This is a genomic window from Thauera sp. GDN1 (assembly GCF_029223545.1).
In the GTDB taxonomy this organism is placed as follows: domain Bacteria; phylum Pseudomonadota; class Gammaproteobacteria; order Burkholderiales; family Rhodocyclaceae; genus Thauera.
The window spans coordinates 1,010,377-1,063,999 of record NZ_CP097870.1 but is presented as its reverse complement, the minus strand read 5'-3'; the positions used below and the strand labels follow the sequence as shown (position 1 = coordinate 1,063,999).

Below are 53,623 nucleotides of genomic sequence, written 5' to 3'. Positions count from 1 at the left end.
CCGCGCGCTCGGGCGCGATGCCCTCGCGCGCGAGGTTGTCGTGGGCGGAGCGCTCGGTGGTGTAGAGCACGTCGGAGATCTGGTCGGTGAGGACGCGGTTGATCTCCTCAGGCATGCGCCGGTCGTAGCTGCGCAGGCCGGATTCGACGTGCACCACCGGGATGTGGCGCTTGCTGGCGACCAGCGCGCAGGCGAGCGTGGAATTGACGTCGCCCACCACCAGTACCGCGCGCGCGCCGTACTCGTCGATCACCGGCTCGAAGCGCTTCATGACCTCGGCGGTCTGCACCGCGTGCGAGCCGGAGCCGACGGCGAGGTTGACGTCGGGCTCGGGCAGTTCGAGGTCGGCGAACAGGCGGTCCTTCATCGCCGGGTCGTAGTGCTGGCCGGTATGCACCAGCAGCGTGGGGATCGGCGGATTGTGGGCGGCGAAGGCGCGGATGATGGGCGCGACCTTCATGTAGTTGGGGCGGGCGCCGACGACGCAGATGACCGGCGCGGGCTTCTCGGCCGTAGTGCTCATTCGGATTTGTCCGTTGCCGGCGCGTCGCGGCGCACCGCCTGCAGCAGTTGGGAGAGGACCTGGAGGGTCGCGGAGACCGACTGCTCGAGACCGGCGAGCCGCGCCTCGATGCGCTGCAGGTCGTAGTTGCCGGCGAGGCTCGTGGCCCGCTCGGCGAGTTCGGGCGGCGCGCGCAGGCGCTCGAGCGCGAGGGCGTCGAGGCGCAGCGCGAGCTCCGCATCACCGCCCGCCGCGGGCTGCGGCGGCTGCAGCGGACGGGCGCGGCCGGGGGCGAACTCTTCCTTGAGCTCGTCGATCACCTCGCGGACGTCGCCTTCGCCGATCATGTGGCGCTCGCCGAGGTAGGCGGACAGCATCAGCCGGTCGCACAGGGTGTTGATGCGGCGCGGGATGCCGCCGGTGTAGCCATATATGGCGCTGAACGCACCCGGCTCGAAGTCGGGGTCCCTGGCCCAGCCGACGCGCGACAGGCGGTGCTCGATGTAGCCGCGGGTCTCCTGAGCGTCGAGCGGGCCGAGGTGGTAGGAGGCGATCACGCGCTGGCGCAGCTGCTGCATCTCGGGGTGCTGCATCATGTCGCGGAATTCCGGCTGGCCGACCAGGAAGCTCTGCAGCAGGGCGTGGTCCTCGAGCTGGAAGTTGGACAGCATGCGCAGCTCCTCGACCGCCGCCGGGGTCAGGTTCTGCGCCTCGTCGACGATCAGCAGCGCGCGCTTGCCCGCCGCGGTGACCGACACCAGGTAGGTCTCGAGCGCCAGCAGCAGCCCCGCCTTGTCGAGGTTGCGGCTGGGCACGCCGAAGGCGGCGGCGACCAGGCGCAGCATGTCGTCGGCATCGATCTGGGTGCTGACGATGTTGGCCGCGACGACGCGCTCGGGGTCGAGCTGCTCGAACAGGCTGCGCACGATCGTCGTCTTGCCGGCGCCGATCTCGCCGGTGATGACGATGAAGCCCTCGCTCTGGTGCAGGCCGTACTCCAGGTAGGCCATCGCCCGCCGGTGGCCCCGGCTGCCGTAGAAGAAGGCGGGGTCCGGGTTGAGCTGGAAGGGCTTGCCACTGAGCTTGAAGAATGAGGTGTACATCGGCTCTCCGCTCAGAACCGCATGCCGACCGCGGCGACGATCGTGTTCTCGGTGTAGGCGTCGGTGCCTTCGGACCTGGTGTGGCGGTAGGTGAGGCTGGCGCTGGTCCGCGGGCCGAGGTTGCGGGTAACGCCGACGGTGTAGGCGGTGCGCGTCGTCTCGTCCTCGTCCTCGCCGTAGCCCTGGGACTTCGAGCGCTGCAGCGCGAGCCTCAGCGTGGCCAGGCCCGAGAGCTTGTGATCGAAGGCCACGAAGGCCTCGCGCGTCTTGACGCGGTCGTAGGTGTCGAACTCGTCGTCGACCAGGCCGCTGAAGCCCAGGGTGTCGAGTTGCGAGCGGTCGGTCTGGGCGACGCCGACGGTGAGCGTGTTGCGCACGCCGATCAGGGTGACGGCAGCACGCACCGCCTTGCTGACGTAGTAGCGGTTGGTGCGGATGAAGAGCGGCGTGAGCCCGGCGAGGTAATCGTCGACCGCGTCCGGGTCGGTGACGAGGAGCTCCTCGAGATCCAGGATGTTCTGCGGGGTGAGCAGCAGGGTCTCGCCGAGCTCGTCCAGCGAGGACGTGATGTCGCGCGTGGCCGAGAAGCTCCATACCGAGCGCGCCATGCGGTGCTGCACGCCGACGTCGTAGCCGGTGCCGAAGATGCGGTCCTCGCCGGTGGCGGAAATGCTGGTGCGCTCGGTCGGCGACCAGTCGAAGCCCGCCCCCCAGATGGCACCGCTCTCGCCCTGGACCGTCGAATAGTCGTTGGACTCGTAGCCGGCGATCGCACGTACCCGGAACTGCGGATCGAGGTTGATGAAGAGCGTGCCGCGGCCGATTTCCTGCATGAGGTCGCGGGTGTCGCCTTCGTCGTAGCGGGTGTCGGTGCGCTGGTAGTCCAGCCCCCAGCCGAACAGGCGCAGGGCGACCGGATCCGCCACGCTCGCGTTCCAGGTGCTGGTGCGGCGGTCGCCCAGGGCGTTATCCCCGCCGCTCAGCCAGCGCTCCTGATAGCCGATGTTGCCCAGCCCGCTCTCGCCGAAACGAAATCCGAAGCGCGGACCGACATAGAACAGCCGGGTCTCGTTGTCCTCATCGCTGTCGAGCGTGTCGCCGGCGAAGCGGCCGCGGAACGCGGAGCGGTTGTCGCGGCTGACCGAGGCCCCGAGGTCGACGAAGAATGCATCCTCGACGGCCTCGATCGTGCCCCTGCCCTGCAGCGCGAGGAAGGTCGTGTTGTCCTCGGTCTGTTCGGCATAAATCTGGTTGCGCAGCCGCATGTCGAGCGCACCGCTGAAGCGGCCCGACTCGCGACTGATCGACACCCCCGGCGAGACCTCCAGGATCCAGTCCTGCTGCTCGTCGGTGTCGGTGGTGTCGACGTTGTCGGTCCAGGTCAGGCTGGTGTCGAGGGTGGGCTGGATGCGCACCGTCTGCGCCTGCGCGAGTCCCGACGCAGTGAGCGGCAGCAGCAGCGCGGCAATCAGCGTGAGGCGCGGGAGGGCCACCTCAGGCCGCGTTCTCGCGCGGCTTTTCACCATAAGCATATCCGTATCCATATCCGTAGTACGACCCGGGTCCGCTCTGACGCGACTTGTTGAGCATCATCAGCTTGATCGGGCAGCTTTCGATGGTGGCCAGCGCCTGCTTGACCGAGGCGTGCGTGGTGCGCTCGGCTTCGACCACGACCAGCACCTGGCCCATGTGGGTGGCGAGCACGCGCGATTCGGTGGTAACGAGCAGCGGCGGCGAATCGAAGATGACGATGCGGTCGGAGTAGCGGCTGGCGATCTGCTTGAGCAGCCGGTTCATGTTCTCCGAGGCGAGCAGCTCGGTGGCGCGCTGATGCGGCATGCCGGCGGGCAGGATCGAGAGCTTCTCGATGTTGGTGCGCAGCAGGACCTCGCTGAGGTCGGTGACCTCGCCGGCCAGCACGTCCATCAGGCCGCGCTCGGGCGGCAGGCCGAGCTGGCGGAACACCGAGGGCCGCGACACGTCGGCATCGACCAGCAGCACCGTGTAGTCGAGTTCCATCGCCATGCTGATCGCGAGGTTGATCGCACTGAAGGTCTTGCCCTCGCCCGGCAGGGCGCTGGTGACCATGATCAGGTTCGCGTTCTCGATGCGCACCGCGCTGGTGTCGGTGGCATTGCGCAGCAGCGGCCGCTTGATGACGCGGAACTCCTCGGCGATCGACGAGCGCGGCTCGTCGGGTGTGACCATGCCCCGCGCCGCCAGGGCACCCAGGTCTATGTGGGCCGTTCGCGACACCGGCGCCGCCTGCGCCAGGGGCGCGGTCAGCGGCACCTCGGAGGACTGGGTGAGGCTTCTTGCGGGCGCCGCGGCAGCCGCCTCAGGTCCGGCACCAGCCGGGGGCCGGGCTGCCGGCGGCGATAGCTGTTCGTCCCCCGGCTCGGCCGAGGCCTGCTTGAGCTGATCGAGGCGTTGCGCGGCTTTTTCAATAAGACTCATCGTGAGGCCTCGTTTAACCCTGGATCAAGCGCAAGGCGACCGCAGCCGCGGCGAACGCACCGGCATAGGCCGCGACACCGGCCCCGAAGGCGAACAGGCCGCGTCTCCGCGCCGCCGCGCGCTCGCGCGTGCGCAGCATGGAGACCGAGCCCAGCACCGGCAGGCCGCTGACCTCGCGCAGCGTGCGCGGATCGGTGAATGCAGGACGCAACTGGCTGATCAGGAAGGTCAGCGCGAAGCCGGCGGCAAGCCCGACCAGCCCCGCCAGCGGGATCAGCAGGATGCGGTTGGGCGCAGTCGGCTTTGTCGCCAGCGTGGGCGGGTCGATGACGCGGAAGTCGGCCACCCCGGTCTGGGTGTTCATGTCCACCGCGATGCTGGCCGACTCGCGACGCGCGACCAGGGCGTCGTAGTTGCTCTTGTGCACGCTGTAGTCGCGGTTGAGCTGGGCCATTTCCGCCTCGATCTGCGGCACCATGCGCGCCTGCTCGCGCAGCTGGTCGAGCCGCCCCTGGAACTCGCCGACGCGCACCCGCAGCGAAGCCACGCGCGACTCGGCCTGCACCAGGGCGAGCTTCATCTGCTGATACACCGGGTTGGAATCGAGCGCGCCGAACTGGCTGCCGCCGCTGGCCTGCATGGTCTGCACCTGCGCGAGCTTCTGCGCCTCGAGCTCCTCGATCAGGCGCCGCGTGCCGGCCACGTCGGGGTGCTTGTCGGTGTAGCGCAGCAGCAGCTCGTCGAGGTTGCGCTTGAGGGTGTCGATGCGGCCGTCGATCTCGGGGATCGACACCCCGGACGCCGACGGCGTCTGCGGCAGCAGGACCGGCTCCTCGCCGACCAGCTGGCGCTGCAGCGAGTCGCGGCCGTTCTCGGCCTCGCGCAGTTCGAGCCGGGCCTGCTGCACCTGCTCGGAGAGAGCGCCGATCTGGGCGACGTAGTCGCGCGCACCGTCACCGAGCACCGCCATGTTGCGCAAGCGGAACTCCTTCACCCGGTTCTCGGCCTCGGTGAGCTTGTGCTCGTAGCTGCGGATCTGCTCCTCGATGAAGCGCCGCGCGGCGTCCGCGTCCTGGCGTTTGCTGCCCAGGCCGGACTCGACGAACAGCGACAGCAGCGACTGCACGACGCGCTGCGCGCGCTCGGGCCGGGTGTCCGAATACGACAGGGTGAACAGGTTGGTGCGGTCGGCCGAGCCGATGCGCAGGTCCTCGGACAGGCGGGTGATCAGGGCTTCGCGCTGTTCGGGCGTATTCACCCCGAGGTCGAGGTCGGCCATGGTGATCAGCTTCTCGACGTTCGGGCGGCTGATCAGCGTGCGGCTCAGCATCGCGATCTGCTGGTCGACGTTGGGCTGCACCGCCAGCCCCGCCATCAGCGGGCGCAGCACCGACTGCGTATCCACGAAAACGCGCGCGCTCGATTCGTACTTGTCGGGCATCTTGTAGATGACGACTCCGGCGACGATGCCGACGATCCAGGCGAGCGCGAGCCCCCACCACCGGAAGCGCCACATGCCGCGCAGGTAGCCGGTGATTTGCGATACGAGTTCTTCCATGAATCAGCTCGCAGGATTCGGGTCGGGCCTCACCGCCTGCGCGGCGCCGGCCCCGCCCGAGGGGTGGATCGGGATCCCGGGATCAGAACCAGCTCTGCGGGATGATCAGCACGTCGCCCGGACGCATCTCGACGTTGGCCGACACGTCGCCACGCTTGACCAGATCCTTGATGCGCACGCTGTACTGCTTGTTGCCCTCACCGGTGCGCAGGATGCTCGCGGCGTTGCCGTCGGCGAATTCGGTCAGCCCGCCGACCGCGATCATGACGTCGAGCAGGGTCATCTTCTGCGTGTAGGGCAGGATGCGCGGCTCGGCGGCCTCGCCGACCACGCGGATCTGCTCGCTGTAGGGGCCGGCGAAGTTGGTGACGATCACGGTGACCACCGGCTCGCGGATGAACTTGGCCAGTTCCTTCTCGATGTCTCGCGCCAGCGTGGTGGAGTCCTTGCCGATCGCCGGCAGGTCCTCGACCAGCGGCGTGGTGATCTTGCCGTCGGGGCGCACCGGCACCGACATGGAGAGCTCCGGGTTGCGCCAGACGACGATGTTGAGGGTGTCGCCCGGACCGATCAGGTAGTTGTATTCGGCATCCGCCGCGGCGGGCGGCGCCGACGGGAAGGAAGACGCACAGCCGGCGAGCACGCCGACGGCGGCCCCCAGCACCAGGAAACGAACCACCCCAGACCACATGCCCCGAATCTTGCTGCCCATGACGAATCCCCCAGTTTGCTCGGAACCGCGAATCACATGCCGGTCGCAGGAGACCGGACATTTTCGATGATCGTATGAAGATACGCCAAAGGCCACACAGGAACAAATGCACGACCACGGCCAGTCCGGCAGCCCTGCTGACCGCGATCCGGCTGCGGCGGGACGCATGCGGGACGAATTTCCACCGGGCGGAGGGCGAGCACTGCGGTCGCGACCGACGCGCGGCCGCGATCAGGCCACGATCCGGACCTTGCCGGCGGTCGCGGCGCCGAGGTGGCGCGCGAAGGCGGCGCGCACCTCGTCCTCGCCATGCACCAGGCGAACCTCGCCGGGCAGATGGCGCATGCGGGTGACGAAGCGGGTGAGGTCGGCCTGGTCGGCATGCGCCGAGTAGCCGGACATCGAATGCACGCCGGCGCGGATGTCGATGCGCTCGCCATCGAGCTCGACGTAGCCGCCGCGCGGGCCGTAGGTCTGGATGGCATGCCCGGGCGTACCGCGCGCCTGGTAGCCGACGAAGAGCACGTCATGGCGCGGGTCGCCGAGCATGGCCTTGAGGTAATTCACCACCCTGCCGCCGGCGCACATGCCGCTGGCGGCGATGACGATGGCGGGCTCGCGGCTGCGCGCCAGGCGCTGCACGTTGGCGAGATGGCGCTCGTGGGTGTCGATGGCGACCAGCTGATCGTAGCTCAGCGGCTGGCGACCGGCGCGAACCCGCGCCCGCGCCTCGGCGTCCCAGAACGGCTGCAGCGCGCGGTAGAGCTCGGTGAAGCGCTGGGCGAGCGGCGAGTCGAGGAAGATCTTCAGCCCCGCCCACTTGTCCGCATGCTTGCCCGGGCGCTGGCGCTCGGTGTGCAGGATGTCCTCGAACTCGTACAGCAGCTCCTGCGTGCGGCCGATGCTGAAGGCCGGGATGATGACGGTGCCGCCGTCCTCCAGCGCACGCTCGACCACCGCCTGCAGGCGCTTGCGCCGGTTGCGGCGATCCTCGTGCTGGCGGTCGCCGTAGGTGGTCTCGAGCACCAGCACGTCGGCCTGCCACGGCGGGCGCGGCGCGGGCAGCAGCGGCGCATGCGGCGCACCGAGGTCGCCGGAGAAGATCACGCGGCGCTTGTCGGGCCAGGCCGCGCCGGAGAGCTCGCATTCGACGTAGGCCGAACCGAGGATGTGCCCGGCGCGCTGCAGGCGGATGCGGCAGGTGGCGCCGGCGCTGCGGTAGATCGTGTGCCACTTGCCGTAGGGCAGCGCGCGGATGCGCGGCTCGACCATGTCGAGGTAGCGCTCGACCATCGCCCTGTCGCGGCTGACGCCGACCTGGAAGGCGTCGGCCAGCACCGTGGGCAGCAGGCGCGCGGAGGGCTCGCTGCACAGGATCGGCCCCTTGAAGCCGGCCGCCAGCAGCCACGGCAGGCGGCCGCAGTGGTCGATGTGCACATGGGTCAGCACCAGCGCGCCGATGCCGGCGATCGGGAAGTCGATGTCGAGCCGGTCGGCGCCGGCCCTGCCGTCGGGCGCGGTCTCGGTGCCCTGGAACAGGCCGCAGTCGATCAGGAAGCTGTTGTCGCCCTCGACGAAGAGCTGATGACAGGAGCCGGTGACGCCATGGCGCGCGCCGTGATGGTGGATGGTCGGATTCATGACGCCATTCTATTCAATCGCTCGACCTCCGGCCAGAATCGATGCCATCCACATCATGGAAGCATTACCCCGTGGGAGCGCCGCCTTACTCCATCCCCCACTTCTGCAGCCGGTAGCGCAGCTGGCGCAGCGTCATGCCGAGGTTGCGCGCGGCGGCGGAGCGGTTCCAGCGCGTCTGCTCGAGCGCGCGGATGATGCGCAGGCGCTCGGCCTCGTCCGGCGCCTCGACCGCCTCCTCGCCGGCGGCGGGCTCCGGCTGCGGCGCGTCGTAGTAGCTGCCGGCCAGGCTGTCGGTGAGCCAGCCCGACGCGGTCTGCTCCGGGTAGAGCTCGATGTCGGCGGCGCCGATCTCGCTGCCCTCGCACAGCGCGCAGGCGCGCTCGAGCAGGTTCTCCAGCTCGCGCACGTTGCCCGGGAAGGCGTGGCGCTGCAGCGCCTGCAGCGCGTCGGGCGACAGGCGGCGCGGCGCGCCCCCCTCGCGCGCGGCCAGGCGCGCCAGGATGTGGGTGGCGAGCTCGGGGATGTCCTCGCGACGTTCGCGCAGCGGCGGCACGCGCAGGGTGATGACGTTGATGCGGAAGAACAGATCCTGGCGGAAGCGCCCCTCGGCGACCAGGCGGCCGAGATCCTGGTGCGAGGCCGACAGGATGCGCACGTCGACCGGCTCCTCGGCATGGGCGCCGACAGGGCGCACCGCGCGCTCCTGGATCGCGCGCAGCAGCTTGACCTGCATGGCCAGCGGCAGCTCGCCGATCTCGTCGAGGAACAGCGTGCCGCCGTTGGCGGCCTGGAACAGGCCTTCCTTGTCGGTGCCGGCGCCGGTGAAGCTGCCCTTGCGATGGCCGAAGAACTCGCTCTCCATCAGCTCGGGCGAGATCGCACCGCAGTTCACCGGCACGAAGGGGCCGGTCGCGCGCGCACCGAGGCCGTGGATGTAGCGCGCGATGACCTCCTTGCCGGTGCCCGATTCGCCGTGGATGAACACCGGCGCCTGGTTGCGCGCGAGCTTCTCGGCCTGGCCGCGCAGCTGCACGAAGGCCGGCGAATGGCCGATGAGGGCACGCGTGGTGCCGGGCACGGGGGCCTCGCCGGCGCCGTCCTTGAGCTTGAGCGCATGGCTGACGAGCTCGCGCAGGGCCTTGAGCTCGACCGGCTTGGTGACGAAGTCGAAGGCGCCGAGCTTGAGCGCGCGGATCGCGGTCTCGATGCTGCCGAAGGCGGTGATCACGGCCACCGGCAGGCCGGGCTGGCAGCCCTGGATGAGCTCGACCAGCTCCAGGCCGTCGCCATCGGGCAGGCGCATGTCGGTCAGGCACAGGCGGTAGCGGCGCTGGGCGAGCAGCTCGCGCGCGGCCTGCACCGAGCCGGCGGTGTCGCAGGCGAGCCCCATGCGCATCAGCGACAGCTCGAGCAGTTCGCGGATGTCGTCCTCGTCGTCGACGACCAGGACGTCGATGGATTGCGGGCGGTTGCGGCGTTCGACGAAAGTCATGGGTGTTTGCGTGCGCTGAGCACCAGATGGGCGCCGGGGCCGGCGCTGGCGAGCGCGAGCTCGGCGTCGTTGGCTTCGGCCAGTTCGCGGGCGATGTAGAGACCGAGCCCGGTGCCCTTGGGGTGGGTTGTGAAGAAGGGTTCGAACAGGTGGGCGACGACGGCCTCGCCGAAGCCGGGGCCGTCGTCGCGCACATGCAGCGCGATGCGCTCCCCGGGCAGCGCCTCCGTCCACAGCCGGATGGCGCCGGGCCGCCCGGAACAGCAGCGGGCGGCGTTGGCGAGCAGGTTGTCCAGGATCTGGTGCAGATGGGCGCGGTCCATCGCCAGCGTCAGCCCCGGGTCGATGTCGACCGCGTACAGCGGCAGCTCGTCCGCATCGCGGAACACGCGGCCGTCGATGACCTCGCCGACGAAGGCCGCCAGCGGCAGGGCCTCGGGCATCGCCTGCTCGCGACGGCCGAGGGCGAGCACGTCGCGGATCATGCGCTCGATGCGGCGGGCGTTGTCGTTGATGATGCGCACCAGGCGCACCTGCATCTCGCCGCGCTTCTCCTCGCGCAGCAGCTCCGCGGCCTGGGTGACGGCCGACAGCGGGTTGCGGATCTCGTGCGCCATGCTGGCGGTGAGCCGGCCGAGGGCGGCGAGCTTGATCTGCTGCAGCTGGCGCTGGATGTCCTCGTAGTCGGTGAGGTAGAGCAGCGTGTCGCCCGCCGCCGCGCTGCCCGCCTCGCCCGCCACCGCGCGGCAGTGGATCAGGCGCCCGCCGGGCCCGACGCGCAGCAGCCGGCCGTCGGCGGCCACACCGGGAGCGGCGGCAGGCTGCAGCATCGGCTCGAAGGCGGCGTCGAGATCACCGAGCGCGAGCCCCTCCAGCCCCTCGGCGCGGGTGTGCATCATGCCCAGCAGGTCCACCGCCTGCGGGTTGGCGTGCAGGATGCATCCGCGCGCGTCCACGACGATCACGCCATCGCGCATGTCGCGGATGATGTGTTCATTGACCGCCTGCTGCTTGGCGAGCGCGGCCCCGCGCTCGGCGGCGAGCGAGGCGTTGGCCTGGGCACGCATCGCCAGCAGGCGCGCGACCACCGCGATGCCGAAGAAGCCGGCGCAGAAGATGCCGACCTGCAGGAAATCCACCGACTGTCTGCCGCCGACGTAGCGCCAGGTGTTCTCGATCAGCACCGCGATGGTCGCCAGCGCGGCGGTGAACAGCACCATCCGCCCCTCGGCGATCAGGCCGGCGCCGGCCAGCATGACCATGATCAGCGCCGGAATGCCGCTGCGGTAGCCGCCGCTGAGCCACATGATCAGCGACAGCGCGATCACGTCGATCACCACCTGCAGCGCGACGGTGCGCTCGAAACCGAGACGCCGCGCCGCGTCCGGAAAGCCCAGCGCGAGCACGGCGCCGAGATAGCCGAGGGCGACGAGCTGGTAGATGCGCGGCGCCTCGTCACCGAGGCCCAGCTCGCGTCCGGCGACGAGGAACAACCCGGCCAGGATCAGCCGGAACAGGTTCAGGTAGCGCAGCGAGACGCTGCGCGCGCGGTCTCCCTCCGCGTACGGCACGGTGGCGAGCGACTCAGCCAGCGCGCCGCCCGGCACTACGGTGGGCCTCGCAGCAATAGAAGTCCTCGCCGGCGCGCACGCCCTCGGACTCGGGCACGATCAGGCCGCAGTGGCGGCACTCGAGCATGCGCTCGGCCGACACCGGCTTGCCTTCCCTGCGCCGCAGCCCGCCCTGCGCCTTGAAGCGCCGCAGCGCACCGCGCGCCCACCAGATGCCGATGAAGACCAGAATGACGATGAGCAGATTGCGCACGATTGGGGCAGCGCAGAGGGTGCGCCGGCGGGTATGGGAAACGGCGGAATTCTAGCATGGGGCCGGGCGGCCTCCGCGGCGGCGCGGGGAGGTCGCGCGCCCCTGTCCGAGCGGGTTTGCCCGCGAACGTCGCGCGCTCGACCGCTGCTTTCGCGGGCAAGCCCGCTCCCACGGATCCTGGTCTGCAGCAGGTAGCCCGGTCGGGATCGCTCCCCCGAGCCCGCCGGGTTTGCGACAATGCGGCTCGCGTCTTTCATTCGAACCCGTCCCCGGACCGCCGCCGCCATGCCGAGTTTTCCCGCCCCCATCGAATCCCGCCTGCCGAACGTGGGCACGACCATCTTCACCGTGATGTCGCGCCTGGCGCAGGAGTGCGGTGCGATCAACCTGTCGCAGGGCTTCCCCGACTTCAACGCCGAGGACCTGCTGTTCGAGCGCGTCGCCCACTGGATGCGCGCCGGCCACAACCAGTACGCGCCGATGGCGGGCTGCCTGCCGCTGCGCGCGGCGATCGCCGCCAAGGTCGAGGCGCTCTACGGCACGTGCTACGACGTCGAACACGAAATCACGGTGACCGCCGGCGCCACCCAGGCGCTTTTCACCGCGGTCACCGCCTGCGTGCGCCCGGGCGACGAGGTGATCGTGTTCGAGCCGGTGTACGACTCCTACGTGCCGGCGATCGAGCTCGCCGGCGGCAAGGTGGTGCGCATGCGCCTCGCCGCGCCCGACTACCGTCCCGACTGGGATGCGGTGGCCGCCGCGATCGGGCCGCGCACGCGCATGACCATGATCAACACCCCGCACAACCCCACCGCCACGGTATGGACCCGCGACGACCTCGACCGCCTCGCCGCCTTGACCCGCGGTACCAACATCGTCGTGGTGGCCGACGAGGTCTATGAACACATCGTCTTCGACGGCGCCACGCACGCGAGCTGCGCCGCGCATCCGGAGCTGGCTGCACGCAGCTTCGTGGTGTCGAGCTTCGGCAAGACCTACCACATCACCGGCTGGAAGGTGGGCTACATCCTGGCGCCGCGCGAGCTGATGGCGGAGTTCCGCAAGGTGCATCAGTTCAACGTGTTCACGGTGAATACCCCGGTGCAGCTCGCGCTCGCCGACTATATGGCCGATGCCTCGCGCCACCTCGGGCTGGCGGCGTTCTACCAGGCCAAGCGCGACTTCTTCCGCGACGCCCTGGCCGGCTCGCGCTTCGAGCTGCTGCCCTCGCGCGGCACCTACTTCCAGCTCGCGCGCTACGGCGCGATCTCGGACCTGGGTGATGCGGCCTTCTGCGAGCACCTGACGCGCGATGTCGGGGTGGCGGCGATTCCGGTGTCCGCCTTCTTCGCCGACGGCCGCGACGAGCGCGTGATCCGTTTCTGCTTCGCCAAGAACGAAGCCACCCTGGCCGCCGCCTGCGAGCGCCTGAGCAAGCTTTGAGCACATGAAGCTCGCGGGTGCCCCCGCTCCCACACGCCCTTCCGGCGCGGTACGCTGTGGGCGTGGGGACACCCGCGATTGCCGCCACCCGAATCCGACACACCGCTTCCACCAGTCGCTGCGCCGAAGGTGGCTGTGGGAGCGGGGGCACCCGCGATTGCAGCGCCTGCCGAACCCCCCCTCCTCTTCAGAGACCCTGGCCCGATGTTCAAGCAACCGATTCCGACCCTGCAGCGCGACGGCGACACCGTCCGCATCCTCGACCAGACAGCGTTGCCCTTCCGCACCGAGACAGTGGTGCTGCGCACGCTCGCCGACGCCGCCCATGCCATCCGCAGCATGCAGGTGCGCGGTGCGCCGCTGATCGGCGCCACCGCCGCCTTCGGCGTCGCGCTGGCGCTGCGCCACGAAGGCGGTGAGGACGAAGCCCTGGAACGCGCGCTGAAGGTGCTCGGCGCCACCCGCCCCACCGCGGTCAATCTGCACTGGGCGCTCGCGCGCATGGACGCCGCGCTGCGCCCGCTGCCGCGCGCCCAACGCCTGGACGCCGCCTGGAGCGAGGCCGAGGCCATCCGCGCCGACGATGCCGCGACCTGCGACGCCATCGGCCGCCACGGCCTGGCGCTGATCCGCGACCTCGCCGCCCGCCGCCCCGGCCCGGTGCGGCTGATGACCCACTGCAATGCCGGCTGGCTCGCCACCTGCGGCGCCGGCACCGCGCTCGCGCCGATCTACGCGGCGCAGGCCGAGGGTATCGCGGTGGAGGTCTTCGTCAGCGAGACCCGCCCGCGCAACCAGGGCCTGCTCACCGCCTGGGAGCTGCGCGCCGCCGGCGTGCCGCAGGTGCTGATCGCCGACAACGCCGCCGGCCTGCTGCTGATGCGCGGCGAGGTGGACATGGTGATCACCGGCGCCGACCGCATCGCCGCCAACGGCGACACCGCGAACAAGGTCGGCACCTGGCTGAAGGCGCTCGCCGCCCAGGCCGCCGGCGTGCCCTTCTACATCGCCGCGCCCCACTCCACGCTCGACTTCGCGTGCGCGGACGGCGCGGCCATTCCGATCGAGGACCGCGGCGCCGCCGAGGTCTGCCGCATCCGCGGCACCACCGAGGCCGGCGACATCGCCGAGCTCGCCCTCGCCCCGGCCGACACCCGCGCCGCCAACCCCGCCTTCGACGTCACCCCGGCCGCGCTCATCCGCGGCATCATCACCGAACGCGGCATCGCCGCCCCCGGCGAGCTGGCGCGCCTGTATCCGGAGCACGAACGATGAGCGACACCCCGGGCATCTGCATCCACGAGGAGGCCGGCTGGCAGCCGCCGGATCCGCAGCGCGCCGAGCTGCTGGCCACGCTGCGCGCGATGTCGGACGCGGGCCTCAACGTGGGCACGGCGGGGAATGCGAGCGTGCGGATCACCGGGGCAGGCGTGGGCGAACCCGGCAGCGTACGCATGCTGATCTCGCCCAGCGGCCTGCCCGCCGAGCGCTGCCGGCCGCAGGACATGGTGGAAGTCGGCACCGACGGCAGCTACACCGGCGCGCTCGCACCGTCCTCGGAATGGAAGCTGCACCAAGACATCTACGCAGCCTTTCCCGCGGCAGGCGCGGTGCTGCACGCGCACTCGCCCTTCGCCACCGCGCTCGCCTGCCAGCGCCGCGAGATCCCGCCCTTCCACTACATGATCGCGCGCTTCGGCGGCACCACCGTACGCTGCGCCCGCTACGCCACCTTCGGCACCCAGGCCCTGTCGGACGCCACCGTCGCCGCGCTGGAGGGCCGCAACGCCTGCCTGCTCGCCAACCACGGCATGGTCGTGCACGGCCGCGACCTTGCCCACGCGCTCGCGCTGGCGATCGAGCTCGAGACCCTGTGCGCCCAGTACTGGCGCACCCTGCAGCTGGGGGACCCGGTGCTGCTGTCGGACGAGGAGATGGCCGAGGTCATCGAACGCTTCAGGTGGTACGGCAGGCCGCGGCGCTAGAACCACTTCGCACGCCGGGCGGCGGGCACGCCCCGGCGGCGGCCGGCCCGAGCTTCAGCGCTCCAGCACCCGCAACAGGCTCGCCGTGTCCTCGCGCCCCCAGCCGGCGCGCATCAGCGCGTTGAGCTGCTGCCACACCTGGGCCGCCACCGGCAGCGGCGCGCCGAGCTTTGCCGCCTCGTCCATCAGGATGGCGAAGTCCTTGTGATGCAGCCGCGCCTCGATGCCGGCGGCGAAGTCGCGCTCGACCATCTTCGCACCCATCACCTCCAGCACCTTGGACCCCGCCGAGCCGCCCATCAGCGCCTGGCGCACCGCGGCGACGTCGACGCCGTGGGCGTTGGCCAGGCTCACCGCCTCGGCGCAGGCCTGGATGGTGGAGACCATGATCATCTGGTTGCAGGCCTTGGCGACCTGGCCGGCGCCGGGCGGGCCGATGTGCACGATGCGCTTGCCGAGCACCTCGAACAGCGGGCGCACGCGGGCGAGCGTGTCGTCCTCGGCGCCGGCCATGATCGCCAGCGTGGCGTCGCGCGCGCCCTGGCCGCCGCCGGACACCGGCGCGTCGACCCAGCCGATGCCGCGTTCGGCGTAGCGTGCGGCGAGCGCACGCGCGGTCGCCGGCGCGATCGTGCTCATGTCGACATGGATGCTGCCGGGCGCGAAGCCCGCGGCCAGCCCGTTCGCGCCGAAGGCGAGCGCCTCGACGTCGGCGCTGGCGGTGACGATGGTGACGACCACCTCGCTGCGCGCAGCCAGCTCGGCAGGCGTCGCGCACAGCGGCACGCCCTCGGCGGCCAGCGCCGCGGCCGATTCGGGACGGCGCGCCCACACCGCCAGGTCGTGGCCGGCGGCGCGCAGGTGGCGGGCCATGGGTTCGCCCATCACGCCCAGGCCGATGAATCCGATCTTCATGTTGGTCTCTCCTGCCCCATTCATTGGCCCGCGCCGCCGCTCATGCGCTCGAGGAGCGCGAGCATGGCGACCGAATCGTCCTCGCCCAGGCCGCTGCCGGCCATGGCGTTGAAGAGCTGCATGGTGGCCGCGGCCGTCGGCAGCGCCAGGCCGAGGCGGTGGGCCTCGTCCATGACGATGCGCATGTCCTTCTGGTGCATCCAGGCCTTGAAGCCGGGCCTGAAGTTGCGCTCGAGCATGCGCTGGCCGTGGTTCTCCAGGATGCGCGAATACGCGAAGCCGCCGAGCAGGGCCTCGCGCACCCTGGCGCCATCGACGCCGCTCTTGGAAGCGAAGTTGAGCGCCTCGGCCACCGAGGCCACCCCGACCCCGGTGAGGATCTGGTTGCAGGCCTTGGCGACCTGGCCGGCGCCGGCGTCGCCGATGCGGGTGATGGACTTGCCCATGGCCGCGAACAGCGGGCGCACGCGCTCGAAGGCTTCGGCGTCGCCGCCGACCATGATGGTGAGCTTGCCGGCGATGGCGCCCGGCTCCCCGCCGGACACCGGGGCGTCGAGGGCGACGATGCCGCGCTCGGCCAGGCGCGCGGCGATCGATTGCGCCGCGGCCGGGGCGATGGTGCTCATGTCGATGTGGATGTGACCCGCGCTCGCGCCGTCGGCGATACCGTCCGCGCCGAGGGTGACCTGCTCGACGTCGGGTGCGTCGGCCACCATGCTGATCGTCACCGCCGCACGCCGCGCCACCTCGGCAGCGCTGGCGCAGTCGCCGGCGCCCGCCTCGAGCAACGGCTGCATCGACTCGCGGCGGCGGCTCCACACGTGCACGCGATGGCCGGCCTTGACGAGATTGAGGGCCATGGGCCGGCCCATGAGGCCGAGTCCGATGAATCCGACGTCCATTGAGTGAAGTCCTCCAGGGTGGGGAAGCTTGGGCGGGTGTTTGGCATTCGCGGGCAAGTCCGCTCCCACGGCGAGGCACCGCCTGGCACCCCCGGTGGGAGCGGCCTTGGCCGCGAAAGCAGCGCTCGGAGCGTGCCCAAAACGGGCTGGCCGCCGCAGGCCAAGCCCGCCATAATCGCCGCCATGAAATACGGCGCAATCATCAAGGAAATCGGGCGGGGCGCCAAGGGCGCCCGCGACCTGGACACGGCTGCAGCGGCGGCGCTCTTCGGCGACATCCTCGACGGCGTCGTGCCCGAGCTCGAGCTCGGCGCGATCCTGATCGCCTTCCGCATCAAGAGCGAGGCGCTGCCGGAGCTGCTCGGCTTCAAGCAGGCGATGGACGCACGTACGGCGCAGGTCACGGTGCCCGACGGGCCGCGCTGCGTGGTGCTGCCGACCTACAACGGCGCGCGCCGCCAGGCCAACCTGATGCCGCTGGTGGCGCTGCTGCTGGCGCGCGAACGGGTGCCGGTGCTGATCCAGGGGCGGCACGACTTCGAGACCCGGGTGAGCCCGTTCGAGCTGCTCGCCGCACTCGACCTGCACCCGGCTGCGGATGCCGCCGAGGCCTCGGCGCAACTCGCGCAGCGGCGCATCGCCTGCATCGGCGTGGACAGGCTGCTGCCCGGGCTCGACCCGCTGCTCGCGCTGCGCGTGCGCATGGGCGTGCGCGCCAGCGGCCACACCATGGCCAAGCTCATCGACCCCTGCCGCGGACGCAGCGTGCGCGTGGTCGCGGTGACCCACCCCGAGTACCTCGAGCGCATGGACGCCTTCCTGCGCGCCGACGGCGGGCGTGCGATGCTGATGCGCGGCACGGAAGGCGAGATCTACGCCAACCCACGGCGCTGCCCGGAGATGAAGGTGTATGTGGATAGCCATGCCGCGGTCGGAGTGGCGGGCGAGGAAGGCGGCGCGCCGCCGCTCGCCGGCCTGCCCGACGCGCCCTCGGTGGCGGACAACGCCGCGCTGATCCGCGCGATGCTGGCGGGCGAGGTCGCGGTACCCGAGCCGATCCTCAGGCAGGTTGCCGCGCTCGCATCCCTTGCGCGCTGAACGCGGCGCGGGCCGGCCGCACGGGATCGCGACTTCCGTCGCTCCCACAGTGTGAGGTCGGAGGCGCGGGCCGGTGGGAGCGACGGAAGTCGCGATTGCCCCGGCTCCGATTCACCCGCCTTCGCGCCCTGCGGAACCCTGAGGCGCGGCCCTCAGGCCGCCAGGCGCCCCGCGCGGTAGTCGGCGACCGCCTGGTAGATCTCCTGCTCGGTGTTCATGACGAAGGGACCGTACTGCGCGATCGGCTCGCCGAGCGGGCGGCCGGCGATCAGCAGCGCGCGGGTTTCGGTCGCGGCCTCGATCGCCACGCCGTCGCTGTCCGCGTCGTTGGCGAGGATCGCCATGTTGCGCACCGGGACTGTCTGGCCGTCCACCTTCAGCTCGCCGCGATAGACGTAGAGGAAGGCGTTGTGCCCGGCGGGCAGCGGCTGTGCGAAGCTGGCGCCGGCCGGCAGATGCAGGTCGAGGTAGAGCGGCGCGGTAGTGTCGCGGGTGACGGCGCCGCCGACGCCGTGGCTGTCGCCGGCGATCACGGTCGCCTCGACACCGGCCTCGGTGGTGAAGCGCGGCAGCTCGGTGGCGGCGAAGTCGCGATACCAGGGCGCGCTCATCTTGTCCTTCGCGGGCAGGTTCAGCCATAGCTGGAAGCCTTCCATCAGGCCCTCTTCCTGCTGCGGGATCTCGGAGTGGATCACGCCGCGCCCGGCGGTCATCCACTGCACGCCGCCGTTCTCGAGCAGGCCCTCGTGGCCGGCGCTGTCACGGTGCAGCATGCGCCCGGCGATCATGTAGGTGACGGTCTCGAAGCCGCGGTGCGGGTGGTCGGGGAAGCCGGCGATGTAGTCGTCGGCCTTGTCGCTGCCGAAGGCGTCGAGCATCAGGAAGGGATCGAGCCGGCGCTGCAGCTTCTGGGTGAGTACGCGGGTGAGCTTGACGCCGGCACCATCCGAAGTCGGCATGCCGGTGACCAGGCGTTCGAGCGCGCGCGGACGGCTCACGCGGGCGGAGGGAAGGCGGGCGTTGCTCATCTGCGTTCTCCTGGGGATCGGGGTTGCGGGACGGGTTGCCCCGCCCTCCTTGTGCGCGGCCGGCCTGCGCCGACCGCGGGAATCAGGCGAGTGCGGCCTCGATGTCGGCAGCGGCCTCGGCGAAGCCCTGGGTGGCCGCCTCCTCGCCCATGTTCAGGCCCTCGGCATAGACGAGGCGGACGTCGGTCATGCCGACGAAGCCGAGCACGGTCTGCAGGTAAGGCGTCTGGGTGTCCGCCGCCGTGCCGCGATAGCGACCGCCGCGGGCGAAGGCGAGGATGACCTTCTTGCCCTTGAGCAGGCCTTCGGGGCCGTTCTCGGTGTAGCGGAAGGTGACGCCGGCGCGGGCGATGGCGTCGATCCAGTTCTTGAGCTGCGCGGAGATGGTGAAGTTGTACATCGGCACGCCGATGACGACGACGTCGGCGGCCTGGACCTCGGCGATCAGCGCATCGCTGGCGGCCACGCGGGCGGCCTGCTCTGCCGTGCGCTGCTCGGCCGGGGTGAACAGCGCGCCGAGCGCGGCCTCGTCGACAATCGGCGCCGGCGAGCGCGCCAGGTCGCGCACGACGACCGTGGCCGCGGGATCGGCGGCGCGCAGGCGGGCGACGATGTCGGTGGCGAGACGGGTGGAGTTGGCGCCTTCGGAGCGGGCGCTGCCGTTGATCTGCAGGATGTTCATGTTCGGGTCCTCGACGGTTGGGGGATCAGGTGAAGCGAAGTCTATTCAATTCTCTTCTTTGCATTAATCCATCGAAATAGACATCATTGTTCCTCACATGGAACAAATAGACCCCAATGACCTGCTGATCTTCGTGCGCGTCGTCGACGAGGGCAGCTTCACCGCCGCCGCGGACCGCCTCGGCCTGCCGAAATCGACCGTATCGCGCCGGCTGTCGCAGCTCGAGGAGCGCCTGGGCGAACGCCTGCTGCTGCGCACCACACGGCGCCTGAACATCACCGAATTCGGCAGCGCCCTGCTCGAGCACGCGCGTCAGGTGGAGACCGAGGTCGGTGCGGTGGCCGCGCTGGCCGAGAACAGGCAGGCGCGGCCGAGCGGGCGGCTGCGCGTGTCGATGCCGAACGACTTCGCCAACCTGCTGCTGACCGACATGCTGGCCGCGTTCTCGGCGCTGCATCCGGCGGTGACGCTGGAGCTGGACCTGTCGCCGCGCCGGGTGGACCTGCTCGGCGAGAACTTCGACCTTGCGATCCGCATGGGCGCCCTGCCCGACGACACCCTGCTCGCCGCACGCCGGCTGGCGGACTTCCCGTCCGGGCTGTACGCCTCGCCGGGCTACGTCGCCGAACACGGCGAACCGACGGCCCCGGAAGAGCTGCACCGCCACCGCGCATTGCGCCTGCTGGCGCGCACCGGCGAGCCGATCGGGTGGACACTGCTACGCGCGGATGCACGCTGGGACGGCGTGCCGCCGGGTTCGATCACCGCCAATTCGCCCGAGCTGCTGATCCGCTTCGCGCGCGCCGGCACCGGCATCGCCGCGGTGCCGGACTATTTCGCCGCGCCCTATGTGCGCCGCGGCGAACTGCAGCGCGTGATGGCCGACTGGTGCCTGCCGTCGATCACCGCCTGGGCGGTGTTCCCGGGACGCAAGCTGATGCCGGCCAAGACGCGTGCCTTCCTCGACATGCTGCAGGCCGCGTTCGTCGCTTGAACTGGCGTCGGGGAGCCGCGGTCGGAGGACAGGCGTGCGAAAAGGCCGTGGGAACTGCGCCTTTCCGCCGCGCGATGACGTGCCCCCTGGGCGCGAGGCGCCGCTTACAATGGCGCCCTCTTCCGGACCCTGAAACACGATGACCCTGATTGCACGAATCCTTCACCTGCCCGCACGGGTGCTCTATCTCGCGCTGTTCCTGGTCGCGACCGGGCTGCTCGGCTTCGGCCTCTACCTGCAGCACGTCGTCGGCCTGGAACCGTGCCCGATGTGCATCATGCAGCGCTACGCCTTCGCGACCGCGGCGCTGATCGCGCTGATCGCGGCCATCCACGCCCCCGGGCGCACCGGCGAACGCGTCTATGCCGGCCTGATCGGCGCCGCGGCGCTGACCGGCGGCGTCATCGCCGCACGCCAGAGCTGGATGCAGATCGACCCGCCGCTGATCCCGGAATGCGGCCCGGGCCTGGAGTTCATGCTCGAGAGCTTCCCGCTCGCGCAGGCGCTGCCGATGATCTTCCGCGGTGCGGGCGACTGCACCGTGATCGAATGGACCTTCCTCGGCCTGTCGATCGCCAACTGGTCGCTGGTGAGCTTCACCGCAACCGTGCTGTTCGCCGCCTGGATGCTGCTGCGCCGGGCCTGATCGCGCGCTCGGCGGTGCGAGGTTCGCGGCTTCCGCCGCTCCCACTGGTCGGGTCGCCGACACAGTGGGAGCGGCGGAAGCCGCGATTGCTTCGGTGCCGGCCCCGCAGTTCAGTTGCAGCTCGCCGGGCCGTCCTTGACACCCAGCTTGTGCAGGATGTTCACCAGCGGGCACAGCCCGGTGAAGGCGCTCTGGAACAGGTTGAGGCCGACGAAGCCGGTCACCCACAGGAAGTGCTTGCTGACGAAGAGCGGCGAGGCCTCGACGCCGAGCGCGAGCGAGATCAGGACGAAGGCGCCGGCGAAGGCGCGGACGTAGTCGTTGGTGGTCATGCGGGATTCTCCTCGGGGTTTTGCAGACGGGCGATGCGGCCGCGCATGGCCGCGTAGTACAGCACCGGGATCACCACCAGGGTGAGCACGGTGGACACGAAGATGCCGAAGATCAGGCTGATGGCCAGGCCGTTGAAGATCGGGTCGTCGAGGATGAACACCGCGCCGATCATCGCCGCCAGCGCCGTGAGCCCGATCGGCTTGGCGCGCACCGCGGCGGCGCGGATCAGGGCCTCGCCGAACTCCATCCCTTCGGCGACCTGCTGATTGACGAAATCCACCAGCAGGATGGAGTTGCGCACGATGATGCCGGCGAGCGCGATCATGCCGATCATCGAGGTCGCGGTGAATTGCGCGCCGAACAGCGCGTGGCCGGGCATCACGCCGACGATGGTGAGCGGGATCGGCGCCATGATGATCAGCGGCACCAGATAGCTCCTGAACTGCGCCACCACCAGCAGATAGATCAGCACCAGGCCCACCGCGTAGGCGGCGCCCATGTCGCGGAAGGTCTCGTAGGTGATCTGCCACTCGCCGTCCCACTTGAGCTGGTAGCCGGCGTAGGGGTCGGCGGGCTGGTTGATGAACCATTCGCCCAGCGTGCCGGCCAGCCCCGGCGCGCCCTCGAGCGCCATGCCATTCACCTTCGAACGGATGTCGAACATGCCGTACAGCGGCGAATCCAGCTTGCCGCCCATGTCGCCGGTCACGTACACCACCGGCAGCAGGTCCTTGCGGTAGAGGATCTGCTCGCGGCGGGTCTCGGCGACCTGCACCACCTCGGAGATCTTCACCAGCTGACCGGCGTTGTCGCCGCCGCGCGCGCGCACCTGCATCGCGAGCAGGTCGGCGAGGTCGGACTGGCGTACCGCCGGCAGCTGGATGCGCACCGGGATCTCGTACTTGTTGTCGCCGCCATGCACCGGGGTGACGTTCTCGCCGGACAGCCCCAGGCGCACGACCTCGACGATGTCGGCCTGGGCCACACCCATGCGCGCGGCCTTGGCCTGGTCGACGCGCAGCACCAGCTTGGGCGCGTCCTCGTCCACCGTGTCGTCGACGCCGACGATGTCGGGCGTGTCCTCGAAAGCGGCGCGCACACGCCTGGCCACTTCCACCTGGCCGTCGTAGTCCGGGCCGTAGATCTCGGCGACGATCGGCGACAGCACCGGCGGGCCCGGCGGCACTTCCACCACCTTGGCGTTGCCGCCGTTGCGGCGCGCGATCTCGGTGACCGCGTCGCGCACCGACACCGCGATCTCGTGGCTCTGGCGGCTGCGCGCCTTCTTGTCGACCAGGTTGACCTGGATGTCGCCCTGCTCCGGCGCGCTCCTCAGGTAGTACTGGCGCACCAGGCCGTTGAAGTTGATCGGTGCGGCGGCGCCGGCGTAGGACTGCCAGTCGGTGACCTCGGGGACGGTGGCCAGATGGGCGCCGATCTCGTTGAGCACGCGCGCGGTGTCCTCGACCGGCGTGCCGACCGGCATGTCGAGCACGATCTGGAACTCGCTCTTGTTGTCGAAGGGCAGCATCTTCATCACCACGAACTGCACCACCGGCAGCGCCACCGAGGCGCCGATGAGTGCGAACACCACCATCCACAGCGCGAGCCGGTTGCGGCCGCCGCGGCGGGCGTCGAACATCGGCGTCATCACGCGGCGGAAGAGGCCGTCGAGGCGCTTCGTCATCCTGTCCTCGCCGCCGTGCTGGTGGGCGTCGACGTTCTTCAGCAACTTCTGCGCGAGCCAGGGCGTGACCACGAAGGCCACCACCAGCGAGATGAACATGCCCATCGAGGCGTTGATCGGGATCGGGCTCATGTAGGGGCCCATCAGCCCGGTCACGAAGGCCATCGGCAGCAGCGCCGCGATCACCGTGAACGTGGCGAGGATGGTGGGCCCGCCGACCTCGTCGACCGCTTTCGGGATCAGCTTCCACAGCGGCGTGTCGGGCTCGAGCGTGTGCCAGCGGTGGATGTTCTCCACCACCACGATGGCGTCGTCCACCAGGATGCCGATCGAGAAGATCAGCGCGAACAGCGACACCCGGTTGAGCGTGAAGCCCCAGGCCCAGGAGGCGAACAGCGTCGCCGCAAGCGTGAGGGTGACCGCGATGCCGACGATGATCGCCTCGCGCCGGCCGAGCGCGAAGAACACCAGCGCCACCACCGCGGCGGTGGCGAAGGCGAGCTTGCCGATCAGCTGGTTGGCCTTGTCGTTGGCGGTCTTGCCGTAGTCGCGGGTGACGGTGATCTCCACGCCCTCCGGGATCAGGCTGCCGCGCAGGTTCTCCAGGCGCTGCATCGCCGCCTGGGCGACGTCGGCGGCGTTGGCGCCGGGCTTCTTCGACAGCGCCAGCGTGACCGCGGGGAACAGGCCGTGCTGGCCGATGCCGCGCTGCTCGGCGGCGGCGCCGGTGCCGAACCAGACGTACTGCGCGGGCTGGTCGGGGCCGTCGACCACCTCGGCGACGTCGCGCAGGAACACCGGCTTGCGCTCCTGCACGCCGACCACCAGGCTGCGCACGTCCTCGGCGGATTCGAGGTAGGTGCCGGTCTGCACCAGCACTTCCTTGTTGCCCGCGACCAGGCTGCCCGCCGGCTGCGAGGCGTTGGCGAGCTGAAGCGCGCCGCGCAGGTCCTGGGCGGTGACGCCGTGCGCGTTCATGCGCTCGATGTCCATGTTCACCCGGATCACGTGGCCGGGACCGCCGAGGGTGGCGACGTCGCGCGTGCCGGGGATGCGCTTCAACTCGGTCTCGATCGCGCGCGCGACCTGCTGCAGCGAGAACGCGGCGCGCTCGGGGTCGGCGGTCCACAGCGTGAAGCTGACGATCGGCACGTCGTCGATGCCCTTGGGCTTGATCAGCGGCTTGCCGACACCGAGCTGGGGCGACAGCCAGTCGGCGTGGGAGTCCACCGTGTCGTAGAGCCGCACCAGCGCGGTCTGGTTGGGCACGCCGACCTCGAACTGCACGGTGATGACCGCCATGCCGGGGCGCGACACGGTGTAGACATGCTCGACGCCGGCGATGCGCGACAGCACCTGCTCGGCCGGCCGCGCCACCAGGGCCTCGACGTCGCGCGCCGAGGCGCCCGGGAAGGGCACCAGCACGTTGGCCATGGTGACGTCGATCTGCGGCTCTTCCTCCTTGGGCGTGATCAGGGTGGCGAAGATGCCGGCCAGCAGCAGCACCAGCGCCAGCAGCGGCGTGATCGCGTTGCGCTGGAAGCCGGCCGCGATACGGCCGGAGATGCCGAGGGGCTTGTCCATGACGGTCTCCCGGCTCAGCGCACGGCCGCGGCCGCGCGGGCCTGGATGCCGGCCTGCACCGGATCGAGGGCGAGGGTCTCGTCACCCCTGAGGCCGGAGAGGACCTCGACCGCCTCGCCACCGGGCAGCGCGCGGCCGAGACGGATCTGGCGCAGGACGAAGCCGCCCTGCCCGTCGGCGGCATAGGCCGCGGTGAGCTCGCCGCGGCGCAGCACCGCGGCGGCGGGAATCACGATCGGGCCCGCGGCGCCTGCAGCGGCGGCCGCGCCGTGGAAATGCACGCGCGCGAAGCTGCCGGGCAGCACATCCGCCACCCCGGCGGGCAGGTCCACGCGCACGCGTACGGTATGGGTGCGCGCATCGGCGGCGGGCAGCACGGTCACCGCGGCGGCCTCGATGACGCGACCGCTGGCGGGCAATTCGATGCTGGCGCGCAGCGGGCCGGCGCCGAGCTCGGCCAGGCGCTGCGGCGCGAGGTCGGCCACCGCGCGCATCTGCGCGGGGTCGTACACGGTGAGCAGGTTGCGCCCCGGCTGGGCCATCTCGCCGGCCTCGATGTGTCGGGCCGCGACCAGGCCGTCCAGCGGCGAGACCACCTCGGCATAACCGCGGACGGTGGCCGCCTGCTCGCGCAGCGCGCGCGCTGCGCGCAGCTGGGCCTCGGCGGCCTCGAACTGCGTGCGCGCGCCATCGAGGGCGGACTGACTGAGGAACTTGCGCTCGACCAGGCTGCGCGCGCGGGCGTACTCGGCACGGGCGTTGGCGAGCGCGGTCTGCGCCTGGGCGATCCCCGCCTCGGCTGCCGCGACGGCGGCCGAGGCTTCGGCGGGATCGATACGGACGAGCATCTGGCCCTTGCCGACACGATCCCCGGCGTCCGCGCCGAGCGCGATGATGCGCCCCGGCATCTGGGCGGCGAGCGTGGATTGGCGTACCGCCTCGATGGTGGCCTCCGCGGCGACCACGGGCGCGAGGGCGCGCGACTCGATGCGGACGGTCGGCACCTCGGCCCGGCCGGGCGGGCCGTGAGCGGCGAGCGCGGCCGCGAGGAGGAGTCCGGCAGCGCGAACGAGGGACGAGCGCGCGGGAAAGGAACGCGCAAGCGCGGGGAGCGTGATCGGCTTCATGATTATAAGTATATGCTTATATAAAGCATGGTCAAGCGACTTGCGCCTGCGCGGATGGCAAGCGCCAATCGCGGGCAAGCCCGCCCCCACCGCAGACGCTGCACGGCGGGAGCGGGCTTGCCCGCGAACATGGGCCCGGGCCGGAGCCCGGAACGGCGATCAGCCCAGACAGCTGGCGGCGTAGTCGGCCATGGCGCGCACGACCGGCTCGGCCTCGCCGGCCGCGGTGGCGAGCGTGATCTCGCAGCCGGGATGGGCGGCGCGCGCCTCGTCCAGCAGCACCGGCAGGTCGCGCTTGAGGTGCCCGCCCTGGGCGAGGAAGACGGGCACGACCGCGACCTTGCGCACACCGGCCTGCGCCAGTGCGGCGATTGCCTCGGGCAGGGTCGGGCTCATGAATTCGAGGAAGGCGAGCTCCACCCGCGGCGCCTCAGGGCGGGCCAGCAGGGTGTCGCGGATGCGGCGCATCGGCCCCGCCCACTCGGGGTCGCGGGCGCCGTGTCCGAACAGGACGATGGCGGAATCGGGTCGGGGCACAGCGGTCATCAGGCAATCTCCGTGGATGTGGCGGCGGCGGGTTCGAGACGACGGGCGCCTGCGCGCAACAGGTGGTCCAGCGCACGCGCCGCGCAGAACAGACCGACGCTGGCGGTGACCGCCATGCTCGAGCCGTATCCGGCACAGGCCAGCCCGTGCGGCGCCGCGCGTGCGGTGCCGGCGTGGGCGTCCGCGTCGCAGGCCTGGACCGCCGGAAAGCGCAGAGGTTCGGTCGAGAACACCGCCTCGATGCCGAATTTCTTCTTCGGATCGCGGGTGAAACCGTGCTCCTTGCGCAGCCGTGCCCGCACCTTGGACAGCAACGGATCCTGCAGCGTGCGCGACAGGTCGTCGATGCAGATGCGCGCGGGGTCCAGCTTGCCCCCTGCCCCGCCGGCCATCACCAGCGGGATGCGGCGCTGCCGGCAGACGGCGGCGATCGCGACCTTGGCGCGGACGTTGTCGATGGCATCGACGACGGCGTCGAAGCACTGGATCAGCTCGGCGGCATTGTCGGCGGTGACGAAATCCTCGACCACCTCGACCCGGCAGGCCGGATTGATGCCCGCGATGCGCGCCGCCATGGCGCCGACCTTGGCCATGCCGAGCGTGCCGTCCAGCGCATGGGCCTGGCGGTTGATGTTGGACTCGGCGACGTGGTCGAGGTCGATCAGCGTGAGGCGACCGACGCCGCTGCGCGCGAGCGCCTCGACCGCCCACGAGCCGACGCCGCCGATGCCGATCACGCAGGCGTGCGCGACATGGAGGGCGTCGATGGTGCCGGCCCCATACAGGCGGTCGATGCCGCCGAAGCGGCGCGCGGCGTCGAGGTCGAGCTCCGGCGGTTGCATGCTCAGGCCGTTTCCGCTTCGGCCATGCGCAGTCTGTCGAGCCACACGCCGAGCCCCTGGGCGTTGAGCTCGAGGTCCATGCGCAGCAGCTCGAGCGTGTCGTCCTCGTCGAGCGCCCAGTTCTGGCGTGCCGCCTCCTCGCGCACGATCTGCTCGAGGCCGGCGAGGATCTCGACATGGCGGGCGACGCCGGTGCCGCGCGCGGCGGAGGCCACCGCGACCATGGTGTCGATCAGCCGGTGCAGGTCGGCACCGAGGCGCTCGACCTCGGTCACGCGGCTGTAGTGGGTCAGGTACATCGCCTGCGGCTGCATCGCCAGCATGCGGTCGATCGAGGCGTGCATGGCCTGCGGCTCGAACTGCGTCGGCGTGGTGGTGGGCATGATGAAGGGTCGGCCGTCGACGTCGAGTTCGCGGTAGGACAGGCCGAAGGTGTCGCCGGTGAAGAAGGCCCGCGCGCTCGCGTCCCAGATGCAGATGTGGTGGCGGGCGTGGCCGGGCGTGTCGAAGACGCGGAACTGGCGGCTGCCGAGCAGGATAGCGAGGCCGTCGGTCGCCGGCACGATGCGCTCGGCGGGCACCGGCACCAGCCGACCGTAGAGCTCGTAGGCGCGCTCGGCGCCATACACCGCGCTGGTGCCCTCCCACAATCTGGTGGGATCGATCATGTGCCGGACGCCGCGCGGATGCACCAGCAGCTTCGCCTGCGGCAGCGCGCACATCAGGCTGCCGGCGCCGCCGGCGTGGTCGAGGTGGATGTGGGTCAGCATCACCCAATCCACCGCCTCGGGCGCGATGCCCAGGGCGGCGAGCGCGCCGAGCACGCGCGGTACCGAGGCATTGCTGCCGGTGTCGACGATCGCGGCACGACCGTCGTGCACGACGATGTGGACGGCTGCGAGCTGCGGGCGGCCGTAGCCCGAATCCACCGCATGCACACCATCGGCGTAGCTTGTGAGTTCCTTCATGAACGCTCCTCCTGTCGCCGATCTGGGGTCGGCTCTCCCGCTTTCAATGCCCTCCCCCCGCCTGCCCTGGTCGGCAGGGCGGAAAGGAAGGCGGGCAGCAGGTAACCGTCAGAACGGGATGTCGTCGTCGAAGTCGCCGAAGCCGCCCGACTGCTGCGCCGGGGGCGACTGCGGACGCGGCGCGGCCTGTGCGGGCGCGCTGCGCGGCGCGGGAGCCGAGGCCGGGGCGTCCCAACCGCCACCACCTTCGTTGCTGCGCATCGGCGCGTCGCCGCCCTCGCGACGGCCGCCGAGCATCTTCATCTCGTCGGCGCGGATCTCGGTCGTGTAGCGGTCCTGGCCGCTCTGGTCCTGCCACTTGCGCGTGCGCAGGCTGCCCTCGATGTAGACCTGGCTGCCCTTGCGCAGGTACTGGCCGGCGATCTCGGCGAGCTTGCCGTAGAAGGACACGCGGTGCCACTCGGTGGCCTCGCGGCGTTCCCCGGTGTTCTTGTCGCGCCAGTTCTCGGTGGTGGCCAGGCGGATGTTGCAGATCGCGTCGCCGGAGGGGGCGAAGCGGTTTTCCGGATCGGCGCCGAGGTTGCCGATCAGGATGACTTTATTGACGGATGCCATCCGGTTCTCCTTTGAATGGGTTCGCGTGCGGCGCGCACTGCGCCACCCCGCGGTGTGGGTCGTGAATGAAACGTCAGCGCGGCGCCGCGGCCGGCGCTGCGCGCAGCGGCGGCGGATTCATCGAGCTCGACAGCGCCAGCCAGGCCAACGCCAGTGCGGCACAGAACAGGCTCACCGCCGCCGGGCCGAAGGCCTGCCCCAGCCAGCCGCCGAGCACACCGCCGAGGAAAAGCCCGAGCGACTGCAACGTGTTGTAGACGCCCAGCGCCGTGCCCTTCGAACTGGGTGGTGCGATGCGCGAGATCCACGACGGCTGGGTGGCCTCGAGCACGTTGAAGGCGACGAAGAAGAGCGTCAGCAACAATGCCAATGGTATCAGGCCGTCGCCGAACAGCCACAGCCCGAATTGCACGATCGCGAGCAGCACGATGGCGGCGTTGAACACCGGCTTGAGCTTGTCGTGACGCTCGGCGACGATCACCGCCGGCACCATGACCACGAAGGACAGCAGCACCGCGGGCAGGTAGACCTTCCAGTGCTCGGGCACCGGCAGGCCGCCGCTGGCGACCAGCGCCGAGGGCACCATCACCCACATCGTGGTCTGGATCAGGTGCAGCGCGAACACGCCGAAGTTGAGCCGCATCAGCTGGCCGTCGCGCAGCACGTCGATGAGCTTGCCGGTAGCGCGCGGCACAGGCGGCGCCTCGGGCACCACCCACAGCAGCACACCGATGGCGCCGAAGGCGAGCACCGCGGTCAGCCAGAAGATGCCCGGCATGCCGATCGCGGCATACAGCAGCGGCGCGGCCACCATGGAGAGCGCGAACACCAGTCCGATCGAGGAGCCGATCATCGCCATCACCTTGGTGCGGTGCTGGTCGCGGGTGAGGTCGGCGGCGAGCGCGGTGACCGCGGCGGAGATCGCGCCCGCGCCCTGCAGCACGCGGCCGACGATGATCATGTGGATGCCGTCGGCGAGCGCCGCGACCATGCTGCCGACGACGAACAGGATCAGGCCGAAGACGATCACCGGCTTGCGCCCGAAGCGGTCGGAGGCCGCGCCGTAGGCGATCTGCAGGCAGGCCTGGGTGAGGCCGTAGGCGCCGATCGCCAGGCCGACCAGGGTCAGGTTGTCGCCGCCGGGAATCCCGGCTGCGTGGACCGCGAACACCGGCAGGATCAGGAACAGGCCGAGCATGCGCAGGGCGAAGATCGCTGCGAGGCTCATGCCGGCGCGGCGTTCTTCGCGCGTCATCGGGTCGCGTGCGGGAACGGACATACGGAGGACCGGCTGGATCAAAGAGCGGGATTCTAGCATTCCGGGGCGGGCGTATCGTCGTATAGTCTCCGGTTTCCCCACGCCCGGCCGCAGCCATGGACGAGATCCGCATACGCGGTGCCCGCACCCACAACCTGAAGAACGTCAGCGTCGACCTGCCCCGCAACCGCCTGACCGTGATCACCGGCCTGTCCGGCTCGGGGAAGTCCTCGCTGGCCTTCGACACGCTGTATGCGGAGGGGCAGCGGCGCTATGTGGAATCGCTGTCGGCCTACGCGCGCCAGTTCCTGCAGCTGATGGAAAAGCCGGACGTCGACCTGATCGAGGGCCTGTCGCCGGCGATCTCGATCGAGCAGAAGGCGACCAGCCACAACCCGCGCTCGACCGTGGGCACGGTGACCGAGATCCACGACTACCTGCGCCTGCTCTACGCCCGCGCCGGCACGCCGCACTGCCCCGACCACCCCGAGCACGCGCTCGAGGCGCAGAGCGTGGCGCAGATGGTGGACCACGTGCTCGCACTGCCCGAGGAGACGCGACTGATGATCCTCGCCCCGGTGGTGGCCGGGCGCAAGGGCGAGCAGCACGACCTGTTCGCCGACCTGCGCGCGCAGGGCTTCGTGCGCGTGCGCGTCGATGGCGAGGTGATGGAGCTCGACGCGATGCCGATGCTGGAGAAGGGGCGGCGACACGACGTCGAGGTGGTCATCGACCGCCTGAAGGTGCGGCCGGACCTGCGCGGCCGGCTGGCGGAATCCTTCGAGACCGCGCTGACCCACGCCGACGGCCGCGCGCTCGCGGTGGAAATGGACAGCGGGCGCGAGCATCTGTTTTCGGCACGCTTCGCCTGCCCGGTGTGCAGCTTCGCGCTCGCCGAGCTGGAGCCGCGGCTGTTCTCGTTCAACAACCCTGCCGGCGCCTGCCCGAAATGCGACGGCCTGGGCCAGGTGGAGTTCTTCGACCCGGCACGGGTGGTCGCCCATCCCGAGCTCTCGCTCGCCGCGGGCGCGATCCGCGGCTGGGACCGGCGCAACCAGTTCTACTTCCAGATGCTGGCGAGCCTCGCCACGCACTACGACTTCGACATCGAGACGCCCTGGGAGGCGCTGCCCGAGCGCGTGCGCGAGGTGGTGCTGCACGGTTCCGGACGAACGAAGATCGCCTTCCGCTACATGGCGGACAACGGCCGCATGGTGCTGAAGGAGCATCCCTTCGAGGGCATCCTCCCCAACCTCGAGCGCCGGCTGCGCGAGACCGATTCGATCGCGGTGCGCGAGGAGCTGTCGAAATACCGCGCCACCCGGAGCTGCCCGAGCTGCCACGGCACCCGCCTGCGCATTGAGGCGCGCCACGTGCTGATCGGCGGTCGCGCGCTGCACGAGGTCGGCCGCATGGCGCTGGGCGAATGCCGCGACTTCTTCTCCACCCTCAAGCTTGCCGGCGCGCGCGCCCAGGTCGCGGACAAGATCGTGAAGGAGATCGCCGACCGCCTGAGCTTCCTGATCAACGTGGGGCTGGACTATCTGTCGCTCGACCGCTCGGCCGACACGCTGTCCGGCGGCGAGGCGCAGCGCATCCGCCTGGCCAGCCAGATCGGCTCCGGCCTGACCGGGGTGATGTACGTGCTCGACGAGCCCTCGATCGGCCTGCACCAGCGCGACAACGACCGCCTGCTCGCCACCTTGGCGCAGCTGCGCGACCTCGGCAACACGGTGATCGTGGTCGAGCACGACGAGGATGCGATCCGCAGCGCCGACTACCTGGTGGACATGGGCCCGGGCGCCGGCGAGCACGGCGGCCACATCGTCGCCCATGGCACGCCGGCCGAAGTCATCGCCAACCCCGGCTCGGTGACCGGCGACTACCTGTCCGGACGTCGTGCGATCGCGGTGCCCGCGCGTCGCCAGACGCCCGATCCGGAGCGCCAGCTGCGCATCGTCGGCGCCCGCGGCAACAACCTGAAGGCGGTCACCGCAGCGCTGCCGGTGGGCCTGTTCACCTGCATCACCGGCGTCTCCGGCTCGGGCAAATCCACCCTGATCAACGACACCCTGGCGGTGGCGGTCGCACGCCGCCTGTACGGCTCCAACGCCGAGCCGGCGCCGCACGAGGACATCGAGGGCCTGGACGAGTTCGACAAGATCATCAACGTCGACCAGGCGCCGATCGGCCGCACCCCGCGCTCGAACCCGGCCACCTACACCGGCCTGCTGACGCCGATCCGCGAGCTCTTCGCCGGGGTGCCGGAGGCGCGCGCACGCGGCTACGGCCCGGGACGCTTCTCCTTCAACGTCCGCGGCGGGCGCTGCGAGGCCTGCCAGGGCGACGGCCTGATCAGGGTGGAGATGCACTTCCTCCCGGACATGTACGTGCCCTGCGACGTCTGCCACGGCAGGCGCTACAACCGCGAGACCCTGGAGATCCGCTACAAGGGGCGCAGCATCCAGGAGGTGCTGGAGATGACGGTCGAGCAGGCGCTGGCCTTCTTCCAGCCCGTACCCACCGTCGCGCGCAAGCTGGAGACGCTGATGGACGTCGGCCTGGGCTACATCCGCCTCGGCCAGAGCGCGACCACGCTGTCGGGCGGCGAGGCGCAGCGCATCAAGCTCGCCCTCGAGCTGTCGAAGCGCGACACCGGGCGTACGCTCTACATCCTCGACGAGCCCACCACCGGCCTGCACTTCCAGGACATCGAACTACTGTTGAAGGTGCTGCAGCGCCTGCGCGAGCACGGCAACACCGTGGTCGTCATCGAGCACAACCTGGACGTGATCAAGACCGCGGACTGGATCATCGACCTGGGACCGGAAGGCGGCGACGGCGGCGGCACCGTGGTGTGCTGCGGCACGCCGGAGACGGTCGCCGCCCACCCGGGCAGCCATACCGGCCGTTACCTGCGGCGGCTGCTCGGGCACTGAGGACCGGTCGCGCGCTCAGGCGCCCTCGTATCCGCGCGGGTTGAGACGCTGCCAGCGCCACGCGTCCTCGCACATCGCCTGCAGGTCGCGCACTGCCGTCCACCCGAGGAGCTCGCGCGCACGAGCCGGGTCGGCCCAGCACGCGGCTACGTCGCCCGGGCGACGCTCGACGATCTCGTAGGGCACCTCGCGCCCGGATGCCGCCTCGAAAGCCTTCACCATCTCCAGCACGCTGTAGCCGCGCCCGGTGCCGAGGTTGAGCGTGCTCACGCCGGTGAGGGCCTCGATGCGCTCGAGCGCCCCCACGTGACCGAGCGCAAGATCGACTACGTGGATGTAGTCGCGCACGCCGGTGCCGTCCGGCGTCGGATAGTCGTCGCCGAACACCCGCAGCCGCGGGAGGCGACCGACCGCGACCTGGCTGACGTAGGGCATCAGGTTGTTCGGCAGGCCGTCCGGATCCTCGCCGATGCGGCCGCTCGGGTGCGCGCCCACCGGGTTGAAGTAGCGCAGCAGCACGATGTTCCAGCGCGCGTCGGCCTTGCCCAGATCACGCAGGATCTGCTCGCCCATCAGCTTGGTCCAGCCATAGGGATTGGTCGCCGTGGTCGGGAAGCCCTCGTCGATCGGCACGCTGGCCGGATCGCCATAGACGGTCGCGGACGAGCTGAACACCATCCGTCGGCAGCCTGCCGCGTCCATCGCCTGCAGCACGCCGATCAGCCCCTGCAGGTTGTTGTCGTAGTAGGCCAGCGGCTGCGCCACCGACTCGCCGACCGCCTTCTTCGCCGCGAAGTGGATGACCGCGTCGACCACGTGTTCGGCGAACACCCGCGCCATCAGCGCACGGTCGCGCACATCCCCGCGCACGAAGGCCTTCAGCGCGCGCCCGCCGAGCGCCTCCACACGCCGCAGCGCCTCGGGCGAGGCGTTGGAGAGATCATCCACCACCACCACCTCGCGCCCCGCGGCCAGCAGTTCCACACAGGTGTGCGAGCCGATGTAGCCCGCACCCCCGGTCACCAGGGTCACACCCATTCCCTTTCCTCCTTGACGCCGCGCATGCGGTACCGCTGCGCCGCTTCCCGCCGCCTTGCACACGATGCCCGAGCCGACTGATCAGCAAAAGGACAAGACGTAAAAAAACCGGGCCAGGCCCGGTTCTTTTGTTCGGATTAAGCCGCGATCAGGCCGCTTCCGCTTCTTCCACTTCGACCGCTTCCACGTCCGGGCGGTCCAGCAGCTCGACGTACGCCATCGGCGCGTTGTCGCCGTCGCGGAAGCCGCACTTCAGGATGCGCAGGTAGCCGCCGTTGCGGTTGGCGAAGCGCGGACCCAGCTCGTCGAAGAGCTTGACGACCATGTCGCGGTCGCGCAGGCGGTTGAAGGCCAGGCGACGGTTGGCGACGCTGGGCTTCTTGCCCAGGGTGATCATCGGCTCGACCACGCGGCGAAGTTCCTTCGCCTTCGGCAGGGTCGTCTTGATCGCTTCGTGACGCAGCAGCGAGTTGGCCATGTTGCGGAACATCGCCTGGCGGTGGCTGCTGGTACGATTCAGCTTGCGAAGACCATTACGGTGACGCATTTCAATTCCTCACTTGCCCGGCGACTCAACCGAGCTTTTCAAGCCCGGCCGGCGGCCAGTTTTCCAGTTTCATGCCAAGCGTCAGCCCGCGGGAGGCCAACACTTCCTTGATCTCGTTGAGCGACTTGCGGCCCAGGTTCGGGGTCTTGAGCAGCTCGGTCTCGGTGCGCTGGATCAGGTCACCGATGTAGTAGATGTTCTCGGCCTTGAGGCAGTTCGCCGAACGCACCGTCAGCTCGAGATCGTCGACCGGACGCAGCAGCAGCGGATCGACGACCGGGGCGACCTCGTCGGAGCGAACCGGCGCGGTATCCTGCAGGTCGGCGAACACCGACAGCTGATCCATCAGCACGCGCGCCGCATAGCGGATCGCTTCTTCCGGATCGACCGCACCGTTGGTCTCGATATCGATGATCAGGCGGTCGAGGTCGGTGCGCTGCTCGACGCGAGCGCTTTCGACCAGATAGCTGACGCGCCGCACGGGACCGAAGGAGGCGTCCAGCACGATACGACCGATCGCCTTGCTCTCCGCGCTGTTCGGACGGGCATTGCCCGGCACGTAGCCGCGGCCTTCCTCGACCTTGATCTGCATGTCGAGCTTGCCGCCCGGCGCGAGGTGGGCGATGACGTGATCCGGATTGATGATCTCGACGTCGTGGCTGACTTCGATATCGCCGGCGGTCACGACACCCTCGCCCGACTTCGCCAGGCGGAGCGTCACTTCGCTGCGACCGTTGAGCTTGAACACCACACCCTTGAGGTTCAGCAGCAGGTCGACCATGTCTTCACGCACGCCGTCGAGCGTGGAGTACTCGTGGAGCACCCCTTCGATCGCCACTTCCGTCGGCGCATGGCCGGGGAGCGACGACAGGAGGATGCGCCGCAGCGCATTCCCCAGCGTATGGCCGAAGCCGCGCTCGAACGGCTCCATCGTCACCCGCGCCTGGACCGGCGAGGTGCTCTGGACGTCGATGATGCGCGGTTTCAGCAGTACATTGCTTTGCATCAGCATTTCCTCGGAACTAGAAGAGGATCAGCCTCCCGATCAACGGGAGTACAGTTCCACGACCAGGCCTTCGTTGATCGTTGCAGGCAGTTCGCTGCGCACCGGGTAGGCCTTGAACGTGCCCTTGCCGGCCTTGGCGTCGACTTCCAGCCACTCGGGGAAGCCACGCGATTCGGCGGCCTCGAGGGCGGCCTTGACGCGCAGGTGGCCACGGGCGCGCTCGGTGAGCTCGACCACGTCACCCGGACGCACGACGTACGACGGAATGTTCACGCGCTTGCCGTTGACCAGCACGCCGTTGTGGCGCACGACCTGGCGAGCCTCGGCACGCGAGGCGCCGAAACCCATGCGGTAGGCGACGGAATCCAGACGACCTTCCAGCAGCTGGAGCAGGTTCTCGCCGGTCTGACCGCGACGGCGGTCGGCCTCGGCGTACACCTTGCGGAACTGGCGCTCGAGCACGCCGTACAGGCGGCGGATCTTCTGCTTCTCACGCAGCTGGACGCCATAACCCGACAGACGCTGACCCGAGCGCTGGCCGTGCTGGCCAGGCGCATAGGCGCGGCGCTCGATGGCGCACTTGTCGGTGAAGCACTTTTCGCCCTTCAGGAACAGCTTTTCGCCTTCGCGACGGCACTGACGGCACTTGGGATCGAGATTACGAGCCACTTATCAACTCCTTGTCAGATACGGCGCTTTTTCGGCGGACGGCAGCCGTTGTGCGGGATCGGGGTGATGTCGGTGATGCTGGAGATCTTGATCCCCAGCGCGTTCAGCGCGCGAACCGACGACTCGCGACCCGGGCCGGGGCCCTTGATGCGCACTTCGAGATTCTTGATGCCGCACTCCTGGGCGACCTTGCCGGCCGCCTCGGCCGCCACCTGGGCAGCGAACGGCGTGCTCTTGCGCGAGCCCTTGAAGCCCGCACCGCCCGACGTCGCCCACGACAGGGCATTGCCCTGGCGGTCGGTGATCGTGATGATGGTGTTGTTGAAGCTCGCGTGAACGTGCGCGATACCTTCCGCTACGTTCTTCTTGACCTTCTTACGAACCTTCGTTGCAGTCTTAGCCATTATCGGTTCCTATTACTTCTTGCCGGCGATCGCCTTGCGCGGGCCCTTGCGGGTACGAGCATTGGTGCGGGTACGCTGACCACGCAGCGGCAGGCCGCGACGATGACGAACGCCGCGATAGCAGCCCAGGTCCATCAGTCGCTTGATGTTCATCGTGACTTCACGACGCAGATCGCCTTCGACAACGAAGCGACCGACTTCGTCACGCAGCTTCTCCATATCCGACTCGGTCAGATCCTTGATCTTGGCCGAGCGCACGATACCGGCAGCGTCGCAAATATTCTGAGCACGCGAACGGCCGATCCCATAGATGGCGGTCAGCGCGATCTCGGCATGCTTGTGATTGGGAATGTTTACCCCAGCAATACGGGCCATCCGTATACCCCAAAGCGAAAAACGTTAAATTCTAAAGCCTTAAGTTGAACAGATCAACCCTGGCGTTGCTTGTGCCGCGGATCGCTGCAAATGACGCGAACCACACCCTTGCGGCGGATGATCTTGCAGTTGCGGCAGAGCCGCTTAACCGATGCCTGGACTCTCATGGTCTTGCTCCTGTTTCTTAATCTTCACTTGGTCCGGAAAACGATCCGGCCCTTGGTCAGGTCGTAGGGGGTGAGCTGAACGGTCACCTTGTCCCCGGGGAGGATGCGGATGTAGTGCATCCGCATCTTTCCGGAGATGTGCCCAAGCACCATGTGACCGTTCTCGAGCCTGACGCGGAATGTTGCATTGGGAAGGTTCTCGGTGACCTCACCCTGCATCTCGATGACATCTTCCTTCGCCATGGACTTACCTGCCCGGGAAACCCGCCCCCTTGAAATTCGCCTTCTTCAGCAGACTCTCGTACTGGTGCGACATCACGAACGCCTGAACCTGGGACATGAAGTCCATCGTCACGACGACGATGATCAGCAGCGAGGTGCCGCCGAAATAGAACGGAACGTTCCATTTCAGGATCAGGAATTCCGGCAGCAGGCAGACCAGGGTGATGTACACCGCCCCGGCAAGCGTCAGCCGCATGAGAATCTTGTCGATGTAGCGCGCGGTCTGATCACCGGGACGGATCCCGGGGACGAAGGCCCCGCTCTTCTTCAGGTTGTCTGCCGTCTCACGGGCATTGAACACCAGCGCCGTGTAGAAGAAGCAGAAGAACACGATCGCCACCGCATACAGCATCACGTAGATCGGCTGACCGGGCGAGAGCGTGGATGCGATGTCACGCAACCAGTACATCCCCTCGGAAGAACCGAACCACTGCCCCAGCGTCGCCGGGAACAGGATGATGCTCGATGCGAAGATCGGCGGGATCACGCCCGACATGTTCAGCTTCAGCGGCAGATGGGAGCTTTGCCCACCGTACACCTTGTTGCCGACCTGCCGCTTGGCGTAATTCACCAGGATCTTGCGCTGACCACGCTCCACGAACACCACGAAGGCAGTCACCAGCACCACCAGGATGCAGATGAACAGCGCCGTGAAGGGATGCATCGCACCGGTGCGAACCAGTTCGAACAACCCGCCGATCGAGCTCGGCAGACCCGCCGCGATACCCGCGAAGATGATGATCGAGATGCCGTTGCCGATGCCACGCTCGGTGATCTGCTCACCCAGCCACATCAGGAACATCGTCCCGGTCACCAGGGTCGCCACGGTCACGAAACGGAACATCATCCCCGGCTCGAGCACCAACCCAGCCTGACCCTCGAGTGCGATCGCGATGCCCAGCGACTGAGCCAATGCAAGCGCCAGCGTGCCGTAACGCGTGTATTGCGTGATCTTGCGACGACCGGCCTCGCCTTCCTTCTTCAGCGCCTCCAGGGAGGGCACCGCCACCGTCATCAACTGCATGATGATCGACGCGGAGATGTAGGGCATGATGCCCAGCGCGAAGATGGTGAAGCGCGACAGGGCGCCACCCGAGAAAAGGTTGAAAACCCCGAGGATGCCGCCCTGCTGGGACTGGAATAGCTCGGCCAGCCCCTGCGGGTCGATACCCGGTACCGGAATGTGCGCGCCGATACGATAGACGATCAGGGCGCCCACCAGGAAGAGCAGACGACGCTTGAGGTCGCCGAACTTCCCGGTGCTTCCCAGCGTGGCAGCAGGATTCGCCACAACCGTTTCCTTTTACTCGGCCGCCACGGAACCGCCGGCAGCTTCGATCGCCGCCTTGGCACCCTGGGTTGCACCGACGCCGCGCAGCACGACCTTGCGGCCGATTGCGCCCGACAGCACGACCTTCGCGGACAGCGCGTCGGCGGCGATCACGCCTGCCTGCTTGAGCGTCAGCAGATCGATCTCGTCGACCGGCAGCTTGTCGAGTTCCGACAGACGCACCTCGACGTTGCGGGCACGCGTCAGCGACACGAAACCGCGCTTCGGCAGGCGGCGCTGCAGCGGCATTTGGCCGCCTTCGAAGCCGACCTTGTGGAAACCGCCGGCACGCGACTTCTGGCCCTTGTGACCACGACCGCAGGTCTTGCCCAGGCCGCTGCCCATGCCACGACCGACGCGACGCGCGACCTTCTTGGAGCCTTCACCGGGCTTGATGGAATTCAGGCGCATATCAACCCTCGCACTTGACCAGGTAGGACACCTTGTTGACCATGCCGCGAACTTCAGGCGTATCCGCGAGTTCAACGGTGTGGTGCATGCGGCGCAGCCCCAGGCCGCGCACGGTGGCGCGGTGCGACTGCTTGGTGCCGATCACGCTCTTGACGAGCGTCACCTTGATTTTCTTGTCCGACATCGCTTACCCCAGGATTTCTTCGACGGACTTGCCGCGCTTGGCCGCAATTTCCGCCGGGGTGTTGATCGCCATCAGGCCATTGATCGTGGCACGGACGACGTTGTACGGGTTGGCCGAACCGATGCACTTGCAGATCACGTCGGTCACGCCCATCACCTCGAACACGGCGCGCATCGGGCCGCCGGCGATGATGCCGGTACCGGCCGGAGCGGGCTGCATCAGCACCGAGGCGGCGCCGTGCTTGCCGATCACGGTGTGCTGCAGGGTGCCGTTCTTCAGCGACACCTTGCGCATCTTGCGACGCGCCTCGTCCATCGCCTTCTGCACCGCCACCGGCACTTCGCGGGACTTGCCCTTGCCCATGCCGATCGCACCGTCGCCGTCACCGACCACGGTGAGCGCCGCGAAGCCGAGGATCCGGCCGCCCTTGACGACCTTGGTCACGCGATTGATCGCGACCATCTTCTCCTTCAGGCCGTCATCGCGCTCTTCGGAGGCTTGCGCACGTTTGGTTTGCTGCTTAGCCATTCGATTCCTCGCTTAGAACTTGAGGCCGCCTTCGCGGGCGGCCTCGGCCAGCGCCTTGACGCGGCCGTGATACAGGAAGCCCGAGCGGTCGAACGAGACCTGCTCGATGCCGGCAGCCTTCGCGCGCTCGGCAATCAGCTTGCCGACCACTTCGGCCGCAGCCTTGTTGCCGCCGTTGGCGACCTGCGCGCGCACGTCCGGCTCCACGGTCGAGGCAGCCGCGAGCACGCGGGAGCCGCAACCCGAGATGACCTGGGCGTAGATGTGGCAGTTGGACCGGAACACCGTCAGGCGAACCGCCTTGAGCTCCGCAAGCTTGGCGCGAGTTTTGCGCGCACGGCGAAGACGAGTTTCTTTCTTGTTCATGACGAACCGCCTTACTTCTTCTTGGTTTCCTTGAGCACAACCACTTCGTCCGAGTAACGGACGCCCTTGCCCTTGTAGGGCTCGGGAGCGCGGTAGGCACGCACCTCGGCAGCGACCTGGCCAACCTTCTGCTTGTCGGCACCCTTGATCACGATCTCGGTCTGGGTCGGCGTTTCCACCTTCACGCCTTCCGGCATCTGATGCACGACCGGATGCGAGAAACCGAGAGTCAGGTTCAGCTTGTCGCCCTGAGCCTGTGCGCGATAACCCACGCCGACGAGGGTCAGCTTGCGCTCGAAGCCCTTGCTCACGCCGAGGACCATGTTGTTCACCAGGGCGCGGACGGTGCCGGACATCGCACGGGCGTTCACCACGCCCTCGCGCGCCTTGCACACGACCGCATCACCCTCGCGAGCGACCTGCACGGAGCCGTCGAGCGGCTGGCGCAGGGTCCCGAGGGGGCCCTTCACGGCGATCTCGGCGTCGGAGATCATCACTTCGACACCTTGCGGGATCGCCACCGGATTCTTGGCTACACGAGACATCGCATTCCCCCTTAGGCGACCAGGCAGATGACTTCGCCACCGACGCGACTGGCGCGCGCGGCACGATCGGTCATCACGCCACGCGGCGTGGAAACGATGGCGACGCCGAGGCCGTTCATCACGCGCGGCAGGTCTTCGCTACCCTTGTAGATGCGCAGGCCGGGACGGCTCACGCGCTCCAGGCGCTCGATGACCGGACGGCCGGCGTAGTACTTCAGCGTCACGTCGAGGGCAGCCTTGCCAGCCTCGTCGCGGACGGCGAAGCCGTCGATGTAACCTTCGTCCTGCAACACCTTGGCGATCGCAACCTTCAGCTTGGACGAAGGCATCGACACCGAAGCCTTCTGGGCCTGCTGGCCGTTGCGGATGCGCGTCAGCATGTCGGCGATCGGATCGGACATACTCATCTTCGAATTCTCCTTACCAGCTCGCCTTGGTCATGCCAGGCACTTCACCGCGGAAAGCGATCTCGCGCAGCTTGTTGCGGCACAGACCGAACTTGCGGAAGACACCACGCGGACGCCCGGTCAGCGCACAGCGGTTACGCTGGCGGGTCGGATTGGCGTTGCGGGGCAGTTGCTGCAGGGCCAGGCGGGCAGCCATGCGTTCTTCATCGGACAGACTGGTGTCCTTGACCTTCGCGACCAGGGCGGCACGCTTGGCGGCGAATTTCTCCACCAGCTGTGCGCGCTTCGCTTCGCGGTTGATCAGAGCGAGTTTCGCCATATCACCCTCAATTCTTGAACGGGAACTTGAACGCGGCGAGGAGCGCACGGGCCTCCTCGTCGGTCTTCGCCGTCGTCGTGATGCTGATGTTCATCCCGCGCAGCGCGTCGATCTTGTCGTACTCGATCTCAGGGAAAATGATCTGTTCCTTGACACCGAGGTTGTAGTTGCCACGACCATCGAAGCCCTTCGACGCGATACCACGGAAGTCACGCACACGCGGCAGCGCGATGGTGATCAGTCGATCGAGGAATTCGAACATCCGCGGGCCACGCAGGGTGACCATGCAGCCGATCGGGTAGCCGTCGCGGATCTTGAAACCCGCGATCGACTTGCGAGCCTTCGTCGACACCGGCTTCTGACCCGCGATCTTGGTCATGTCGCCAATGGCGTGCTCGAGAATCTTCTTGTCGCCGACCGCTTCACCGACACCCATGTTGAGGGTGATCTTGCTGATGCGCGGGACTTCCATCACGGACTTGTAGCCGAACTGCTCCTTGAGCGCGGGCGCCACTTCGTCCTTGTAAACCTGTTGCAAGCGAGCCATCGTCACTCCTTAGGCGTTCACCAGCTCGCCGTTCGACTTGAAGAAACGGACCTTCTGGCCGTCTTCAAGCGTCTTGATCCCGACGCGATCACCCTTCTGGGTAGCGGGATTGAACAGCGCGACGTTCGACACATGGATCGGCATCTCCTTCTCGACGATGCCACCCACTTCACCCTTCAGCGGGTTCGGGCGGACGTGCTTCTTGACACGATTCACACCCTCGACCACGACGCGCTCATCATCGACGCGGCGCAGCACGGTGCCACGACGGCCGCGATCCTTGCCCGTCAGCACCACAACTTCGTCACCCTTGCGGATCTTGTTCATCTATCGACTCCTCAGAGCACTTCAGGCGCCAGCGAGACGATCTTCATGAACCGCTCGGTGCGCAGCTCACGCGTGACCGGCCCGAAGATACGGGTGCCGATCGGCTCGAGCTTGTTGTTCAGAAGCACGGCCGCATTGCCGTCGAACTTGATGAGCGAACCGTCGGGACGGCGAACACCCTTCGCAGTACGCACGACGACCGCATTGTAGACGTCACCCTTCTTCGCACGACCGCGCGGCGCCGCATCCTTCACGGTGACCTTGATGATGTCGCCCACGCCGGCGTAACGGCGCTTGGAACCACCCAGGACCTTGATGCACATCACCGAGCGTGCGCCGGAGTTATCGGCCACGTCCAGCCTGGACTGCATTTGAATCATGAAAGTATCTCCAACTTATCCCGCATTCGCGGACAGTCTTGGAACCCGTCAGGGTAGAATGCCCCGAGCGAGCCCCGGAGCAAAGAGGCAAAAGTATAACAGCCTGGCGCCGGAGCGCCAAGCTGTTTTTTGCTACTTGCTAGTAACTCTGATCAGATGATGCGTGCCTTCTCGAGCACCTTGGCCACACGCCAGGTCTTGGTGCGCGAGATGGGACGGCATTCCTCGATTTCCACCAGGTCGCCCTGGGCAGCGATGCCGTCTTCCACATGAGCGTGGTACTTCGCGGAACGGGTGATGATCTTGCCGTACAGCGGGTGCTTGACCCGGCGCTCGACGAGAACGGTCACCGTCTTCTGCATCTTGTCGCTCACCACACGCCCAACCAGCGCGCGGCGAACCTTTTCAACTTGCTCGCTCATTGCTGCCCCGCCTTCTCACGCAGGATGGTGCGAACGCGCGCGATGTCGCGACGAACCTTCCCGATCTGACTCGTGTTGCCCAGTTGCTGGGTGGCATGCTGCATGCGCAGCGAGAACTGTGCCTTCAGCAGCTCGAGCAATTCATTGTTCAACTCTTCGGCGCTCTTGGCGCGGAGATCCGTTGCCTTCATGTTCAACCCCCAATCAGACGGGTAACGAACACGGTCTCGATCGGCAGCTTCGCGGCAGCAAGCCGGAACGCTTCGCGCGCGAGGGCCTCATCCACGCCGTCCATTTCGTAGAGCACCTTGCCCGGCTGGATCTCAGCGACCCAGTACTCGGGGTTACCCTTACCGTTACCCATGCGGACTTCAGCCGGCTTCTTCGAGATCGGCTTGTCCGGGAAAATGCGGATCCAGATGCGGCCGCCGCGCTTGATGTGACGCGTCATCGCACGACGGGCCGACTCGATCTGGCGAGCGGTCAGACGACCGCGACCGATCGCCTTCAGGCCGTACTCGCCGAACGACACCTTGGCGCCACGGGTGGCGACACCGGTGTTGCGACCCTTCTGCTCCTTCCGATACTTCCTTCTAGTCGGCTGCAGCATCATTCACTCCTGCTTTCTTCTTGCCGGCCTTCGCCACGACGGGCGGGACGACGACCCGGACGACCTTCGCCGTCACGCGGGGCGCCACGGCGACCACGGCGGTTGTCGGCTTCCGGCTCGGCGGCCACCGGCTGCTCGTTGCGGCCCAGCATCTCGCCCTTGAACACCCAGACCTTGATACCGATGATGCCGTAGGTGGTCTTGGCCTCGGAGACGCCGTAGTCGATGTTCGCGCGCAGGGTGTGCAGCGGCACACGACCTTCGCGATACCACTCGGTACGGGCGATCTCGGCGCCGTTCAGACGACCGGAGCTCATGATCTTGATGCCCTGGGCACCGAGGCGCATGGCGTTCTGCATCGCACGCTTCATGGCGCGGCGGAACATGATGCGCTTCTCGAGCTGCTGCGCGATCGAGTCGGCAATCAGCTTGGCATCGAGTTCGGGCTTGCGCACTTCCTCGATGTTCACGTGGACAGGCACGCCGACGATCTTCTGCAGATCGCGCTTGAGCGCCTCGATGTCCTCGCCCTTCTTGCCGATCACCACGCCCGGACGGGCGCTGTACAGCGTGACGCGGGCATTCTTGGCCGGGCGCTCGATCAGAACGCGGGCGACCGAAGCGTGTGCGAGGCGCTTCTTCAGGTATTCACGAACCTTCAGGTCCTCGTGCAGCATGCCCGAGAAGTCCTTGCTGGAAGCGAACCAGCGCGAACCCCAGTCACGCGTGACGGCGAGGCGGAAGCCAGTGGGATGGATTTTCTGACCCATGTTTACTCCTTACTCGCCAACGGTCAGGTAGACGTGGCAGGTGGGCTTCAGGATGCGGTTGCCGCGACCCTTCGCACGCGCGGTGAAGCGCTTGAGCGTCATGCCCTCTTCCACGTGAATGGTCTTGACCTTCAGCGTGTCGATGTCGGCGCCGTCGTTGTGCTCGGCGTTCGCAATCGCGGACTCGAGCACCTTGCGGATGATCTTCGCGCCCTTCTTGGGCGAGAAGGCCAGCGTGTTGAGCGCCTGATCGACGGGCTTGCCGCGGACCAGATCGGCCACCAGACGGCCCTTCTGGGCCGACAGCCGAACGCCACGGAGAATAGCTTTGGTTTCCATGTCGTCCCCTTAACGCTTGGCCTTCTTGCTGGCGGCGTGACCCTTGAAGGTACGCGTCAGCGCGAATTCGCCCAGCTTGTGACCGACCATGTTCTCGGTCACGAATACCGGAATGTGCTGCTTGCCGTTGTGCACCGCGATCGTCAGGCCGATGAAGTCGGGCAGGATCGTGGAGCGGCGCGACCAGGTCTTGATCGGGCGCTTGTCGTTGCTCGTCCGAGCCGCGTCGACCTTCTTCAGCAGGTGCGCGTCGATGAACGGGCCTTTCTTGATAGAACGTGCCATCTTTTACCCCTTAACGCTTGTGACGACGCTGCACGATCATGTTATCGGTGCGCTTGTTCGAGCGCGTACGATAACCCTTGGCCGGCGTACCCCACGGGCTGACCGGTTCGCGCGCCTCGCCGGTACGGCCTTCGCCGCCACCGTGCGGGTGATCGACCGGGTTCATCGCCACGCCGCGAACGGTCGGGCGGATGCCGCGCCAGCGGTTCGCACCGGCCTTGCCGATCTTGCGCAGACCGTGCTCTTCGTTGCCGACTTCACCGATGGTGGCGCGGCATTCGACGTGCACACGGCGGATTTCGCCGGAGCGCAGACGGAGCTGGGCGTACGAGCCTTCGCGAGCGAGCAGCTGCACCGAGGTACCGGCGGCACGCGCGAGCTGGGCACCCTTGCCGGGGACCATCTCGATGCAGTGGATCGTCGAGCCGACCGGAATGTTGCGGATCGGCAGGGCGTTGCCCGGCTTGATCGGCGCTTCAGAGCCGCTGATCAGCTGCTGACCGACTTCCACGCCACGCGGCGCGATGATGTAGCGACGCTCGCCATCGGCGTAGCACAGCAGCGCGATATGGGCCGAACGGTTCGGGTCGTACTCGATGCGCTCGACCTTGGCCGGAATGCCGTCCTTGTTGCGACGGAAGTCCACCAGGCGGTAGTGCTGCTTGTGACCGCCACCCTGGTGGCGCATCGTCACGCGACCGTAGTTGTTACGGCCGGCGTTCTTGCTCTGCTTCTCGACCAGCGCAGCGACGGGGCGACCCTTGTACAGATCGGGATTCACCACCTTGACCTGGGCGCGACGGCCGGCAGACGTAGGCTTGAGTTTTACGATTGCCATGATCTATCACTCCCCGGCCGCAAAGTTGATTTCCTGGCCGGGCTTCAGGCACACGAAGGCCTTCTTCCAGTCCTTGCGACGACCCATGGTCTTGCCGAAGCGCTTGGCCTTGCCCTTGACGTTCAGAACCTGAACCGACTTGACCTCGACCTTGAACAGCGCCTCGACGGCCGCCTTCACTTCGGGCTTGGTCGCATCGGAGGCAACCTTGAACACCACCTGCTCGTTCTTGTCGGCGACGAAGGTCGCCTTCTCGGAGATCTGCGGGGCGAGCAGCACCTGCAGCAGACGTTCCTGACTGATCGCGCTCATTGCCACGCTTCCTCCATCTTCGCCAGCGCGCCCTTGGTGACCAGCACCTTCGGGAAACGCACGAGCGACACCGGATCCGCCTCATTCACTTCCAGCACCAGTACCTGGTGCAGGTTGCGCGAGGACAGGAACAGGTTCTCGTCGATTTCGTCGGTAATGACCAGGACGGAATCCAGGCCCATACCCTTGAGCTTCTGCGACAGCAGGCGGGTCTTCGGCGCCTCGACGCTGAAGTTCTCGACCACCGCCAGACGATCCTCGCGAGCGAGCTGCGACAGGATCGCAGCGACGCCGGCGCGGTACATCTTGCGGTTGACCTTCTGGCTGAAGTTCTCGTCCGGGGTGTTCGGGAAGATCTTGCCGCCCCCGCGCCACAGCGGGCTCGACGCCATACCGGCGCGGGCGTTGCCCGTACCCTTCTGGCGGAACGGCTTGCGGGTCGACTTGGCGATCTCCGAACGGCCCTTCTGCTTGCGATTACCCGAACGGGCATTCGCCGCGTACGCGGTCACCACCTGGTGGACCAGCGCTTCGTTGTACTCACGGCCGAACAGCACGTCCGACGCTTCGAGCGTCGACGCCGCCTGACCCTGATCATTCAAGAGTTTCAGTTCCATTGCGCGCTCCTCAGGCCTTGACCGCCGGACGGACGACGACGTCGCCACCCTTGGCACCCGGCACCGCACCCTTCACGAGAAGGAGCTGGCGCTCGACGTCGACGCGGACGATCTCGAGACCCTGCGTGGTGCGCTGCACGTTGCCGTACTGACCCGCCATGCGCTTGCCAGGGAAAACACGACCCGGATCCTGCGCCATACCGATGGAGCCCGGCGAGTTGTGCGAGATCGAGTTACCGTGCGAGGCGCGGTTCGACGAGAAGTTGTGACGCTTGATCGGACCCGAGAAGCCCTTACCGATCGTCACACCGGTGACGTCGACCTTCTGGCCGACCTGGAAGAGATCCGCACCGATCGCATCACCGGCGTTCATGCTGCCGGCCTGCTCGGTCTCGACGCGGAATTCCTTGATGCCGCGGCAGGGCTCGACGCCCGCCTTGGCAAGATGACCCGCGACCGGCTTGGTGATCCGGCTGGCGCGGCGCTTGCCATAAGCAATCTGGACCGCGGCATAGCCGTCGGTCTCGATCGTCTTGATCTGGGACACACGATTGTCCGACACGTCAAGCACCGTCACCGGGATGGTCCTGCCATCCTCGGCGAAGATGCGAGTCATGCCGACCTTGCGTCCAACAAGGCCTAGACTCATTTTCTTCTCCTGAATCCCGGTTGCGATTGACCGGGGGTCACAATTAATGCGCCAAAAGGCACAAAGGCCGGATTATACCGGCCTGTTTTCAACTTCCGCAAGCAGCGCGTGCTTACTGGAGCTTGATCTCGACGTCCACGCCCGCCGGGAGGTCCAGCTTCATCAGCGCATCGACCGTCTTGTCGGTCGGGTCGATGATGTCCATCAGACGCTGGTGGGTGCGGATTTCCATCTGGTCGCGCGAAGCCTTGTTGACGTGCGGCGAACGCAGCAGGTCGAAGCGTTCGATGCGCGTCGGCAGCGGCACGGGACCACGGACCACGGCGCCGGTGCGCTTGGCGGTGTCGACGATCTCGAGCGCCGACTGGTCGATCAGGCGGTAGTCGAAGGCTTTCAGGCGGATGCGGATTTTCTGGTTCTGCATGATGTTTTTCCTAAAGAGCTGATACTGCTAACAAAGAGCGCAAAGAGCGGATGGGGCGGCACCGACGGAGCCACCCCGGACCGAGAATTACTCGATGATCTTGGCGACGACGCCGGCGCCGACGGTGCGGCCACCTTCGCGGATCGCGAAGCGCAGACCTTCTTCCATGGCGATCGGGGCGATCAGCTTGACGGTGATCGACACGTTGTCGCCCGGCATGACCATCTCGGTGCCTTCGGGCAGCGAGATCGAACCGGTCACGTCCGTGGTGCGGAAATAGAACTGCGGACGGTAGTTGTTGAAGAACGGGGTGTGACGACCGCCCTCTTCCTTCGACAGCACGTAGATCTCGCCGGTGAAGTGGGTGTGCGGGGTGATCGAACCCGGCTTGCACAGCACCTGGCCACGCTCGACGTCTTCACGCTTGGTGCCGCGCAGCAGCACGCCGACGTTGTCGCCCGCCTGACCCTGGTCCAGCAGCTTGCGGAACATTTCCACGCCGGTGCAGGTGGTCTTGACGGTCGGCTTGATGCCGACGATCTCGATTTCCTCGCCGACCTTGACGATGCCGCGCTCGACACGACCGGTCACCACGGTGCCGCGACCCGAGATCGAGAACACGTCCTCGATCGGCAGCAGGAAGGGCTTGTCGATCGCACGCTCCGGGGTCGGGATGTAGCTGTCCAGCGCGTCGGCCAGGCGGAAGATCGCCGGCTCGCCGATGTCGGACTGATCGCCCTCGAGCGCCTTCAGCGCCGAACCCTTGATGATGGGAATGTCGTCGCCCGGGAAGTCGTACTTCGACAGCAGCTCGCGCACTTCCATCTCGACGAGCTCCAGCAGCTCCTCGTCGTCGACCATGTCGCACTTGTTCAGGAAGACGATGATGTACGGCACACCGACCTGGCGGGCCAGCAGGATGTGCTCGCGCGTCTGCGGCATCGGGCCGTCGGCGGCCGAGCACACCAGGATCGCGCCGTCCATCTGGGCAGCACCGGTGATCATGTTCTTGACGTAGTCGGCGTGACCCGGGCAGTCCACGTGCGCGTAGTGGCGCGTGGCGGTCTCGTACTCGACGTGTGCGGTGTTGATGGTGATGCCGCGCGCCTTCTCTTCGGGCGCCGCGTCGATCTGGTCGTAGGCCTTCGCTTCGCCGCCGAACTTCTTCGACAGGATCGTGGTGATCGCCGCGGTCAGCGTGGTCTTGCCATGGTCGACGTGGCCGATGGTGCCGACGTTGACGTGCGGCTTGGTGCGCTCGAACTTACCCTTTGCCATGTTCTCGGGTCCTTGTATTGAGGTTGCTGAATAACGTTGGTGCCTGGATTACTTGCGGCTGCTGATGACGGCTTCGGCGACGCTCTTCGGAGCTTCGGAGTAATGCTTGAACTCCATCGAGTACGTGGCACGACCCTGCGTCAGCGAGCGCAGCTGGGTAGCGTAACCGAACATCTCGGCCAGCGGCACCTCGGCCTTGATCTCCTTCATGCCGCCGGGGATGTCGTCCATGCCCTGGACGATGCCGCGACGACCGGAGAGGTCGCCCATCACGTTACCCATGTAGTCTTCCGGGGTCTCGACCACCACCGCCATCATCGGCTCGAGCAGGACCGGGCTGGCACGACGCATGGCTTCCTTGAAAGCCATCGAACCGGCCATCTTGAACGCGTTCTCGTTCGAGTCCACGTCGTGGTACGAACCGAAGTGCAGCGTGACCTTGACATCCACCACCGGGAAGCCGGCGAGCACACCGTTCGGGATGGTTTCCTGGATGCCCTTGTCCACCGCCGGGATGTACTCGCGCGGCACGACACCGCCCTTGACGGCATCGACGAACTCGTAGCCCTTGCCCTGTTCGGCCGGCTCGAGATTGATGACGACGTGGCCGTACTGGCCGCGACCACCGGACTGCTTGACGAACTTGCCTTCGACGTCGTTTGCCGCCTTGCGGATGGTCTCGCGGTAGGCGACCTGCGGGGCGCCGACGTTGGCCTCGACGTTGAACTCGCGCTTCATGCGGTCCACGATGATCTCGAGGTGCAGTTCGCCCATGCCCGAGATGATGGTCTGGCCCGACTCTTCGTCGGTACGCACGCGGAACGACGGATCCTCCGCCGCCAGGCGCGACAGCGCGAGGCCCATCTTTTCCTGGTCGCTCTTGGTCTTCGGCTCCACGGCGACGTGAATCACCGGATCCGGGAACACCATGCGCTCCAGGATCACCGGCGCCGACAGGTCGCAAAGGGTCTCGCCGGTAGTGACGTCCTTCAGACCGACGACCGCCGCGATGTCGCCAGCGAGCACTTCCTTGATCTCTTCACGATCGTTGGCGTGCATCTGCAGGATGCGGCCGATGCGCTCCTTCTTGTTCTTCACCGAGTTCAGCACGGTCGCGCCCGACTCCAGCACGCCCGAGTACACGCGGATGAAGGTCAGCTGGCCGACGAAGGGGTCGGTCATCAGCTTGAACGCGAGCGCCGAGAACTTCTCGTCGTCACGCGCATGACGGACGACTTCTTTCTCGTCGTCATCGACGCCGGCAACCGGCGGGATGTCGATCGGCGACGGCAGGTACTGGATGACGGCGTCGAGCATGCGCTGCACGCCCTTGTTCTTGAACGCGGTGCCGCACAGCATCGGCTGGATCTCGCACGCCAGGGTGCGCGCACGCAGACCGGCGATGACCTCTTCCTCGGAAAGCTCGCCTTCCTCGAGGTACTTGTTCATCAGCTCTTCGTTGGCCTCGGCAGCCGCCTCGACCATGTTCGCGCGCCACTCCTCGGCGGTCGCGACCAGCTCGGCCGGGATCTCGTGGTACTCGAACTTCATGCCCTGGGAAGCCTCGTCCCAGATGATCGCCTTCATCTTGAGCAGGTCGACCACGCCCTTGAAGGTGTCTTCCGCACCGATGGGGATCACCACCGGGACCGGGTTCGCCTTCAGGCGGTTCCGCATCTGGTCGACGACCTTGAAGAAGTTCGCACCCGAACGGTCCATCTTGTTCACGAAGGCCAGACGCGGCACCTTGTACTTGGTCGCCTGACGCCACACGGTCTCGGACTGCGGCTGCACGCCACCCACGGCGCAATACACCATGCACGCACCGTCGAGCACGCGCATCGAACGCTCCACCTCGATGGTGAAGTCGACGTGTCCCGGGGTGTCGATGATGTTGAAACGGTGCTCGGGGAAGGACTGGTCCATACCCTTCCAGAAGCAGGTCACCGCAGCGGAGGTGATGGTGATGCCGCGCTCCTGCTCCTGCACCATCCAGTCGGTCGTCGCTGCGCCGTCGTGCACCTCACCCAGCTTGTGGCTCACGCCAGTGTAGAAAAGGATGCGCTCGGTGGTAGTCGTCTTACCGGCGTCGATGTGAGCGGAGATACCGATGTTGCGGTAGCGCTCGATAGGAGTCTTGCGAGCCACGTTATACCTGCCTTCCGTTATGCGCGCTTTTGGCGCGATGAACTGTTCTGTGCGTTAGAAAACATTCGAGCCCTTTGCAGGGCCCGATTTACCGCTGGCGACGAAAATCAGAAGCGGTAGTGCGAGAACGCCTTGTTGGCTTCGGCCATGCGGTGAACTTCTTCACGCTTCTTCATGGCGGAACCACGGCCTTCGGCAGCCTCGAGCAGCTCACCGGCAAGACGCTGGGCCATCGACTTCTCGGCGCGCTTGCGGGCAGCTTCGCGCAGCCAGCGCATCGACAGCGCCATGCGGCGGGACGGACGAACCTCGACCGGCACCTGGTAGTTGGCACCACCGACGCGGCGGCTCTTCACCTCCACCACCGGCTTGACGTTCGCGACCGCGGTCGAGAACACCTCGAGCGGATCCTTGCCCGACTTGGACGAGATGTGATCGAACGCACCATAGACGATACGCTCGGCAACGGACTTCTTGCCCGACTGCATGATCACGTTGATGAACTTCGAGACATCCTGGTTTCCGAACTTCGGATCGGGCAGGACATCCCGCTTGGGTACTTCACGACGACGCGGCATGACAACCTCTCGCTAAATTTCTTTGGCCAACAATCAGGCTTTCTTCGGGCGCTTGGCGCCGTACTTCGAACGCGACTGCTTACGGTCCTTGACACCCTGGAGGTCAAGCGAACCACGGACGATGTGGTAGCGCACACCCGGCAAGTCCTTCACACGACCGCCGCGGATCAGCACGACCGAGTGCTCCTGCAGGTTGTGGCCTTCACCACCGATGTACGAGATGACCTCGAAACCGTTGGTGAGACGCACCTTGGCGACCTTACGCAGCGCCGAGTTCGGCTTCTTCGGGGTCGTGGTGTACACGCGGGTGCAGACGCCGCGCTTCTGCGGGCAGGCCTCGAGCGCCGGAACCTTGCTCTTGGCAACTTCCATCTGGCGCGGCTTGCGGACAAGCTGATTGATTGTTGGCATAGCTTAAGAATTTCCCATGAGACCGCGGCAGCCCACCATGGGCCGCCGCGGGCGGATTATTCCGGCAGCGACTGACTACGATTGGTCAGTCCACAAAAAAGAGGCCGGAGTTTAGTCCGAGGCTGTTCGGAAAGTCAACTGGCCTCGATGTCCTGCTGCGTTTCGACAACGTCTTCCGCGGGCGCCCAGGCATGCTCCGCCCCCAGATCGCGGCCCTCCTCCTGTGCCTTGCGGCTGCGGTGGTAGGCCAGACCGGTACCGGCCGGGATCAGGCGACCGACGATGACGTTCTCCTTCAGGCCGCGCAGCTCGTCGCGCTTGCCCATGATCGCCGCCTCGGTCAGCACGCGGGTGGTCTCCTGGAAGGAGGCCGCGGAGATGAAGGAGTCGGTCGACAGCGAGGCCTTGGTGATGCCCAGCAGCACGTTCTCGTACTGCGCCGGCAGTTTGCCCTCCGCCTCGATGCGATCGTTCTCGTCCAGCACTTCGGAGCGTTCCACCTGCTCCTCGCGAATGAACTTGGTATCGCAAGGATCGGTGATGACCACGCGACGCAGCATCTGGCGGACGATCACCTCGATGTGCTTGTCGTTGATCTTCACGCCCTGCAGGCGGTACACGTCCTGCACCTCGTCGATGATGTAGCGGGCGAGCTCGCTGATGCCCTGCAGGCGCAGGATGTCGTGCGGATCGGCCGGGCCGTCGACGATCAGTTCGCCCTTGTTCACCACCTGGCCGTCGTGGACCATCAGGTGCTTGTCCTTCGGGATCAGGAACTCGTGCGAGGTGCCGTCGGGCTCGGTGATCACCAGGCGCTGCTTGCCCTTGGTCTCCTTGCCGAAGGACACCGTGCCGGTGTACTCGGCGAGCATGCCGGCATCCTTGGGCGCACGCGCCTCGAACAGCTCCGCGACGCGCGGCAGGCCGCCGGTGATGTCGCGCGTCTTCGCCGATTCCTGCGGGATGCGCGCCAGGATGTCGCCGACGTTGATCTGCTGGCCATCCTTCACCGTGATCAGCGAGCCGACCTGGAAGGTGATCGCCACCGCGTGCTCGGTGCCTGCGATCTTCACCTCCTCACCGTTCTCGTCGAACAGCTTGACCTGCGGGCGCACGCCCTTGGTGCTGCCGCCGGTGGAGCGACGCTTGGCATCGATGACGACCAGGGTCGACAGGCCGGTCACCTCGTCGATCTGCTTGGCGACGGTGACTCCTTCCTCGACGTTCTC

Annotated in this window: 64 protein-coding genes (2 of these 64 running past the window's edge); 7 read left to right on the top strand and 57 right to left on the bottom strand. The window is 67.8% G+C overall.

The window, feature by feature from the left end; translation table 11 throughout:
- The 10 genes from wecB to CKCBHOJB_RS04815 form a co-directional block, all read right to left on the bottom strand.
- Window positions 1–523 carry the 5' portion of a UDP-N-acetylglucosamine 2-epimerase (non-hydrolyzing) gene (gene wecB / locus CKCBHOJB_RS04860; protein ID WP_281050888.1) on the bottom strand. Its footprint begins 641 nt before the window's first position, so the window shows 523 of its 1,164 coding nt (coding positions 1–523); it begins with the start codon at window positions 521–523; the stop codon falls past the left edge of the window.
- The gene (locus CKCBHOJB_RS04855) at window positions 520–1,605 is read right to left on the bottom strand and encodes an XrtA/PEP-CTERM system-associated ATPase (RefSeq protein WP_281050887.1); all 1,086 of its coding nucleotides are present in this window, start codon (window positions 1,603–1,605) and stop codon (window positions 520–522) included. Before CKCBHOJB_RS04855 ends, wecB begins: the two co-directional genes overlap by 4 nt.
- Before the next feature lie 11 nt (window positions 1,606–1,616).
- The gene (locus CKCBHOJB_RS04850; protein WP_281050886.1) at window positions 1,617–3,098 is read right to left on the bottom strand and encodes a TIGR03016 family PEP-CTERM system-associated outer membrane protein; all 1,482 of its coding nucleotides are present in this window, start codon (window positions 3,096–3,098) and stop codon (window positions 1,617–1,619) included.
- Window position 3,099: 1 nt separating this feature from the next.
- Window positions 3,100–4,062: an XrtA-associated tyrosine autokinase gene (locus CKCBHOJB_RS04845; RefSeq protein ID WP_281050885.1), complete on the bottom strand. Its 963-nt coding sequence runs from the start codon at window positions 4,060–4,062 to the stop codon at window positions 3,100–3,102.
- Between the two features lie 13 nt (window positions 4,063–4,075).
- A complete protein-coding gene (locus CKCBHOJB_RS04840; protein ID WP_281050884.1) occupies window positions 4,076–5,620 on the bottom strand; it encodes an XrtA system polysaccharide chain length determinant in 1,545 nt (514 codons plus the stop codon).
- Between the two features lie 82 nt (window positions 5,621–5,702).
- Window positions 5,703–6,311, bottom strand: a complete 609-nt coding sequence (locus tag CKCBHOJB_RS04835; RefSeq protein WP_281051619.1) for an XrtA/PEP-CTERM system exopolysaccharide export protein — start codon at window positions 6,309–6,311, stop codon at window positions 5,703–5,705.
- A gap of 252 nt (window positions 6,312–6,563) precedes the next feature.
- Window positions 6,564–7,973, bottom strand: coding sequence for an MBL fold metallo-hydrolase (locus tag CKCBHOJB_RS04830; RefSeq protein WP_281050883.1), 1,410 nt, complete (start codon window positions 7,971–7,973; stop codon window positions 6,564–6,566).
- An 85-nt stretch (window positions 7,974–8,058) separates the two neighbouring features.
- Entirely contained in the window at window positions 8,059–9,465 is a 1,407-nt protein-coding gene (locus tag CKCBHOJB_RS04825) for a sigma-54 dependent transcriptional regulator (protein ID WP_281050882.1), read from the bottom strand.
- Window positions 9,462–11,036 (bottom strand): ATP-binding protein, encoded by a 1,575-nt coding sequence (locus tag CKCBHOJB_RS04820; RefSeq protein ID WP_281050881.1) that lies wholly within the window; start codon window positions 11,034–11,036, stop codon window positions 9,462–9,464. Before CKCBHOJB_RS04820 ends, CKCBHOJB_RS04825 begins: the two co-directional genes overlap by 4 nt.
- Before the next feature lie 13 nt (window positions 11,037–11,049).
- Window positions 11,050–11,289, bottom strand: coding sequence for a PP0621 family protein (locus CKCBHOJB_RS04815; protein ID WP_281050880.1), 240 nt, complete (start codon window positions 11,287–11,289; stop codon window positions 11,050–11,052).
- Between the two features lie 285 nt (window positions 11,290–11,574).
- Here CKCBHOJB_RS04815 and CKCBHOJB_RS04810 point away from each other — a divergent pair, with 285 nt between their 5' ends.
- The 3 genes from CKCBHOJB_RS04810 (at window position 11,575) to CKCBHOJB_RS04800 (ending at window position 14,717) form a co-directional block, all read left to right on the top strand.
- Window positions 11,575–12,732 (top strand): pyridoxal phosphate-dependent aminotransferase, encoded by a 1,158-nt coding sequence (locus CKCBHOJB_RS04810; protein WP_281050879.1) that lies wholly within the window; start codon window positions 11,575–11,577, stop codon window positions 12,730–12,732.
- A gap of 204 nt (window positions 12,733–12,936) precedes the next feature.
- The gene (mtnA, locus tag CKCBHOJB_RS04805; protein WP_281050878.1) at window positions 12,937–14,007 is read left to right on the top strand and encodes an S-methyl-5-thioribose-1-phosphate isomerase; all 1,071 of its coding nucleotides are present in this window, start codon (window positions 12,937–12,939) and stop codon (window positions 14,005–14,007) included.
- Between the two features lie 89 nt (window positions 14,008–14,096).
- Window positions 14,097–14,717 carry a class II aldolase/adducin family protein gene (locus tag CKCBHOJB_RS04800; RefSeq protein ID WP_281051618.1) on the top strand — a complete coding sequence of 207 codons (621 nt, stop codon included), beginning with the start codon at window positions 14,097–14,099 and terminating at the stop codon, window positions 14,715–14,717.
- Between the two features lie 54 nt (window positions 14,718–14,771).
- Here CKCBHOJB_RS04800 and CKCBHOJB_RS04795 read toward each other — a convergent pair whose 3' ends face one another.
- Together CKCBHOJB_RS04795 and CKCBHOJB_RS04790 are read right to left on the bottom strand one after the other, a co-directional pair.
- Entirely contained in the window at window positions 14,772–15,632 is an 861-nt protein-coding gene (locus tag CKCBHOJB_RS04795; RefSeq protein WP_281050877.1) for an NAD(P)-dependent oxidoreductase, read from the bottom strand.
- A gap of 20 nt (window positions 15,633–15,652) precedes the next feature.
- The gene (locus CKCBHOJB_RS04790) at window positions 15,653–16,534 is read right to left on the bottom strand and encodes an NAD(P)-dependent oxidoreductase (protein ID WP_281050876.1); all 882 of its coding nucleotides are present in this window, start codon (window positions 16,532–16,534) and stop codon (window positions 15,653–15,655) included.
- 183 nt (window positions 16,535–16,717) lie between these two features.
- Here CKCBHOJB_RS04790 and ybiB point away from each other — a divergent pair, with 183 nt between their 5' ends.
- Window positions 16,718–17,632: a DNA-binding protein YbiB gene (gene ybiB / locus CKCBHOJB_RS04785; RefSeq protein WP_281050875.1), complete on the top strand. Its 915-nt coding sequence runs from the start codon at window positions 16,718–16,720 to the stop codon at window positions 17,630–17,632.
- Window positions 17,633–17,784: 152 nt separating this feature from the next.
- Here ybiB and CKCBHOJB_RS04780 read toward each other — a convergent pair whose 3' ends face one another.
- Complete coding sequence (locus tag CKCBHOJB_RS04780; protein ID WP_281050874.1) at window positions 17,785–18,660, bottom strand: pirin family protein; 876 nt, start codon at window positions 18,658–18,660, stop codon at window positions 17,785–17,787.
- Window positions 18,661–18,742: 82 nt separating this feature from the next.
- Window positions 18,743–19,342 carry an NAD(P)H-dependent oxidoreductase gene (locus tag CKCBHOJB_RS04775; RefSeq protein WP_281050873.1) on the bottom strand — a complete coding sequence of 200 codons (600 nt, stop codon included), beginning with the start codon at window positions 19,340–19,342 and terminating at the stop codon, window positions 18,743–18,745.
- A 97-nt stretch (window positions 19,343–19,439) separates the two neighbouring features.
- Between CKCBHOJB_RS04775 and CKCBHOJB_RS04770 the strand changes: the two genes are divergently transcribed.
- Window positions 19,440–20,336 (top strand): LysR substrate-binding domain-containing protein, encoded by an 897-nt coding sequence (locus CKCBHOJB_RS04770; RefSeq protein ID WP_281050872.1) that lies wholly within the window; start codon window positions 19,440–19,442, stop codon window positions 20,334–20,336.
- A 139-nt stretch (window positions 20,337–20,475) separates the two neighbouring features.
- Window positions 20,476–20,982, top strand: coding sequence for a disulfide bond formation protein B (locus tag CKCBHOJB_RS04765; protein WP_281050871.1), 507 nt, complete (start codon window positions 20,476–20,478; stop codon window positions 20,980–20,982).
- Between the two features lie 110 nt (window positions 20,983–21,092).
- On the opposite strand, the gene CKCBHOJB_RS04760 is transcribed toward CKCBHOJB_RS04765, so the two are convergent.
- From CKCBHOJB_RS04760 to CKCBHOJB_RS04725, 8 genes are all read right to left on the bottom strand, one after another.
- Window positions 21,093–21,314, bottom strand: a complete 222-nt coding sequence (locus tag CKCBHOJB_RS04760; RefSeq protein WP_281050870.1) for a DUF2892 domain-containing protein — start codon at window positions 21,312–21,314, stop codon at window positions 21,093–21,095.
- On the bottom strand, window positions 21,311–24,586 hold the full coding sequence (locus tag CKCBHOJB_RS04755) for an efflux RND transporter permease subunit (RefSeq protein ID WP_281050869.1): 3,276 nt from the start codon (window positions 24,584–24,586) through the stop codon (window positions 21,311–21,313). Before CKCBHOJB_RS04755 ends, CKCBHOJB_RS04760 begins: the two co-directional genes overlap by 4 nt.
- A 14-nt stretch (window positions 24,587–24,600) precedes the next feature.
- The gene (locus tag CKCBHOJB_RS04750) at window positions 24,601–25,713 is read right to left on the bottom strand and encodes an efflux RND transporter periplasmic adaptor subunit (RefSeq protein WP_281050868.1); all 1,113 of its coding nucleotides are present in this window, start codon (window positions 25,711–25,713) and stop codon (window positions 24,601–24,603) included.
- A 159-nt stretch (window positions 25,714–25,872) separates the two neighbouring features.
- A complete protein-coding gene (locus CKCBHOJB_RS04745) occupies window positions 25,873–26,259 on the bottom strand; it encodes a CbiX/SirB N-terminal domain-containing protein (RefSeq protein WP_281050867.1) in 387 nt (128 codons plus the stop codon).
- A complete protein-coding gene (locus tag CKCBHOJB_RS04740) occupies window positions 26,259–27,101 on the bottom strand; it encodes a tRNA threonylcarbamoyladenosine dehydratase (RefSeq protein WP_281050866.1) in 843 nt (280 codons plus the stop codon). Before CKCBHOJB_RS04740 ends, CKCBHOJB_RS04745 begins: the two co-directional genes overlap by 1 nt.
- Before the next feature lie 2 nt (window positions 27,102–27,103).
- Window positions 27,104–28,069: an MBL fold metallo-hydrolase gene (locus CKCBHOJB_RS04735; RefSeq protein ID WP_281050865.1), complete on the bottom strand. Its 966-nt coding sequence runs from the start codon at window positions 28,067–28,069 to the stop codon at window positions 27,104–27,106.
- Between the two features lie 108 nt (window positions 28,070–28,177).
- Window positions 28,178–28,684 (bottom strand): single-stranded DNA-binding protein, encoded by a 507-nt coding sequence (gene ssb / locus CKCBHOJB_RS04730; protein WP_281050864.1) that lies wholly within the window; start codon window positions 28,682–28,684, stop codon window positions 28,178–28,180.
- Between the two features lie 73 nt (window positions 28,685–28,757).
- Window positions 28,758–29,963: an MFS transporter gene (locus tag CKCBHOJB_RS04725; protein WP_281050863.1), complete on the bottom strand. Its 1,206-nt coding sequence runs from the start codon at window positions 29,961–29,963 to the stop codon at window positions 28,758–28,760.
- A gap of 95 nt (window positions 29,964–30,058) precedes the next feature.
- Between CKCBHOJB_RS04725 and uvrA the strand changes: the two genes are divergently transcribed.
- Complete coding sequence (gene uvrA, locus CKCBHOJB_RS04720) at window positions 30,059–32,881, top strand: excinuclease ABC subunit UvrA (protein WP_281050862.1); 2,823 nt, start codon at window positions 30,059–30,061, stop codon at window positions 32,879–32,881.
- A 15-nt stretch (window positions 32,882–32,896) separates the two neighbouring features.
- Here uvrA and galE read toward each other — a convergent pair whose 3' ends face one another.
- From galE to rpoC, 35 genes are all read right to left on the bottom strand, one after another.
- A complete protein-coding gene (gene galE, locus CKCBHOJB_RS04715; RefSeq protein WP_281050861.1) occupies window positions 32,897–33,919 on the bottom strand; it encodes a UDP-glucose 4-epimerase GalE in 1,023 nt (340 codons plus the stop codon).
- Between the two features lie 148 nt (window positions 33,920–34,067).
- The gene (gene rplQ / locus CKCBHOJB_RS04710; protein ID WP_281050860.1) at window positions 34,068–34,466 is read right to left on the bottom strand and encodes a 50S ribosomal protein L17; all 399 of its coding nucleotides are present in this window, start codon (window positions 34,464–34,466) and stop codon (window positions 34,068–34,070) included.
- Window positions 34,467–34,491: 25 nt separating this feature from the next.
- Window positions 34,492–35,472 (bottom strand): DNA-directed RNA polymerase subunit alpha, encoded by a 981-nt coding sequence (gene rpoA / locus CKCBHOJB_RS04705; protein WP_348634859.1) that lies wholly within the window; start codon window positions 35,470–35,472, stop codon window positions 34,492–34,494.
- A gap of 39 nt (window positions 35,473–35,511) precedes the next feature.
- Window positions 35,512–36,141: a 30S ribosomal protein S4 gene (gene rpsD / locus CKCBHOJB_RS04700; protein ID WP_281050858.1), complete on the bottom strand. Its 630-nt coding sequence runs from the start codon at window positions 36,139–36,141 to the stop codon at window positions 35,512–35,514.
- A 14-nt stretch (window positions 36,142–36,155) separates the two neighbouring features.
- The gene (gene rpsK / locus CKCBHOJB_RS04695) at window positions 36,156–36,545 is read right to left on the bottom strand and encodes a 30S ribosomal protein S11 (RefSeq protein WP_281050857.1); all 390 of its coding nucleotides are present in this window, start codon (window positions 36,543–36,545) and stop codon (window positions 36,156–36,158) included.
- A 12-nt stretch (window positions 36,546–36,557) separates the two neighbouring features.
- Window positions 36,558–36,920, bottom strand: coding sequence for a 30S ribosomal protein S13 (gene rpsM / locus CKCBHOJB_RS04690; protein ID WP_281050856.1), 363 nt, complete (start codon window positions 36,918–36,920; stop codon window positions 36,558–36,560).
- Window positions 36,921–36,973: 53 nt separating this feature from the next.
- Window positions 36,974–37,087, bottom strand: coding sequence for a 50S ribosomal protein L36 (gene rpmJ / locus CKCBHOJB_RS04685; RefSeq protein ID WP_002931619.1), 114 nt, complete (start codon window positions 37,085–37,087; stop codon window positions 36,974–36,976).
- 24 nt (window positions 37,088–37,111) lie between these two features.
- Complete coding sequence (gene infA / locus CKCBHOJB_RS04680; RefSeq protein ID WP_002931617.1) at window positions 37,112–37,330, bottom strand: translation initiation factor IF-1; 219 nt, start codon at window positions 37,328–37,330, stop codon at window positions 37,112–37,114.
- Between the two features lie 4 nt (window positions 37,331–37,334).
- Complete coding sequence (gene secY, locus CKCBHOJB_RS04675; RefSeq protein ID WP_281050855.1) at window positions 37,335–38,660, bottom strand: preprotein translocase subunit SecY; 1,326 nt, start codon at window positions 38,658–38,660, stop codon at window positions 37,335–37,337.
- Between the two features lie 12 nt (window positions 38,661–38,672).
- On the bottom strand, window positions 38,673–39,110 hold the full coding sequence (gene rplO / locus CKCBHOJB_RS04670) for a 50S ribosomal protein L15 (protein WP_281050854.1): 438 nt from the start codon (window positions 39,108–39,110) through the stop codon (window positions 38,673–38,675).
- 1 nt (window position 39,111) lies between these two features.
- Window positions 39,112–39,294 carry a 50S ribosomal protein L30 gene (gene rpmD / locus CKCBHOJB_RS04665; protein ID WP_281050853.1) on the bottom strand — a complete coding sequence of 61 codons (183 nt, stop codon included), beginning with the start codon at window positions 39,292–39,294 and terminating at the stop codon, window positions 39,112–39,114.
- A gap of 3 nt (window positions 39,295–39,297) precedes the next feature.
- Complete coding sequence (gene rpsE / locus CKCBHOJB_RS04660; RefSeq protein ID WP_281050852.1) at window positions 39,298–39,822, bottom strand: 30S ribosomal protein S5; 525 nt, start codon at window positions 39,820–39,822, stop codon at window positions 39,298–39,300.
- A gap of 12 nt (window positions 39,823–39,834) precedes the next feature.
- On the bottom strand, window positions 39,835–40,188 hold the full coding sequence (gene rplR, locus CKCBHOJB_RS04655; protein ID WP_281050851.1) for a 50S ribosomal protein L18: 354 nt from the start codon (window positions 40,186–40,188) through the stop codon (window positions 39,835–39,837).
- A gap of 11 nt (window positions 40,189–40,199) precedes the next feature.
- Window positions 40,200–40,733, bottom strand: coding sequence for a 50S ribosomal protein L6 (gene rplF / locus CKCBHOJB_RS04650; protein ID WP_281050850.1), 534 nt, complete (start codon window positions 40,731–40,733; stop codon window positions 40,200–40,202).
- 11 nt (window positions 40,734–40,744) lie between these two features.
- Window positions 40,745–41,140: a 30S ribosomal protein S8 gene (rpsH, locus tag CKCBHOJB_RS04645; RefSeq protein ID WP_281050849.1), complete on the bottom strand. Its 396-nt coding sequence runs from the start codon at window positions 41,138–41,140 to the stop codon at window positions 40,745–40,747.
- Window positions 41,141–41,153: 13 nt separating this feature from the next.
- On the bottom strand, window positions 41,154–41,459 hold the full coding sequence (rpsN, locus tag CKCBHOJB_RS04640; RefSeq protein ID WP_281050848.1) for a 30S ribosomal protein S14: 306 nt from the start codon (window positions 41,457–41,459) through the stop codon (window positions 41,154–41,156).
- Window positions 41,460–41,466: 7 nt separating this feature from the next.
- On the bottom strand, window positions 41,467–42,006 hold the full coding sequence (rplE, locus tag CKCBHOJB_RS04635) for a 50S ribosomal protein L5 (protein ID WP_281050847.1): 540 nt from the start codon (window positions 42,004–42,006) through the stop codon (window positions 41,467–41,469).
- A gap of 9 nt (window positions 42,007–42,015) precedes the next feature.
- On the bottom strand, window positions 42,016–42,333 hold the full coding sequence (rplX, locus tag CKCBHOJB_RS04630) for a 50S ribosomal protein L24 (protein ID WP_263460823.1): 318 nt from the start codon (window positions 42,331–42,333) through the stop codon (window positions 42,016–42,018).
- Window positions 42,334–42,344: 11 nt separating this feature from the next.
- The gene (gene rplN, locus CKCBHOJB_RS04625; protein ID WP_281050846.1) at window positions 42,345–42,713 is read right to left on the bottom strand and encodes a 50S ribosomal protein L14; all 369 of its coding nucleotides are present in this window, start codon (window positions 42,711–42,713) and stop codon (window positions 42,345–42,347) included.
- A 152-nt stretch (window positions 42,714–42,865) separates the two neighbouring features.
- On the bottom strand, window positions 42,866–43,135 hold the full coding sequence (gene rpsQ, locus CKCBHOJB_RS04620; RefSeq protein WP_281050845.1) for a 30S ribosomal protein S17: 270 nt from the start codon (window positions 43,133–43,135) through the stop codon (window positions 42,866–42,868).
- Complete coding sequence (gene rpmC / locus CKCBHOJB_RS04615; RefSeq protein WP_281050844.1) at window positions 43,132–43,326, bottom strand: 50S ribosomal protein L29; 195 nt, start codon at window positions 43,324–43,326, stop codon at window positions 43,132–43,134. The genes rpsQ and rpmC overlap by 4 nt, the downstream gene beginning before the upstream one ends.
- 2 nt (window positions 43,327–43,328) lie before the next feature.
- Entirely contained in the window at window positions 43,329–43,745 is a 417-nt protein-coding gene (gene rplP, locus CKCBHOJB_RS04610; protein WP_004298431.1) for a 50S ribosomal protein L16, read from the bottom strand.
- The gene (rpsC, locus tag CKCBHOJB_RS04605; protein ID WP_281050843.1) at window positions 43,745–44,515 is read right to left on the bottom strand and encodes a 30S ribosomal protein S3; all 771 of its coding nucleotides are present in this window, start codon (window positions 44,513–44,515) and stop codon (window positions 43,745–43,747) included. The genes rplP and rpsC overlap by 1 nt, the downstream gene beginning before the upstream one ends.
- Window positions 44,516–44,524: 9 nt before the next feature.
- Window positions 44,525–44,854 (bottom strand): 50S ribosomal protein L22, encoded by a 330-nt coding sequence (gene rplV / locus CKCBHOJB_RS04600; RefSeq protein ID WP_281050842.1) that lies wholly within the window; start codon window positions 44,852–44,854, stop codon window positions 44,525–44,527.
- A gap of 9 nt (window positions 44,855–44,863) precedes the next feature.
- The gene (gene rpsS, locus CKCBHOJB_RS04595) at window positions 44,864–45,139 is read right to left on the bottom strand and encodes a 30S ribosomal protein S19 (protein ID WP_004258198.1); all 276 of its coding nucleotides are present in this window, start codon (window positions 45,137–45,139) and stop codon (window positions 44,864–44,866) included.
- A 10-nt stretch (window positions 45,140–45,149) separates the two neighbouring features.
- Window positions 45,150–45,977 (bottom strand): 50S ribosomal protein L2, encoded by an 828-nt coding sequence (gene rplB / locus CKCBHOJB_RS04590; RefSeq protein ID WP_281050841.1) that lies wholly within the window; start codon window positions 45,975–45,977, stop codon window positions 45,150–45,152.
- Between the two features lie 6 nt (window positions 45,978–45,983).
- Window positions 45,984–46,280 carry a 50S ribosomal protein L23 gene (gene rplW, locus CKCBHOJB_RS04585; protein WP_306415759.1) on the bottom strand — a complete coding sequence of 99 codons (297 nt, stop codon included), beginning with the start codon at window positions 46,278–46,280 and terminating at the stop codon, window positions 45,984–45,986.
- A gap of 5 nt (window positions 46,281–46,285) precedes the next feature.
- The gene (rplD, locus tag CKCBHOJB_RS04580) at window positions 46,286–46,906 is read right to left on the bottom strand and encodes a 50S ribosomal protein L4 (protein ID WP_281050840.1); all 621 of its coding nucleotides are present in this window, start codon (window positions 46,904–46,906) and stop codon (window positions 46,286–46,288) included.
- 10 nt (window positions 46,907–46,916) lie between these two features.
- Entirely contained in the window at window positions 46,917–47,555 is a 639-nt protein-coding gene (rplC, locus tag CKCBHOJB_RS04575; RefSeq protein WP_281050839.1) for a 50S ribosomal protein L3, read from the bottom strand.
- A gap of 112 nt (window positions 47,556–47,667) precedes the next feature.
- Entirely contained in the window at window positions 47,668–47,979 is a 312-nt protein-coding gene (gene rpsJ, locus CKCBHOJB_RS04570) for a 30S ribosomal protein S10 (protein WP_002931577.1), read from the bottom strand.
- Between the two features lie 87 nt (window positions 47,980–48,066).
- A complete protein-coding gene (gene tuf, locus CKCBHOJB_RS04565; protein WP_281050827.1) occupies window positions 48,067–49,257 on the bottom strand; it encodes an elongation factor Tu in 1,191 nt (396 codons plus the stop codon).
- A 48-nt stretch (window positions 49,258–49,305) separates the two neighbouring features.
- Window positions 49,306–51,405, bottom strand: coding sequence for an elongation factor G (gene fusA, locus CKCBHOJB_RS04560; protein WP_281050838.1), 2,100 nt, complete (start codon window positions 51,403–51,405; stop codon window positions 49,306–49,308).
- Window positions 51,406–51,512: 107 nt separating this feature from the next.
- The gene (rpsG, locus tag CKCBHOJB_RS04555; RefSeq protein ID WP_281050837.1) at window positions 51,513–51,983 is read right to left on the bottom strand and encodes a 30S ribosomal protein S7; all 471 of its coding nucleotides are present in this window, start codon (window positions 51,981–51,983) and stop codon (window positions 51,513–51,515) included.
- A 33-nt stretch (window positions 51,984–52,016) separates the two neighbouring features.
- The gene (rpsL, locus tag CKCBHOJB_RS04550; RefSeq protein WP_002931569.1) at window positions 52,017–52,394 is read right to left on the bottom strand and encodes a 30S ribosomal protein S12; all 378 of its coding nucleotides are present in this window, start codon (window positions 52,392–52,394) and stop codon (window positions 52,017–52,019) included.
- A gap of 134 nt (window positions 52,395–52,528) precedes the next feature.
- Window positions 52,529–53,623: the 3' end of a DNA-directed RNA polymerase subunit beta' gene (gene rpoC, locus CKCBHOJB_RS04545; protein WP_281050836.1), read on the bottom strand. Its footprint extends 3,120 nt past the window's final position; the window shows 1,095 of its 4,215 coding nt (coding positions 3,121–4,215); its start codon lies beyond the right edge, outside the window; it ends in the stop codon at window positions 52,529–52,531.

Excerpts from the sequence above, each read along its gene's own strand:
- CKCBHOJB_RS04855 (WP_281050887.1), bottom strand. The coding sequence starts at position 1,605 with ATGTACACCTCATTCTTCAAGCTCAGTGGCAAGCCCTTCCAGCTCAAC.
- CKCBHOJB_RS04845 (WP_281050885.1), bottom strand. The coding sequence starts at position 4,062 with ATGAGTCTTATTGAAAAAGCCGCGCAACGCCTCGATCAGCTCAAGCAG.
- CKCBHOJB_RS04840 (WP_281050884.1), bottom strand. The coding sequence starts at position 5,620 with ATGGAAGAACTCGTATCGCAAATCACCGGCTACCTGCGCGGCATGTGG.
- CKCBHOJB_RS04835 (WP_281051619.1), bottom strand. The coding sequence starts at position 6,311 with ATGTGGTCTGGGGTGGTTCGTTTCCTGGTGCTGGGGGCCGCCGTCGGC.
- CKCBHOJB_RS04830 (WP_281050883.1), bottom strand. The coding sequence starts at position 7,973 with ATGAATCCGACCATCCACCATCACGGCGCGCGCCATGGCGTCACCGGC.
- CKCBHOJB_RS04825 (WP_281050882.1), bottom strand. The coding sequence starts at position 9,465 with ATGACTTTCGTCGAACGCCGCAACCGCCCGCAATCCATCGACGTCCTG.
- CKCBHOJB_RS04810 (WP_281050879.1), top strand. The coding sequence starts at position 11,575 with ATGCCGAGTTTTCCCGCCCCCATCGAATCCCGCCTGCCGAACGTGGGC.
- mtnA (WP_281050878.1), top strand. The coding sequence starts at position 12,937 with ATGTTCAAGCAACCGATTCCGACCCTGCAGCGCGACGGCGACACCGTC.
- CKCBHOJB_RS04800 (WP_281051618.1), top strand. The coding sequence starts at position 14,097 with ATGTCGGACGCGGGCCTCAACGTGGGCACGGCGGGGAATGCGAGCGTG.
- CKCBHOJB_RS04795 (WP_281050877.1), bottom strand. The coding sequence starts at position 15,632 with ATGAAGATCGGATTCATCGGCCTGGGCGTGATGGGCGAACCCATGGCC.
- CKCBHOJB_RS04790 (WP_281050876.1), bottom strand. The coding sequence starts at position 16,534 with ATGGACGTCGGATTCATCGGACTCGGCCTCATGGGCCGGCCCATGGCC.
- ybiB (WP_281050875.1), top strand. The coding sequence starts at position 16,718 with ATGAAATACGGCGCAATCATCAAGGAAATCGGGCGGGGCGCCAAGGGC.
- CKCBHOJB_RS04780 (WP_281050874.1), bottom strand. The coding sequence starts at position 18,660 with ATGAGCAACGCCCGCCTTCCCTCCGCCCGCGTGAGCCGTCCGCGCGCG.
- CKCBHOJB_RS04775 (WP_281050873.1), bottom strand. The coding sequence starts at position 19,342 with ATGAACATCCTGCAGATCAACGGCAGCGCCCGCTCCGAAGGCGCCAAC.
- CKCBHOJB_RS04770 (WP_281050872.1), top strand. The coding sequence starts at position 19,440 with ATGGAACAAATAGACCCCAATGACCTGCTGATCTTCGTGCGCGTCGTC.
- CKCBHOJB_RS04765 (WP_281050871.1), top strand. The coding sequence starts at position 20,476 with ATGACCCTGATTGCACGAATCCTTCACCTGCCCGCACGGGTGCTCTAT.
- CKCBHOJB_RS04760 (WP_281050870.1), bottom strand. The coding sequence starts at position 21,314 with ATGACCACCAACGACTACGTCCGCGCCTTCGCCGGCGCCTTCGTCCTG.
- CKCBHOJB_RS04755 (WP_281050869.1), bottom strand. The coding sequence starts at position 24,586 with ATGGACAAGCCCCTCGGCATCTCCGGCCGTATCGCGGCCGGCTTCCAG.
- CKCBHOJB_RS04750 (WP_281050868.1), bottom strand. The coding sequence starts at position 25,713 with ATGAAGCCGATCACGCTCCCCGCGCTTGCGCGTTCCTTTCCCGCGCGC.
- CKCBHOJB_RS04745 (WP_281050867.1), bottom strand. The coding sequence starts at position 26,259 with ATGACCGCTGTGCCCCGACCCGATTCCGCCATCGTCCTGTTCGGACAC.
- CKCBHOJB_RS04740 (WP_281050866.1), bottom strand. The coding sequence starts at position 27,101 with ATGCAACCGCCGGAGCTCGACCTCGACGCCGCGCGCCGCTTCGGCGGC.
- CKCBHOJB_RS04735 (WP_281050865.1), bottom strand. The coding sequence starts at position 28,069 with ATGAAGGAACTCACAAGCTACGCCGATGGTGTGCATGCGGTGGATTCG.
- ssb (WP_281050864.1), bottom strand. The coding sequence starts at position 28,684 with ATGGCATCCGTCAATAAAGTCATCCTGATCGGCAACCTCGGCGCCGAT.
- CKCBHOJB_RS04725 (WP_281050863.1), bottom strand. The coding sequence starts at position 29,963 with ATGTCCGTTCCCGCACGCGACCCGATGACGCGCGAAGAACGCCGCGCC.
- uvrA (WP_281050862.1), top strand. The coding sequence starts at position 30,059 with ATGGACGAGATCCGCATACGCGGTGCCCGCACCCACAACCTGAAGAAC.
- galE (WP_281050861.1), bottom strand. The coding sequence starts at position 33,919 with ATGGGTGTGACCCTGGTGACCGGGGGTGCGGGCTACATCGGCTCGCAC.
- rplQ (WP_281050860.1), bottom strand. The coding sequence starts at position 34,466 with ATGCGTCACCGTAATGGTCTTCGCAAGCTGAATCGTACCAGCAGCCAC.
- rpoA (WP_348634859.1), bottom strand. The coding sequence starts at position 35,472 with ATGCAAAGCAATGTACTGCTGAAACCGCGCATCATCGACGTCCAGAGC.
- rpsK (WP_281050857.1), bottom strand. The coding sequence starts at position 36,545 with ATGGCTAAGACTGCAACGAAGGTTCGTAAGAAGGTCAAGAAGAACGTA.
- rpsM (WP_281050856.1), bottom strand. The coding sequence starts at position 36,920 with ATGGCCCGTATTGCTGGGGTAAACATTCCCAATCACAAGCATGCCGAG.
- rpmJ (WP_002931619.1), bottom strand. The coding sequence starts at position 37,087 with ATGAGAGTCCAGGCATCGGTTAAGCGGCTCTGCCGCAACTGCAAGATC.
- infA (WP_002931617.1), bottom strand. The coding sequence starts at position 37,330 with ATGGCGAAGGAAGATGTCATCGAGATGCAGGGTGAGGTCACCGAGAAC.
- rplO (WP_281050854.1), bottom strand. The coding sequence starts at position 39,110 with ATGCGCCTGAATTCCATCAAGCCCGGTGAAGGCTCCAAGAAGGTCGCG.
- rpmD (WP_281050853.1), bottom strand. The coding sequence starts at position 39,294 with ATGTCGGACAAGAAAATCAAGGTGACGCTCGTCAAGAGCGTGATCGGC.
- rpsE (WP_281050852.1), bottom strand. The coding sequence starts at position 39,822 with ATGGCTAAGCAGCAAACCAAACGTGCGCAAGCCTCCGAAGAGCGCGAT.
- rplR (WP_281050851.1), bottom strand. The coding sequence starts at position 40,188 with ATGAACAAGAAAGAAACTCGTCTTCGCCGTGCGCGCAAAACTCGCGCC.
- rplF (WP_281050850.1), bottom strand. The coding sequence starts at position 40,733 with ATGTCTCGTGTAGCCAAGAATCCGGTGGCGATCCCGCAAGGTGTCGAA.
- rpsH (WP_281050849.1), bottom strand. The coding sequence starts at position 41,140 with ATGAGTATGTCCGATCCGATCGCCGACATGCTGACGCGCATCCGCAAC.
- rpsN (WP_281050848.1), bottom strand. The coding sequence starts at position 41,459 with ATGGCGAAACTCGCTCTGATCAACCGCGAAGCGAAGCGCGCACAGCTG.
- rplE (WP_281050847.1), bottom strand. The coding sequence starts at position 42,006 with ATGGCTCGCTTGCAACAGGTTTACAAGGACGAAGTGGCGCCCGCGCTC.
- rplX (WP_263460823.1), bottom strand. The coding sequence starts at position 42,333 with ATGAACAAGATCCGCAAGGGTGACGAAGTTGTGGTGCTGACGGGCAAG.
- rplN (WP_281050846.1), bottom strand. The coding sequence starts at position 42,713 with ATGATTCAAATGCAGTCCAGGCTGGACGTGGCCGATAACTCCGGCGCA.
- rpsQ (WP_281050845.1), bottom strand. The coding sequence starts at position 43,135 with ATGAGCGAGCAAGTTGAAAAGGTTCGCCGCGCGCTGGTTGGGCGTGTG.
- rpmC (WP_281050844.1), bottom strand. The coding sequence starts at position 43,326 with ATGAAGGCAACGGATCTCCGCGCCAAGAGCGCCGAAGAGTTGAACAAT.
- rplP (WP_004298431.1), bottom strand. The coding sequence starts at position 43,745 with ATGCTGCAGCCGACTAGAAGGAAGTATCGGAAGGAGCAGAAGGGTCGC.
- rpsC (WP_281050843.1), bottom strand. The coding sequence starts at position 44,515 with ATGGGTCAGAAAATCCATCCCACTGGCTTCCGCCTCGCCGTCACGCGT.
- rplV (WP_281050842.1), bottom strand. The coding sequence starts at position 44,854 with ATGGAAACCAAAGCTATTCTCCGTGGCGTTCGGCTGTCGGCCCAGAAG.
- rpsS (WP_004258198.1), bottom strand. The coding sequence starts at position 45,139 with ATGGCACGTTCTATCAAGAAAGGCCCGTTCATCGACGCGCACCTGCTG.
- rplB (WP_281050841.1), bottom strand. The coding sequence starts at position 45,977 with ATGGCAATCGTAAAACTCAAGCCTACGTCTGCCGGCCGTCGCGCCCAG.
- rplD (WP_281050840.1), bottom strand. The coding sequence starts at position 46,906 with ATGGAACTGAAACTCTTGAATGATCAGGGTCAGGCGGCGTCGACGCTC.
- rplC (WP_281050839.1), bottom strand. The coding sequence starts at position 47,555 with ATGAGTCTAGGCCTTGTTGGACGCAAGGTCGGCATGACTCGCATCTTC.
- rpsJ (WP_002931577.1), bottom strand. The coding sequence starts at position 47,979 with ATGCAGAACCAGAAAATCCGCATCCGCCTGAAAGCCTTCGACTACCGC.
- tuf (WP_281050827.1), bottom strand. The coding sequence starts at position 49,257 with ATGGCAAAGGGTAAGTTCGAGCGCACCAAGCCGCACGTCAACGTCGGC.
- rpsG (WP_281050837.1), bottom strand. The coding sequence starts at position 51,983 with ATGCCGCGTCGTCGTGAAGTACCCAAGCGGGATGTCCTGCCCGATCCG.
- rpsL (WP_002931569.1), bottom strand. The coding sequence starts at position 52,394 with ATGCCAACAATCAATCAGCTTGTCCGCAAGCCGCGCCAGATGGAAGTT.